Annotated in this window: 42 protein-coding genes (1 of these 42 only partly in view); 18 read left to right on the top strand and 24 right to left on the bottom strand. The window is 68.9% G+C overall.

Going from position 1 to position 51,625, the window contains the following annotated elements:
• Positions 1 to 131 precede the first annotated feature (131 nt).
• The 5 genes from D7Y11_RS01735 to D7Y11_RS01715 form a co-directional block, all read right to left on the bottom strand.
• Positions 132 to 641 carry a phage tail protein gene (locus D7Y11_RS01735; RefSeq protein ID WP_121754454.1) on the bottom strand — a complete coding sequence of 170 codons (510 nt, stop codon included), beginning with the start codon at positions 639 to 641 and terminating at the stop codon, positions 132 to 134.
• A gap of 23 nt (positions 642 to 664) precedes the next feature.
• Complete coding sequence (locus D7Y11_RS01730; RefSeq protein ID WP_126932863.1) at positions 665 to 2,632, bottom strand: phage tail sheath C-terminal domain-containing protein; 1,968 nt, start codon at positions 2,630 to 2,632, stop codon at positions 665 to 667.
• Positions 2,633 to 2,887: 255 nt separating this feature from the next.
• Entirely contained in the window at positions 2,888 to 3,850 is a 963-nt protein-coding gene (locus D7Y11_RS01725; RefSeq protein WP_120575085.1) for a hypothetical protein, read from the bottom strand.
• Positions 3,850 to 8,913 carry a DUF4157 domain-containing protein gene (locus tag D7Y11_RS01720; RefSeq protein ID WP_158641881.1) on the bottom strand — a complete coding sequence of 1,688 codons (5,064 nt, stop codon included), beginning with the start codon at positions 8,911 to 8,913 and terminating at the stop codon, positions 3,850 to 3,852. The genes D7Y11_RS01725 and D7Y11_RS01720 overlap by 1 nt, the downstream gene beginning before the upstream one ends.
• A 323-nt stretch (positions 8,914 to 9,236) precedes the next feature.
• The gene (locus tag D7Y11_RS01715) at positions 9,237 to 9,485 is read right to left on the bottom strand and encodes a PQQ-binding-like beta-propeller repeat protein (protein ID WP_233596695.1); all 249 of its coding nucleotides are present in this window, start codon (positions 9,483 to 9,485) and stop codon (positions 9,237 to 9,239) included.
• 147 nt (positions 9,486 to 9,632) lie between these two features.
• On the opposite strand from D7Y11_RS01715, the gene D7Y11_RS01710 reads away from it, so the two are divergent.
• The 4 genes from D7Y11_RS01710 to D7Y11_RS01695 all read left to right on the top strand — a co-directional run bounded on the left by D7Y11_RS01710 (position 9,633) and on the right by D7Y11_RS01695 (position 16,881).
• Positions 9,633 to 11,018, top strand: coding sequence for a sigma 54-interacting transcriptional regulator (locus D7Y11_RS01710; RefSeq protein WP_211487272.1), 1,386 nt, complete (start codon positions 9,633 to 9,635; stop codon positions 11,016 to 11,018).
• Between the two features lie 18 nt (positions 11,019 to 11,036).
• Positions 11,037 to 12,149 (top strand): ADYC domain-containing protein, encoded by a 1,113-nt coding sequence (locus tag D7Y11_RS01705; RefSeq protein ID WP_233607168.1) that lies wholly within the window; start codon positions 11,037 to 11,039, stop codon positions 12,147 to 12,149.
• A complete protein-coding gene (locus D7Y11_RS01700; RefSeq protein ID WP_126932860.1) occupies positions 12,146 to 15,910 on the top strand; it encodes a bifunctional serine/threonine-protein kinase/formylglycine-generating enzyme family protein in 3,765 nt (1,254 codons plus the stop codon). Before D7Y11_RS01705 ends, D7Y11_RS01700 begins: the two co-directional genes overlap by 4 nt.
• 221 nt (positions 15,911 to 16,131) lie before the next feature.
• A complete protein-coding gene (locus tag D7Y11_RS01695; RefSeq protein WP_199733733.1) occupies positions 16,132 to 16,881 on the top strand; it encodes a hypothetical protein in 750 nt (249 codons plus the stop codon).
• A 677-nt stretch (positions 16,882 to 17,558) separates the two neighbouring features.
• Here D7Y11_RS01695 and D7Y11_RS01690 read toward each other — a convergent pair.
• From D7Y11_RS01690 to D7Y11_RS01680, 3 genes are read right to left on the bottom strand one after another with little or no spacing between them, the layout of a single operon-like run.
• Positions 17,559 to 19,271: a sodium:solute symporter gene (locus D7Y11_RS01690; protein WP_120575080.1), complete on the bottom strand. Its 1,713-nt coding sequence runs from the start codon at positions 19,269 to 19,271 to the stop codon at positions 17,559 to 17,561.
• Positions 19,268 to 19,447, bottom strand: coding sequence for a hypothetical protein (locus D7Y11_RS01685; RefSeq protein ID WP_120575079.1), 180 nt, complete (start codon positions 19,445 to 19,447; stop codon positions 19,268 to 19,270). The genes D7Y11_RS01690 and D7Y11_RS01685 overlap by 4 nt, the downstream gene beginning before the upstream one ends.
• On the bottom strand, positions 19,444 to 21,927 hold the full coding sequence (locus tag D7Y11_RS01680) for a PIG-L family deacetylase (RefSeq protein ID WP_120575078.1): 2,484 nt from the start codon (positions 21,925 to 21,927) through the stop codon (positions 19,444 to 19,446). Before D7Y11_RS01680 ends, D7Y11_RS01685 begins: the two co-directional genes overlap by 4 nt.
• 132 nt (positions 21,928 to 22,059) lie before the next feature.
• Here D7Y11_RS01680 and bshC point away from each other — a divergent pair, with 132 nt between their 5' ends.
• Genes bshC through bshA form a run of 3 tightly spaced genes read left to right on the top strand, consistent with a single transcriptional unit; the run spans position 22,060 to position 25,648 of the window.
• Positions 22,060 to 23,685 carry a bacillithiol biosynthesis cysteine-adding enzyme BshC gene (gene bshC, locus D7Y11_RS01675; protein ID WP_120575077.1) on the top strand — a complete coding sequence of 542 codons (1,626 nt, stop codon included), beginning with the start codon at positions 22,060 to 22,062 and terminating at the stop codon, positions 23,683 to 23,685.
• Positions 23,682 to 24,488 (top strand): bacillithiol biosynthesis deacetylase BshB1, encoded by an 807-nt coding sequence (gene bshB1 / locus D7Y11_RS01670; RefSeq protein ID WP_126932859.1) that lies wholly within the window; start codon positions 23,682 to 23,684, stop codon positions 24,486 to 24,488. Before bshC ends, bshB1 begins: the two co-directional genes overlap by 4 nt.
• Complete coding sequence (gene bshA, locus D7Y11_RS01665; protein WP_126932858.1) at positions 24,485 to 25,648, top strand: N-acetyl-alpha-D-glucosaminyl L-malate synthase BshA; 1,164 nt, start codon at positions 24,485 to 24,487, stop codon at positions 25,646 to 25,648. The genes bshB1 and bshA overlap by 4 nt, the downstream gene beginning before the upstream one ends.
• A 23-nt stretch (positions 25,649 to 25,671) precedes the next feature.
• Here bshA and D7Y11_RS01660 read toward each other — a convergent pair whose 3' ends face one another.
• On the bottom strand, positions 25,672 to 26,529 hold the full coding sequence (locus D7Y11_RS01660; RefSeq protein WP_120575074.1) for a DUF2911 domain-containing protein: 858 nt from the start codon (positions 26,527 to 26,529) through the stop codon (positions 25,672 to 25,674).
• 160 nt (positions 26,530 to 26,689) lie between these two features.
• On the opposite strand from D7Y11_RS01660, the gene D7Y11_RS01655 reads away from it, so the two are divergent.
• Both D7Y11_RS01655 and D7Y11_RS01645 read left to right on the top strand, forming a co-directional pair.
• Entirely contained in the window at positions 26,690 to 28,033 is a 1,344-nt protein-coding gene (locus D7Y11_RS01655; protein ID WP_126932857.1) for a PQQ-dependent sugar dehydrogenase, read from the top strand.
• A gap of 468 nt (positions 28,034 to 28,501) precedes the next feature.
• Positions 28,502 to 29,980: an FAD-dependent monooxygenase gene (locus D7Y11_RS01645; protein WP_126932856.1), complete on the top strand. Its 1,479-nt coding sequence runs from the start codon at positions 28,502 to 28,504 to the stop codon at positions 29,978 to 29,980.
• A gap of 27 nt (positions 29,981 to 30,007) precedes the next feature.
• Here D7Y11_RS01645 and D7Y11_RS01640 read toward each other — a convergent pair whose 3' ends face one another.
• From D7Y11_RS01640 to D7Y11_RS01630, 3 genes are all read right to left on the bottom strand, one after another.
• The gene (locus D7Y11_RS01640; RefSeq protein ID WP_126932855.1) at positions 30,008 to 30,340 is read right to left on the bottom strand and encodes a hypothetical protein; all 333 of its coding nucleotides are present in this window, start codon (positions 30,338 to 30,340) and stop codon (positions 30,008 to 30,010) included.
• A 212-nt stretch (positions 30,341 to 30,552) separates the two neighbouring features.
• Entirely contained in the window at positions 30,553 to 31,581 is a 1,029-nt protein-coding gene (locus D7Y11_RS01635; protein ID WP_126932854.1) for a hypothetical protein, read from the bottom strand.
• A gap of 13 nt (positions 31,582 to 31,594) precedes the next feature.
• Positions 31,595 to 31,837: a hypothetical protein gene (locus D7Y11_RS01630; protein ID WP_121752497.1), complete on the bottom strand. Its 243-nt coding sequence runs from the start codon at positions 31,835 to 31,837 to the stop codon at positions 31,595 to 31,597.
• A gap of 128 nt (positions 31,838 to 31,965) precedes the next feature.
• Between D7Y11_RS01630 and D7Y11_RS01625 the strand changes: the two genes are divergently transcribed.
• The gene (locus tag D7Y11_RS01625) at positions 31,966 to 33,039 is read left to right on the top strand and encodes a DUF3592 domain-containing protein (protein WP_126932853.1); all 1,074 of its coding nucleotides are present in this window, start codon (positions 31,966 to 31,968) and stop codon (positions 33,037 to 33,039) included.
• 3 nt (positions 33,040 to 33,042) lie between these two features.
• On the opposite strand, the gene D7Y11_RS01620 is transcribed toward D7Y11_RS01625, so the two are convergent.
• Entirely contained in the window at positions 33,043 to 33,945 is a 903-nt protein-coding gene (locus tag D7Y11_RS01620; RefSeq protein WP_169819575.1) for a LysR family transcriptional regulator, read from the bottom strand.
• A gap of 105 nt (positions 33,946 to 34,050) precedes the next feature.
• Between D7Y11_RS01620 and D7Y11_RS01615 the strand changes: the two genes are divergently transcribed.
• Together D7Y11_RS01615 and D7Y11_RS01610 are read left to right on the top strand one after the other, a co-directional pair.
• Positions 34,051 to 34,923, top strand: a complete 873-nt coding sequence (locus D7Y11_RS01615) for an aldo/keto reductase family oxidoreductase (protein ID WP_120575065.1) — start codon at positions 34,051 to 34,053, stop codon at positions 34,921 to 34,923.
• A gap of 69 nt (positions 34,924 to 34,992) precedes the next feature.
• The gene (locus tag D7Y11_RS01610) at positions 34,993 to 35,571 is read left to right on the top strand and encodes a TMEM175 family protein (RefSeq protein WP_169819574.1); all 579 of its coding nucleotides are present in this window, start codon (positions 34,993 to 34,995) and stop codon (positions 35,569 to 35,571) included.
• Positions 35,572 to 35,582: 11 nt separating this feature from the next.
• Here D7Y11_RS01610 and D7Y11_RS01605 read toward each other — a convergent pair whose 3' ends face one another.
• From D7Y11_RS01605 to D7Y11_RS01595, 3 genes are all read right to left on the bottom strand, one after another.
• Positions 35,583 to 36,497 (bottom strand): RNA polymerase sigma-70 factor, encoded by a 915-nt coding sequence (locus D7Y11_RS01605; protein WP_120575063.1) that lies wholly within the window; start codon positions 36,495 to 36,497, stop codon positions 35,583 to 35,585.
• A complete protein-coding gene (locus tag D7Y11_RS01600; RefSeq protein ID WP_120575062.1) occupies positions 36,494 to 37,090 on the bottom strand; it encodes a carboxymuconolactone decarboxylase family protein in 597 nt (198 codons plus the stop codon). Before D7Y11_RS01600 ends, D7Y11_RS01605 begins: the two co-directional genes overlap by 4 nt.
• Positions 37,091 to 37,180: 90 nt before the next feature.
• Positions 37,181 to 38,101, bottom strand: coding sequence for a pyridoxal-phosphate dependent enzyme (locus tag D7Y11_RS01595; RefSeq protein ID WP_126932852.1), 921 nt, complete (start codon positions 38,099 to 38,101; stop codon positions 37,181 to 37,183).
• A gap of 145 nt (positions 38,102 to 38,246) precedes the next feature.
• Between D7Y11_RS01595 and D7Y11_RS01590 the strand changes: the two genes are divergently transcribed.
• Complete coding sequence (locus tag D7Y11_RS01590; RefSeq protein ID WP_121752491.1) at positions 38,247 to 39,146, top strand: LysR family transcriptional regulator; 900 nt, start codon at positions 38,247 to 38,249, stop codon at positions 39,144 to 39,146.
• A 137-nt stretch (positions 39,147 to 39,283) separates the two neighbouring features.
• On the opposite strand, the gene D7Y11_RS01585 is transcribed toward D7Y11_RS01590, so the two are convergent.
• The 3 genes from D7Y11_RS01585 to D7Y11_RS01575 form a co-directional block, all read right to left on the bottom strand.
• Positions 39,284 to 39,868 carry a class I SAM-dependent methyltransferase gene (locus tag D7Y11_RS01585; RefSeq protein WP_120575059.1) on the bottom strand — a complete coding sequence of 195 codons (585 nt, stop codon included), beginning with the start codon at positions 39,866 to 39,868 and terminating at the stop codon, positions 39,284 to 39,286.
• A gap of 3 nt (positions 39,869 to 39,871) precedes the next feature.
• Complete coding sequence (locus D7Y11_RS01580) at positions 39,872 to 40,240, bottom strand: hypothetical protein (RefSeq protein WP_233596690.1); 369 nt, start codon at positions 40,238 to 40,240, stop codon at positions 39,872 to 39,874.
• 213 nt (positions 40,241 to 40,453) lie between these two features.
• Positions 40,454 to 40,954: a hypothetical protein gene (locus tag D7Y11_RS01575; RefSeq protein ID WP_126932851.1), complete on the bottom strand. Its 501-nt coding sequence runs from the start codon at positions 40,952 to 40,954 to the stop codon at positions 40,454 to 40,456.
• A gap of 226 nt (positions 40,955 to 41,180) precedes the next feature.
• Here D7Y11_RS01575 and D7Y11_RS01570 point away from each other — a divergent pair, with 226 nt between their 5' ends.
• The gene (locus D7Y11_RS01570) at positions 41,181 to 42,287 is read left to right on the top strand and encodes a helix-turn-helix transcriptional regulator (protein ID WP_126932850.1); all 1,107 of its coding nucleotides are present in this window, start codon (positions 41,181 to 41,183) and stop codon (positions 42,285 to 42,287) included.
• Positions 42,288 to 42,377: 90 nt separating this feature from the next.
• On the opposite strand, the gene D7Y11_RS01565 is transcribed toward D7Y11_RS01570, so the two are convergent.
• Complete coding sequence (locus tag D7Y11_RS01565; protein ID WP_233596689.1) at positions 42,378 to 42,839, bottom strand: hypothetical protein; 462 nt, start codon at positions 42,837 to 42,839, stop codon at positions 42,378 to 42,380.
• A 261-nt stretch (positions 42,840 to 43,100) separates the two neighbouring features.
• Here D7Y11_RS01565 and D7Y11_RS44040 point away from each other — a divergent pair, with 261 nt between their 5' ends.
• Positions 43,101 to 43,787: a hypothetical protein gene (locus D7Y11_RS44040; protein WP_233607167.1), complete on the top strand. Its 687-nt coding sequence runs from the start codon at positions 43,101 to 43,103 to the stop codon at positions 43,785 to 43,787.
• A 46-nt stretch (positions 43,788 to 43,833) separates the two neighbouring features.
• Here D7Y11_RS44040 and D7Y11_RS01555 read toward each other — a convergent pair whose 3' ends face one another.
• Positions 43,834 to 44,826 carry an NAD(P)/FAD-dependent oxidoreductase gene (locus D7Y11_RS01555; protein WP_120575056.1) on the bottom strand — a complete coding sequence of 331 codons (993 nt, stop codon included), beginning with the start codon at positions 44,824 to 44,826 and terminating at the stop codon, positions 43,834 to 43,836.
• On the opposite strand from D7Y11_RS01555, the gene D7Y11_RS01550 reads away from it, so the two are divergent.
• Positions 44,743 to 45,192, top strand: a complete 450-nt coding sequence (locus D7Y11_RS01550; RefSeq protein WP_126932849.1) for a TetR/AcrR family transcriptional regulator C-terminal domain-containing protein — start codon at positions 44,743 to 44,745, stop codon at positions 45,190 to 45,192. The two genes, D7Y11_RS01555 and D7Y11_RS01550, sit on opposite strands and share 84 nt — an antisense overlap.
• Positions 45,193 to 45,220: 28 nt before the next feature.
• On the opposite strand, the gene D7Y11_RS01545 is transcribed toward D7Y11_RS01550, so the two are convergent.
• Positions 45,221 to 45,613 carry a GFA family protein gene (locus tag D7Y11_RS01545; protein ID WP_120575055.1) on the bottom strand — a complete coding sequence of 131 codons (393 nt, stop codon included), beginning with the start codon at positions 45,611 to 45,613 and terminating at the stop codon, positions 45,221 to 45,223.
• 29 nt (positions 45,614 to 45,642) lie between these two features.
• Positions 45,643 to 47,382 (bottom strand): hypothetical protein, encoded by a 1,740-nt coding sequence (locus D7Y11_RS01540; protein ID WP_126932848.1) that lies wholly within the window; start codon positions 47,380 to 47,382, stop codon positions 45,643 to 45,645.
• Positions 47,383 to 47,582: 200 nt separating this feature from the next.
• Between D7Y11_RS01540 and D7Y11_RS01535 the strand changes: the two genes are divergently transcribed.
• Positions 47,583 to 50,513, top strand: coding sequence for a PQQ-dependent sugar dehydrogenase (locus D7Y11_RS01535; protein ID WP_126932847.1), 2,931 nt, complete (start codon positions 47,583 to 47,585; stop codon positions 50,511 to 50,513).
• Positions 50,514 to 50,601: 88 nt separating this feature from the next.
• On the opposite strand, the gene D7Y11_RS01530 is transcribed toward D7Y11_RS01535, so the two are convergent.
• Positions 50,602 to 51,144: a TetR/AcrR family transcriptional regulator gene (locus D7Y11_RS01530; RefSeq protein WP_217275937.1), complete on the bottom strand. Its 543-nt coding sequence runs from the start codon at positions 51,142 to 51,144 to the stop codon at positions 50,602 to 50,604.
• Between the two features lie 115 nt (positions 51,145 to 51,259).
• Here D7Y11_RS01530 and D7Y11_RS01525 point away from each other — a divergent pair, with 115 nt between their 5' ends.
• On the top strand, positions 51,260 to 51,625 hold the start of the coding sequence (locus D7Y11_RS01525; protein WP_126932846.1) for an NmrA family NAD(P)-binding protein. It continues 549 nt past the right edge of the window; the window shows 366 of its 915 coding nt (coding positions 1–366); its start codon is at positions 51,260 to 51,262; its stop codon lies beyond the right edge, outside the window.

Raw genomic sequence — 51,625 nt, 5'->3', positions numbered from 1 at the left:
GCCGCCGAGGACACGGTGAGCGCGGGGGAGAACGACCTGCGCCTGCTGGGCGAGGTCATCCGCTTCTTCCACGAGAAGCCCGTCATGGACGCGCTGGACGCCTCCGGCGAGGTGGTCCGCTTGCAGCAGCATCAGGTCTCCGCGGGCTCGGGCACGCTCGTGTCACGCTGCCAGCCCTCGTGCTGGAGCGTGAGCGTCTGGATGCCCACCGTGTTCATCGCCTGCGAGTCCAGGTCCGGCAGCGCCTGGTACTCCGACACCCAGGCCCGGAGGATCTTGTAGGAGATGGCCACCTGCCCCTGCATGTTGAGGACGTTGATCACCAGGTCCTTGCGGAAGTTCTTCAAGGACATCGCCGCGTCACCCTCGACGTTGTTCACCAGGGCGGCCCAGGCCTCGAACACGGGGTCATGCGTCAGCCCCTGCTCCAGGGTGATGGGGTCGTAGCTGGTGCCTCCCGGCAGGATGCGCTCGTGCGACGGGTCCCCCCCCGTGCGCCACTTGATGGCCTCGGTCTTCTTCTTCAGGGCGCCCATCTTCTTGAGCCCGGCCACCGGACGGCCGTCGATGAGCAGTTGGAACTTGAAGGTCCGGTACGGGTCGTGCCGGTGCGTGTTCACCGTGAACATTGGTGCGGCCATGTCTCATCACCTCGGTCGTGGACCTATTGCTGGAGCTTCTGCTGGATGCGGACGATGACGAACTCGGCGGCCTTGAGCGGCGCGAACCCGACGACGACGATGACCTGCCCCCGGTCGATGTCCCCCTGGGTCATGGTGTCGCCCAGACCGCAGCGGACGAAGTACGCGTCGGAGGCCTTCTCGCCCTGGAAGGCACCGGCCCGGAACAGGCCGTCCATGAACGAGCCGATGTTGGTGCGCAGCGCCGCGTGCAACCGGTGGTCATTGGGCTCGAACACCGCCCACTGGATGCCGTTGTAGACGCTCTGCTCGATGAGGATGGCCGTGCGGCGCACGGACACGTAGCGCCACTCCGGGTCCACCTTGGTGGCCAGCGTGCGCGCCCCCCAGAGGACCGAGCCGAAGTTCGGCAGCGCGCGCAGCGCGTTGACGCCCAGCGGGTTGAGCTGGTCCTGCACGCCGTCATCCACACCGAACTCCAGGCCCGCCACGCCCGTCAGCCCCGTCTCCACGCCCGCGGGCGCCTTCCACACGCCCCGGCGCGCGTCGACGCGCGACCACATGCCCGCCGCGAACGCCGAGGGCGCCACCTTCACCGTGGGGCTCTTCGTGCCCGGCGACTCCGCCTTGTAGAAGGGGTTGGCCACCTTCACCCAGGGGTAGTAGGCGACGGCATAGGTGGACGTCGGCAGCTTGAGCTGGTCCACGCGCGAGGCCGACGTCAGCTCGAAGCCAGGCTCCGGGTCGACGATGAGCACCCGGTTGCGCATCTCCTCGCAGTGCGCGAGCGCCGCGGCGACGGCGCCGTTGCCCGCGCCGGTGCTCGGCAGCGAGTTGCCCGGCAGCACCACCGTGGTGATGTCGCGGATCTTCCTCAGCGCGCCACCGAAGACGGCCTGGAAGTCCTCCGGGCGGGGCGCGTTGGCCGCCCCGCCCGCGAGCTTCGCCGTCGAGCTGGCCTCCACCGACGCGGGCGTCAGCATCACGGCGCCGTGTGCCGCGGTGGGGCTGGAGGCCGGGTCCAGCTTCATCGCCTTGGCGAGCGTGGGGCCCGAGCCCGTGTCGTAGACCTCCACGGAGGCGTACGACGACTTCGGCGACGAGAGCACGAACTGGCGCGTGGCCGTTTCGTAGGTGCAGGTGAAGTCCTTGAAGGGCGCGTCCGTGCTGGAGATGCCTCGCACCGCCTGCTGGATGGCGGCGGCCACCTTCTCCGCGTCCGCGGCCGCGTCCGTTCCCCCGAGCGCCAGGGGCGCCTTCTGGACGGTGAAGTTGCGCGTGCCCAGCGCGTCCAGGTTGATGCTGAACGACAGCTCCTCCGGGAGGCCGAAGGTGGTGAAGTAGTTGGCGGGAACCGCCGTCGCGTGGAGCGCCGCGCCCGTCAGCTTGCCGAAGTCGGCCAGGTCCTTCACGGTGCCGTTGGCGAACTCGAGCCGCACCGGCGAGGAGTCGCCGTTGACCACCGAGAGCGCGTAGCTCGGTGAGCGCTCGTTCATGGACAGGTTCGGGAAGGACAGGTCCGCCTTGAAGCGTTGCAGCCCGTCCACCAGCTCCATGTGGCCCACTTCGAGCGTGAACGTCGGCGCCGCCGTGGAGGCCGAGCGCACCACGCGATGGTGGAGGCCGTTGCCCCAGGCTCCGGGGCTGGTGGCGCTCAACTTGAGCACCGGGTCCGGCGACACATCCGCGTTGTCCAGCGTCGCGGTGGCCGCCACGGCCCCCGTGGGGTCCGCCACGCGGGCGATATACGCGTCCTTGCCGCCGTTCTGGTAGTAGGCCAGCGCCGCGAAACCCATCACATCCTGCTCACTGCTGATGGCCCCGAAGGTGCGCTCGTACTCCTCCAGACTGTGCACCAGCACCGGTGTGCCCAGAGGACCCCGCGTCGCCGCGCCCACGAAGGCAGCCAGCGACGTGGCGACTCCTTCGATAGGCTTTGCACCGCTCGGAATCTCCTCCAGGTAGACACCTGGATGCAGATAGGTCGCCATGCCACCTCTCCTTGAAATGAATATCAGACGCCCGACCCATCAGGTCATGACGCAATTCGAGCGGCGCGACTGGCGCCGGGTCCGTGTGTCGACGAGGCTTATAACCGGGGGGTCTGACATGTGACTCTCACCGCCCCCGCCAAACCATCAACTATACGTACCGGCATTTATGCCTTGGCTATTTCGCGGCGATTTTCCCAAGCCCCGTCGAGGTCTGTCTTTCGACCTGGCGCCAGGGTTTGAATCAAGCTGGATTCATCCGGTGATTTCGTGCCACCCGCCGGAACCACGACCGAACACCAGCCCGGGCCCCTCCCCCAGGAAGAAGACGGCGCGGCCGAGCGCGTTGAAGAAATCCATGCCGGTCGCGCCCACGCCCGACGACTCCAGGTCCCCCTGGTTCGCCTCGACCCACCGGAAGGGCGAACCGCCCGACACCAACTCGATGGCCGAGACGGGACATGCGAGTGCCTTGGAGATGGCGATGACGCGTGCTTCGTCGAAAACGCCCGGGTGACGCAGCTCAACGAAGGAAGTCTTCGTGCTCGGTGTCCGTCCCGCGCGCCACCGTCCACCCGGGGCGAGCCGTCCGGCCACGGCGCTCCAGTCCGACGCCTCGACATTCGACAACACCAGGAGGCTCTCGGGTGGCAGGGTCTCCAGCACATAGTCCGTGGCGGGAGGCGACACCTCCCAGTGTCCCTCTTCGAGGACTTCTCCCACGTGCAAGAGGGAGCCCACGGAGTTGCAGAAGTTACCGAAGCGCTCCTCGTACACGCTCTCCAGGGAGGCGCCACCGAGGAGCAGGTGGAGCGAAGGACCGCCCAGCGCGATGAGCGGACTGCTGGCTTCCTCGAGGGCCACCTCCATTGTGCGCCCGGAGAAGAAGCTGGCGAGCCCCTCTCGAGACAGGGAGTCATACAGGTCCATGCCCACCACCACGCCATCCACCACCGAGGACAGCGCCCGGAAGAAGTCGAGGTCCCAGCGCTCGGAGGGCCCGTCCTGGAGGGTCAACGCAGTGCCGCCTCTCGCGGTGGCGCGGATCACCCGCCAGGAGAACCGCCAGGGGCCGCTCGAGGAGGATGGCCCGGCCCCGTGACGCCACTGCCGCGAGTGGATGGTCCTGCCAGTCTTCGCCAGGGCCTCCGCGAGCCGGGCCGCGGCCTCGGCGGTCCCCACGCCCGGCGCAAAAGCTTTGATGAAGAGTCCCGCCATCACTGCTCCTTGAAGACGTGCGTCGTCCTGAAGACGTACGTTCCGTTCACGAACTCGACCCGAAGTACCCCATCGGTACATTGGATTTCGATGAGCTTGATGATCTGATTCTCGAAGACGTCCCCCACCGGCCGGGGGTCCTTCGTGTGCGACTTCAAGGGGCCGCCCCAGCCGGCCTTGACGTCCTTCATCTCCTTGCCATCCGGCTTGATGTAGACCTCCACATGGTTGAATCCAGCATTTCGCGCCTTCACCAGGGCTTTCATGGCCTGGCCTCGCGAGGCGGAGTCCTCGGCGGTCGACGGGAGATACTTGAGCTGCATGGCGCGTGGCGGTGAGCCGATGGTGCCGTCGATGCCCGGAAAGGATTTCCCCCCGGCGTCGCTGTCGAAGAGGACGACTGTCTCCTTCGAGCGCGCCTGGATTTCGGAGGCTTGCTGGATCTCGAAATCTTTCATCCTGGCCTCCTCAGTCCCCGAAATAATTCGGACGCCCTTTTCAGTACGTTCATGCGGCAGGTTGGGACGGAGAGGATCTCTCACCAGGTTGGCGACATGCCGGTGGGCCTGCTCCGTCAGGGCCATTGAGTCCGCCACGGAATCGACGAAGCCCCTCACGACGGATTCCTTCAATCCCTTCCCACCACTGGTGTCCAAGGACTTCTCGAGATCGCGGCCGCGGCCCACCTCACGATCCGCCCAGAGGTCGAACGCGGCCACTTCGTCTCCCGAGAACCACTGGCGCGCGGCCTTCTCGCGGTCCCCTATCTGCCTGCGGGCCTTCCCGCCGCCCGTCGTCACGGAGGTCGTGAACGGTGCCGTGCTCCCCGAGGCCGGCGGAACCAGGGTCACGAGATCCGCGGGCGACGAAGACGCCTGTTTCACGGACGCGGAGAGTTCGCTCAGGCGAAGCTCCAGCAACCGGGGCGTCGTGCTGTGTATCGCGGCGTCCTGGACCCAGGCCTCGACCCCCGTCATCCGGCCCTGGTGCTGGAGGAGCGCCGCCTGGTCGATGATCCTCGTGACGATCGACAGATTCCCATCCTTCTCAAGCACGGTCCGGAGGGTCGCCAGCTCCGCCTTCACCGTGGAGAGCGTGGTCGCGGTCGCCGCATGGTACTCCGCGGCCACATAGCCACGCCCGGCCTCCAGGGAGTCGACGAGCCGCTCGTAATGTTCGAGCTGGACCTCCAGCTCCGCGATGTCCCGCTGGACGGACTCCTTCTCACGGGCCAGCGCCGAGTCCTCTTTGTCTCCGACCCTCTGGATGCGTTCGTCGATGCCCGCGTGGAGGGACTCCAGCTCGCTGATGATGCGGTTCAGCTTGCGCACCTCCAGCCGGGACTCGAAGCCGAGCGTGCCGTAGCCGGGGATGCGCGTGAGGGCCTGGACGAGCCGGCTCAGCAACTGACGGATGTGGCCGATGGGCCCCTCGTAGCGGCGCAGGAGCCGCGCCGTCTCCACATGCGTGCGGATCTGGTGAGGCCCCGCTTCGGGTCCCACTTCGATCTGGACCCGGCCCTTGCGGTAGCGAACCCGCGTGGAGCGCCCCTTCAACTCCGGGGGCCCCAGCTCCACCACGGCCACCTTGCCCTGGAGGTCACCCAGCTCGAGCTCCAGCGCCGTGACGCGTTCGCTCTTCGCGGGCTGCCGCGCCGTCGGCCCCGCGGCATCCACGGGCAGCGGCCCTTCGTCGCCGGGCGCACGGGCCTCATGTGCCTCACGTGAGACCGGCTCCAGGACCTCGTCCGGCGTGGAGACCCGAGGCTCCCCCTCCGCCGGTCGCGTGGAGAGACCGTCCTCGGAGTCCGCGGCACGAGGCGAGCTGCCCGCGTCGGACGGGTGGAGCATCTGCACCGCCGAGCCCGCCGTCATCAACCCTGAACGGACCGCGCCGAGGATGGCCTCCGCCCGCCGCGCCGCCAGCTGGCCCGGACTGAGCTGCCCCTGCAACTTCTCCAACTCCGCCAGCTCCATCTCGAGTTGGTACGGAATGATGATGACCGTCGCGCCGAGCTGGGTGACGCCGTAGATGTGGAGGAGTCCCTGCAGCCGCTCCACGCGCTTCGCCCAGCGGGGCGCGTTGCGCAGTGCCGACAGCGCGGGAGCCGCCACCCCCGCCACGCCGCCGACGATGGCCGAGACGTCCATGAGGGTCTGGAAGTCCCACTTGAGCGCGCCCGCCGAGTGCCGCCGGGACAGGCTGTCCACCGCGACGATGGCCCCCGCCACGCCGCCGACCAGTCCGACCGCCAGGCCCGCGGGGCCGGTGAGGAACAGGCCCGCGATCTCCGCCACGGTGGCCAGGTCCGTCAGGCGCTGCATCACCCGGCCGCGCGTGCCCGGGGCGCTGCGCATGCGAGGCTCCAGCCCCAAGGGGCCGCCCGCCGCGTCCTCCAGCGCCTTCGGCAACCGGAGGGCCAGCGTGCCGCGCCCGTAGCCGTTGTTCTCCCGGAAGTCGACGAACGCCTTGCGCACCGCCTCCGCATGGCCCTTCGTCCCCGCCTGACCGCTGCGCCCCTCGAAGACGTAGCGGTCCTTCGGAGAGGGCGCCGTGACGTCCGCCAGCAGGTAGTGACGCGCTCCCTCGCGCGAGCCCTCCGCCTCGCCCAGCATCATGACGAGCTCGTGGGCCTGACCGTTCTCCTCGGAGACCAGCGTCACGGCCGGCCGGAAGTTGGCCCCCGGGATGCGCGCGCCCACCTTGCCGATGAGCTGGAGCCGCTGGCCCAACTGCTCCTTCTGCTGGGCGAGCTGCTGCTGGTACTCCTCCAGCGGGATGCCCTGCAGCTCGAGCTGCGCATCCAGCAATCGCGTCGCCGGTGTACGCGAGTCCCTGGCGACGCTCCCCTTGCGATCCGCGGCGAGCTGGTTCGCCACCGCGATGCGCTCGTCGAGCGCCGTGCGCGCATCGCCGCCCAGCTCCGCCACGCTGGCGGTCTCCACCCGTCGCAGGGCCACAATCTGGGCGTCGAGCCCGTCGCGCTCCTCCCCCGTGGCCTGGTCGCGCAGCGCCTCCAGTCGCCGGAGCTTCGCGAGGTTCTGGTCGTTCACCTGCGTCGCGCGCCGGTTCACGTCCATCACCTTGACGACGACCGCGGCCACGCTGGAGGCACGACGGACGGGCGAGTCGTCGTCGAACTGGGGCGAAGCGACGCAGCGGACGAGGAACTCGCCCTCGTGGTCCCACCCCACGCCCTGCTCGCTCCGAGGCGTGGTGACCAGGTCGATGTAGCTGCTGATGCTCGCCTTCCCGAAGCGCACCACGTTGCTCAGCCCCACCACCCCCAACCACGCGGAGCGCGCGGGCCAGGTGGCCACCACGGACAGCGCCGAACCGGACGTGGCGTCATCCACGTCCGCCGCCGAGTCCTCCGCGATGTCGTCCATCTTCCGCCCGAAGTCGCGAGCGATGGCATCCGTGCGCGACAGCTGGTTGTCGGAGCTCAGGGCCGCGTTCCGCATGTCGCCCCGGCTCTCGGGCTGCATGTCCGTGACGTCGAAGATGTCCCAGAAGTACGTGATGGGCTGCATCCGCGCGCCCACCTGGTCCAGGGTCGTCGAGCCCGCGGACGCGTAATCCAGCGTCATCTCGAAGCGGCTGCTCGAGCCGGTGACGGTGATCTCCTGGCCGTAATTCACGATCTTCGAGGGGTACGGCAGCGTGTTGGCGACATTCCGGGCGCCCGCCAGCCGAGGCACGTCCGCGGGCAATGCGCCCCCCACGAACTGGCCGTCCTTGCCCGTGAATCCCGTCTGCTTCGCCCCCTTCGCGACCTGCGTGCTGTTGGCCGCGTCGCGGGACTCGCGCAGCTCCTCGGTGGCCTCTTCCACGCGCGACTGGAGCGCTTCCTCCGTCTCGCCGTCCGACACGGGCAGGGCCTTGCAGACCCCGTCCGCCCAGACGTTGACGAAGGGGCCACGCTCGTCGGACCACACCACCAACCGATCCGGAACGCCCTTCCCTTCTCCGCCAGGAGAGGAAGTCTCCTCGTCCCCCTCCTTCGTGGCGACGCTCCGGGCGATGCGCTCGCGCACCTTCGAGACGAGCCGCTCGGCGGTCGCGACATCCCCCGCACTCGAGTCGTCCGCGGGCTTCGTCTCGGGAATGCCCACCAGCGCCACCAACGACCCCACCGAGGCGACCGCCGCCTGGAAGCGCTTCGCCTCCGCCGGTTGGAGCCAGTGGGTCAGGAAGGCCGTCTCGTCCTTCTCGAAGGACCAGGGCGCCCACCAACGCTCGTTCTTCTGCTCGACCAGGCGCACCAGCGCCGACTCCATGGCCAGGTAGTACCCCGTCGCCCAGATGACCGCGTCCGGTCGCATGGCGAACGTGCCCTTGCGCTTCCCGTTCGCATCGAGCCAGAGGATGTCCTGCCCGGAGACGATGAGGTGCGTCAGGTCCGCCACCAGATGGCGCTGCGTCGGGTCCAGCGCATTGGAGACGGCTTCCCGCCCCTCCGCCACCATCTGCCTGTTGGTGCGCGCAGTGGGACGCACGGGCACGACGTCCGCTTCCGGCCCGGCGTCCAGGTTCATGCTCACGTCGCGCATCACCGCGCCGGCGCTGGGCGTGAGCCGGGGAACCGGCATGCCGCGCACCGCGAGCGAGGCGGCCCGCTCCGCCTCCACCTCGGCCGGGTGCGAGGGCGTGGACACGGACTCCGGAAAGGCCGCCAGCCCGCTCACGCCGGCCGAGCGCTGCTGCACCACATGCGCCAGCTCATGCGCGATGAGGCGCTCTCCCGCAGGAACACCGGGGAGGTAGTTCCCCGCGCCGAAGACGATGTCCGTCCCCACCGCGAAGGCCCGTGCACCGAGCGCCCGCGCCGCGGCCCCCGCCTCGGGTGAGGTGTGCACGCGCACGTCGCCAAAGCCCGTGCCGAAGGCGGACTCCATCGAGTGGCGCGTGGCGGGCGCCAGGGTCTGCCCGGTGGCGAGGATGTCCCGCACCTTCGCCCGCTCGGACTCCAGGTCCTGCCGCGAATCGAAGCGAGGGCCCACGGACGATGTGGACGGGGCATGCACCGCTTCCCGAGTGGTTTGCGCCTTCACGCCTGACATGAAGCAACATCCCCCTGACATTCGCGTGCTTCACTCGAGTCAATGCTTCCGCGGTGCTGCCCCCTGGCGGAAACCCAACCACAGTACCGCACCGGTTCGTCGAGACTCCAGGTTGGCCGCAATCAGACTACCTGCTGCGATTGCATCGGTAGTCATACGCAGGGGCGACGCCATTCTGGCAATAACCGACACGTCAAAACGAATGGCTGACACGTCAGCCCCTCTCAAAACCTGCCTCTGGCGCAGGCACCGGGAGTCAATCCCTCACCCGGGAATCCAGTGGGTCCCATGAGGCGGGCGGCGCGCCGTGGGGAGCGCCCGCCTCATGGGACCCACGCTCCTTGCCGCAGGCGAGGGCGCGCGTCGACGGCAACCACCCCACCGCGCCGCGTTCCCACGTAGACGTCGTCGTCGACAACCCTTGGCGAGGAGGTCGCCTCGGAGCCGCACGAGACGCTCCAGCGGATGGCCGTCCAGCGGGATCGCTTGACCACGAGCGGCCCCGTTCCCTCGAAGTGTCCGGTCCGCGCGGCAGTGGCGCCAAAGAATACGGAGCGAGATGAACCCAACATGGGCAGCTCCCTCTCAGTAGCGTGCATGCACTGACGCGTTCGCTGACGCACGCGTAGTACTGGACCCGATTTTTCCGACGGGAGAATACAGCATGCGCAGGTTTTCCCGGATTCCTTCTCCTTGCAATATGATGGGTGGCGGCCAAGATGACCGACGACACCCTCAGCGCCGAGCACGCGCCCTCTGCTGAAGGCGGAACTGGAGCGGCGGCGCTCGTCCTTGCCTATACGCGGAACGCGTTCATCGGGGATGAGCGGCATGGGCTTGCAAACGGCTCGACGCTCCTGGGGCGTGGCGCACCACTCTTCTCCCGGGTCGCCCTGGACGACGCCCGGCTCTCCCGTGGCCATGCGCGCATCGAACGCGTCGAGGGGAGCTGGTTCGTCGAAGACCTGGGAAGCCACAATGGAACCCGTCTCAATGGACGACAGCTCACGGGACGCGCCCCCCTCGCGTGGGGGGATGTCCTTCGAATGGGGGACACGCTGTTTGTCTTCGCCGAGGCCTCCGAGGCCCCGAATGACGAACAGCGTATCGACGGACTGGTGGGCAGGAGCGCGGCGCTGACGCGCCTCCACCGCGACCTGGAGCGGGCGGCGCGGTATGAGCAGTCGGTGCTCATCCTGGGCGAAACCGGGACGGGCAAGGAGGTCGTGGCGCGCGCGCTCCATGTGCTGAGCGGCCGCGCGGGGCCCTTCATCGCGCTCAACTGCGGTGGCGTCGCGGAGAGCGTGCTGGACAGCGAGCTGTTCGGGCATGTGCGCGGCGCGTTCACTGGCGCGGCGGCTTCCCGGGACGGGCTTCTGCGCGAGGCGCATGGAGGCACGCTGTTCCTGGACGAGTTGGGGGAGATGCCGCCCATGCTCCAGGTCAAGCTGCTCCGCGTGCTGGAGACGCGGCAGGTCCGCGCCCTGGGAGGAACGCAGGAGCTCCCCATCGACGTGCGGGTGCTCGCGGCCACCCACCGGGACCTCGTCTCCCAGGTGAACGAGGCCGCCTTCCGCGCGGACCTCTACGCGAGGCTCGTCCAGTGGCGCCTCGTGATGCCCCCCTTGCGCGAGCGCCGCGAGGACATCGCGCCGCTCGCGCGCCACCTCCTCGGCCGCATGAAGGCCGAAGCCCGGCCCATCGACGTGGGCCTCGCCGAGGCACTGCTCCTGCATGACTGGCCGCTCAACGTGCGGGGCCTGCTCAACGTGCTCTCCATCGCGGTCATCGCTTCGGACGGAGGACCGCTGAAACTGGGGATGCAGGTGGAGCACGAGCTGAAGGCGGAGCGACGGATGCTGACGGCCAGGACTCCCGCGCCGACGTCAGCGGAGGAGGGGTCCTCCCAGCCTCCTGCTCCGCGTCCGGCGCGCGCCATCGAAGCCACCCCCCAGGAGTTGGAGACCCACCTGCGCGCGCACCAGGGAAAGGTCGCGGAGGTCGCCCGGCACCTCGGGTGCTCGCGGCAGCAGGTGTATCGGTGGATCGAGGACTTCGGACTCGAGCTGGACCACTACCGCGCCCCCCCGCCGCGCCTCGGTTGAGACTTCCCAGAGGGTCCCATGCGTTCTCTGCTTCCCCTGTCGATGATGGCCTTGATGGCGGCGCTGAGCGGCCAGGACTGTGCCGTGCCCATCGCCTCCGGGCCGCGGGCCCAGGCCTCCCGCCCGGCCACGCCCCTCCAACCGGATCACGTCAACCCCCAGGCGCCCAGCCCTACCGGCTGGACTGGAGTCGATGGCGGCAGCGTCTTCTTCCGGAGACGGTTCGACGGTGTCGTCGGCATCTGGACGGGAAGCGATGAGCGGCCCTATCGAATCACCGAGATTCCGCCAGTGGACCCGTGCCTGCCCGCGGTCCTTCAAGACGCGGGCGCCAGGCTCAAGCTCTATACCGTGACCGATGTCGCCCTGAACCGCAACGTCTGCGCCGGCAAGGGCTATCGCACGCAGAACCCCAATGAATGCTCACCGGACGCGGGCGACTTCTATCAAGGGAAGGCCGTGATCATCCCCGGCTGCTGGATGCCGGATGGAGGCTTCAACGACGGAGGCGGCGACGCGCCCTGTTTCACGGCGAGCTGCACGACGGGCGCGGTCGGCGTCTGCGCGCACTGGGGCTACCTCCCGGATCAGGAGTGGGAGGGAGGCCCCCCGCTCGCGCGGCTGTTCCAGGCGTGTGTGCGGGCCGCGCGCGCCGACTACAACGGTGACGGCGAGCCCTTCACGTGCCAGGGCACCTACGTCGACTTCGTCGACGGCCATGGCATCCAGACCCAGGACACCTTCGACGGCGGAGGGCTCCCGCCGCTGCTCTTCGAGGCCGCCTGGAACGAGCAAGGCGCCCTGCCCTTCGGGGTGATGCCAGGCGGGGGAAGTTGTCTGCGGCCGCGTTACGCCCCCGCCCCCCTCTCGAGCATCCACGGGGCGCCAGGAGCGCACCTGAAGGCGAGCTACGACTGCCAGCAGCCCGGCAAGGCGGGGACCCCCTTGAGGGAGTACTTCGATGGGGGCGTGCCCTTCCTGTTGCTGACCCAGACCTGGAAGAACGAGTACTGCGTCACGGACGATGGGTCGGGGGGCGGGCTCCGCACCCGTTGTCCCGCGTGCGGCGGGGATCCCCTCGGGCCGAAAACCTGTGAGGGTGGGAACTGCGCGTTTCCTCCAATGCCTTGAGCGCCTCCGGCCCGGAGGGCTGGGAGCCTCCCCCAGCGTTCGACGAGTACCGCCTCATCCGCCTGCTGGGCCAGGGGGGAATGGGCCGCGTCTACCTGGCTGAAGACACGGCACTCCAGCGGAGGGTCGCCATCAAGTTCATTGGCGCGGAGCGGTCCGGCCCGGGCCAGCGCGACCGGCTCTTCGCCGAGGCCCGGGCGCTCGCCCGCCTCCGCCATCCGAACGTGGTGACGGTGTACCGGGTCTCGGAAGTGGGCTCCCACCCCTATCTGGTGCAGGAGTTCCTCCCCGGTGACTCCCTGGGGAGCCTGTCCACGCCGCTCCCCCCGGAGCGGGTCCTGGCCATCGCGCTGGGACTGGGACGGGGACTGGCCGCCGCCCACCGCGCGCAGGTGCTCCACCGCGACGTCAAACCAGACAACGTCATGGTGCTCCCAGATGGCGAGGTGAAGCTCGTCGACTTCGGGCTCGCCCTCTCCTGGACGGCGGCTCCGGGGGACGCCGCGCCCGCGGCCCGGCTCACCGTCCCAATCGCAGGCACGCGCGGGTACATGGCGCCGGAGGTCTTGCGTGGCGAACCGCCCGGCCCGCGGGGAGACGTCTATGGCCTGGGCATGGTGCTTCATGAGCTGCTGGCGGGCCAACGCCCCTTCGACGAGCTCACCGCGAGCGGATCGGTGGACGAACCCAGGGCCCCCGAAGCGCGCGCACCCAACCCGGAGCCGGAGCCCTCCGGAAGCGGGCTCGGCGTCCGCCTGCGCGCCATCATCCTCCGGTGTCTGGAATACGATCCGGCACGGCGCTTCGCCTCCGCCGACACACTGTGCACAGAGCTCGAACGCCTGAAGGAGGACGGCGCCCCGGTGCCGGTCCCCCCTGGCAATCCCTATCGCGGGCTCCAGGCCTTCGAGGCGGAGCACCGGGGGTTCTTCTTTGGACGCGGAGCGGAGATCCGCGCCATCCATGAGCGGCTTCGCGCCCAGGCGCTGGTGCTCGTCGCGGGGGACTCGGGCGTGGGCAAGTCCTCGTTGTGCCGGGCGGGAGTGGCGCCGCTCGTCACGCAAGCGGGGCTCGAGGACGGCTGTGCCTACACCGTGCTGTCGCTCATGCCCGGGCGCCGGCCCCTCACGGCGTTGGTCGCCGCGGTGGCGAGCCGGCTCGGCCTGTCCGAGGAGACGCTGGCCGCCCAGGTGCGGCGTGAGCCCGCGGCGATGGCACGGACCCTGCGCGCCGCCGGGCCCATGCGGGGCACCCTGCTGTTCATTGATCAGCTCGAGGAGCTGTTCACCCAGAGCGAGCCGGACGAGGCGTCCGCCTTCACGCAGGTGCTCGGGCACCTGGCCATCCTGGCCCGGGGGGTGCGCACGCTGGCCACGGTGCGAGGGGACTACTTCACGCGTCTGGCGGCGCTGCCGGGGCTGGAGGATGAAGTGGCGCGCGCCCTCTTCCTCGTCAAGCCGCTGGGCCCGGAAGGGACGCGCGAGGCCGTGGTCGGTCCGGCGCGCGTGACGGGCGTCGCGTTCGAGACGGAGGCCCTGGTGGACACGCTCGTGGCGTCCTCCGCCCACGCCCCGGGAGGACTGCCCATCCTCCAGTTCACGCTCGCCGAACTGTGGGATGCCCGCGACCGGGTGACACAGCACATCCGGGAGGCGTCGCTGGAGGCGCTCGGGGGCGTGGCCGGGGCCCTGGGACGTCACGCGGACGGAGCGCTGGCGGCGCTGGCCCCCGATGCGCGCCTGGCGGCTCGCGGCCTGCTCTTGCGACTCATCAGCCCGGAAGGCGCCCGGGTCCGGCGGACCACCGGGGAGCTCGGTGCGGAGACCTCCGCGAATCGCATCGCGCTGGAGGCCCTGGTCCGGGCGCGGCTCGTCGTGGTCCGGCAGGACGGCGAGTCGCACGTCCACGAGGTGGCGCACGAAGCCCTGCTCGCGGGCTGGTCCACCCTGCGCGGATGGCTTGAAGCGGCCCACCAGGAGCGGCAGGTGCTCGAACGGGTGAGGCTCGCCGCGGCCGGCTGGGAGCGCGCGGACCGCCCCGCCTCGGCGCTGTGGAGCCGGCGTGAGCTCGACGCGGCGGTGACCGCGGCCGGCAACCTCGCGCTGACGCGGCGGGAAGCTGCATTCCTCAAGGCCTCGCGGCGGGCGCTCCGGCGCACCTTCGCGCGGCGCCTGGGTCTGGCGCTGGCCCTGCCCCTCACCGCGATGGTGGCGGGGGGGACGGCCTGGCTGAAGGGCCGCCACGCACTGGAGCGCACGGTGCAGGAGCACCTGGATGAAGCCCGGGCGTCCATCACCGAAGCCCGGGCCCACCACTCCGCGGCGAAGGCCTCGCGCGCGGACGCCTTCCAGACATGGGACGCGCGAGGGGAGCGCGCCCTCACCGGTGCTCCGGCCGTGGCAGAGGGAGGGCCGCCGGAGGAGACCTGGGCCGAGGCACGAAAGAGCGATGGCCGCGCGGACGAGGCCTACCAGCGCGCCACGCAGGCGCTCGACACCGCCCTGCTGCTGGACGGCTCGCGGCGGGAGGCCCGCGGACTGCTCGCGGAGGTCCTGATCCGGCGCATGGAGCTGGCGGAGTGGTTCTTCCGTCCCGGACAGCGACGAGAAGCCCTGCGCAGGCTGGCGAGCCTCGATGACGACGGCACCGGCCAACGCCAGCTCCTCGCACCGCCGGTCCTGGACCTCACCACGGAGCCGCCGGGCGCGGAGGTGCTGCTCCAGCACGACACGGGCGTGCCCGGAGCGCCCAGGCTGTCAGAAGGCATCTCCCTGGGCCCGACGCCCATCGCGTCGCACGCCCTCGCCACGGGCCCGGGGTCCTATGTCCTCACCTTCCATGCGCCGGGCCTGACGCGCGCGGTCCTGCCGGTGGTGCTCTCCTCGGGAGAGAACCTGCGGGCGCGCATCCCCCTGCCGCGGGCGGCAGACGTCCCGGAGGGCTTCGTCTACATCCCGCCGGGCCGTTTCCTCTTCGGAAGCAGCGACGACGAGGCCCTGCGGCGCGAGTTCCTCCAGGCGCCCCCGCTCCGGCAGGTGACGACCGGGGGGTACCTCATCGCCCGCCATGAGGTGACGTTCGCCGAGTGGCTCGCGTTCCTTGAGGCGCTGACACCGGACGAGCGGAGGCGACGGACGCCCGGCGTGCGTTCCACGGCCGGCGCGCTGGCGCTCACCCGGGAGAAGGCGGGCTGGCGGCTCATGCTGCAGCCCACGCAGCACCCCCTCTACGCGAGCAGCGGCGAGCCCATCCGTTACCCGGGCCGCGCCCACAGGGCCGTGCAGGACTGGTTGCGCTTTCCCATCTCGGCCATCTCGCTGGAGGACGCACGGGCGTACCTCGCATGGCTGGACCGCTCCGGGCGCGTTCCGGGAGCCCGGCTGTGTTCCGAATACGAGTGGGAGCGCGCGGCGCGTGGCGCGGACGCCCGCCTGTTCCCCATGGGCGACCTGCTCGCGCCGGACGACGCGAACTTCGATGAGACCTATGGCCGGCAACCGCTGGGCTTCGGTCCAGACGAGGTGGGGGCTCACCCTGCTTCCGCCAGCCCCTTCGGGGTGATGGACCTGGCCGGCAACGTCATCGAATGGGTGCGGTCGGTCCGCGAGCCCGGAGAGGCGGTGGCCCGCGGCGGGTCCTGGTACTACGACCGGATCTCCAACCGCTCCAATTCGCGCATGCCCAACGAGCCCTCGTCGAGGGACATCCGCATCGGCCTCCGCGTCTGCGCGCCCGCCCCGGTTCCGCGACACGCCCCCTGACGAGGCTGAAGCCGCCCGCGTCCGGACATGTCCGGACATGTCCAGGACAGGCGCGCGCACGCGACAGCGCCACCACCGCCACGGCTGTCACTGCCGTCACCGCGTCAGCGTGGGCTGGCACGACGCGTGCTCAAGGGGACGCCCGAGCCCACGCTCAACCCCCTTGAACATCCTGTTCAGACACACCCACCAACAGCAGTCCCCCCACCGGAGAGAAACCCATGATGTTTGCCATGGACGTGTCGCCCGAGATGACGCTCCCGCAAGATGAGAGCGCTTACGTTGCCAAGGTGGATACACAGGCGCGTGGAAGAGACAATCCCTATGGCTTCGAGGCGGGGGCTGTGAATTCGGCCGCCGACGGCACGACCTACTCCCTCACCATGGTGAATCAATCCGCCGAGCCGTGGATTTTCTATGTGTATCAGACGTTTCCGGAGCAGACGAACGACATCTTCTCGCTGGCGTGGCTCGCCAGCCCGTACATGATCGTGCCGAAAGCACAGATCACCTTCAAGTGGACGATCAACTACACCTTCCTCTGGGGACAGACGGGTGTCCTGCAGCCCGGCGTGCCGTTCGTGGCAGGGATGTCAATCGATGCGGATCCCTCAGTCGGGGACACGACCGAGTTTTCGGTGACGCCTGGCCCGAACCTGACTCCGGCGAAGGCCGGCGGCGGCCTCGGGACCTTGACCATCTACGATCAGTCTGACGTCCCCAACTCCCAGTTCTCGGTGGGCATCGGAATGGGGGATGCCGGGACGTTCGCGACCCAGGCCGGCACCAACCTCAAGCATGTCTTTACGCCCACGCCCTCGTATTGGGTTGCGGCCGGGGTTGACCAGAAAGTGGGGACGGTGCTGGACATCCAGACCGTCACCCAGACGGCTCCGGTCGTCTACCCGGACAATGTCTACTCACTCACTGCGACACTGCAAGACGACAACACGTGGAGCGTCAAGCCCTGAACCCGCGCCCATGACTCTCGAACGACCTCGGGAGGTGCGCCTGAGGTCGGTTCGGCGCTCCCCCATTCCTCGTGAATGCATGGGGCAGCCCCATGAGGGCGGCAAGGTCCGCTTCGCCTCCTTCAACAGGGTGGAGCCGGAGGCGCTGGTGGCGCGCTATCCCGTGGGGGCCACCCTCCCCGTGTATCCCCGTCCCGGTCAGCCCTCGGAGGCCGTGTTGGAGACGGGCCTGGGGAACCCGTCGCCAGCTTCCCCAGCGAGGAGAAGGCAGAAGCGCTGGCACACTGGCTGCGAATGCACCTGGAGGTTGGCGAGGCAGCTCCGGCAGGACGGCGTCCCGCGCGCGCTCGCGCCACGTCAGCAACTCCGGGTCCGCCACCGAAGACTGGCTGATGCCCTCCATCGCAGCATCCGTCCAGGGTGACGTTGATGGAGTAACGAAGGGGGCGCATTCCGTAGCACTCAGTCGCAGGCACGGCGGCACTCGCCCACACACTTCGACTTGTTCCTGGCGCCCTTGCAGTTGCTGTTGCACGCGCGCTTGCACTGGGTGACCGCCGCGGAAACACCGCCCCGGTGCCCTCCCCTTCGTCGCCTTCGGAGAACTTCTCGCCTGCGAGGTCCTCCGCCGGGAGTTCGGGTCGGGCATGGCTCGGCGACCAGGCCCAGCGCCAGCCTCAGGTCCCCGGCGCCGGTGCCGGCGTCTCGCCGCGCGGCAGGACGCCCTGCATCACCAGGCTCAGCACCATCACCAGCGCACAGCCGATGACGTTGAACCAGAGGTAGCCCACGTCGGAGAGGAAGAAGAGGGCAATCACCGTCGCCTGGGAGATGACAGCCGCCGCGAACACGGCATGGCCGCGCACGTGCTTCACGAAGAAGGCCACCAGGAAGAGGCCCAGCACCGTGCCGTAGAAGATGGAGCCCAGGATGTTGATGGCCTGGATGAGGTTGTCCAGCAGCGAAGCGAAGGTCGCGAAGGCCACCGCGACCAGCCCCCAGAACACGGTGAACAGCTTGGACGCCACCAGGACATGCCGGTCCGAGGCGTCGGGCCGGAACACCCGCCGGTAGAAGTCCACCGTCGTGGTGGTCCCCAACGCCACCAGCTCGCTGGAGATGGAGCTCATGGCCGCGGACAGGATGACGGCGATGAGCAACCCGAACAGGCCGCTGGGCAACCAGCGCTTCACGAAGGCGATGAAGATGTAGTCCGAGTCCTTTGTCTCCGCGCCCGGAAGCGCGCGCGCCACCATGGCCTTGGCCTCCTTGCGGACCTCGCTCGCCTGCCGCTGTGCGCCCTGGAGCAGCGCCCGTGACGCCTCGCCGGCCGCCACGTCGCCCGACTCGACGGCCGACAGGTAGCGCTCCACCTCCGCGCGCTTGCCGGACTGGACCTGCTCCCACTTCGCTTCCAGGTCGGCGTACTCGGCCGCCTGCGCCGTGCCCTGCACGCGGGTGCGCAGCGCGTCGTTGAAGAGCAGCGGCGGCGTGCTGAACTGGTAGAAGACGAAGACGAGAATCCCGACGAAGAGGATGAAGAACTGCATCGGGATCTTCAGCACGCCGTTGAAGAGCAGCCCCAGCCGGCTCTCGGAGATGGAGCGGCCCGTCAGGTAGCGGCCCACCTGGGACTGGTCCGTGCCGAAGTACGACAGCGACAGGAACAGACCTCCCGTGATGCCGGACCAGAAGTTGTAGCGGTCCTGCATGTCGAAGTCGAAGCTCACCACGTTCATCCGGCCGAACGCGCCGGCGACATCCACCGCCTTGCCGAACGACACGTGCTCCGGCAGGCGCCAGAGGATGACCGCGGCGGCCACCACCATGCCGCCCATCATCACCACCATCTGCTGCTTCTGCGTCTGGCTCACCGCCCTGGAGCCTCCCGTCACCGTGTAGAGGATGACGAGCGCACCCATGACGATGACCGTGGGCTCCAGCGGCCAACCGAGGATGGTGGAGAGGATGATGGACGGCGCGTAGATGGTGATGCCCGCGGCCAGCCCGCGCTGGATGAGGAAGAGGAAGGCGCCCAAGAGCCGCGTCTTCAGGTCGAATCGCGACTCCAGGTACTCGTACGCGGTGATGACGTTCAGCCGGTAGTAGATGGGCACGAAGACCGCGCTGATGATGACCATCGCGATCGGCAGGCCGAAGTAGAACTGCACGAAGCGCATCCCGTCCTCGTAGGCCTGCCCGGGGACGGAGAGGAAGGTGACGGCGCTTGCCTGCGTGGCCATGACGGCCAGGCCAATGGTGGGCCACCGCAGCTCACGGCCTCCACGCATGTACTCGTCGCTGGTGGCCTGCCCCCGGGACTTCCAGAGGCCCCACACCACGATGAACGCAATCGTCCCGCCCAGGACCAGCCAGTCGAGCCCCGTCACGCGTACGCCTCGGTGAGTCCCCAGAACACGGCGACGAACAGCACGAAGGCGCCCAGCACCAGGATGTAGATGTTGCGCCAGGAGCCCAGCAGCGGCGGCGCGTCATCGAGCTCGGGCCGGCGCACGGGGGCGACGGCGGCGGGCTCGGGAGGGGTCAGGTTGGGAGCGGTGCTCATGGAGAGAGGATGTTGGCCAACAGGCGGTAGGCGCCGGGAACCCCGGCGGGGAGCTGACGGAAGAAGGCGAGGCCCGTGTAGATGAAGGTGCCCTTGCCATGACGCGCGACCAGCAGCGCGCCCTGGAGCGGCGCCTCGCCGGCATCGTGCATGGCGAACACGGGCTGATAGCGGGCGTCCCACGACGACGCGAAGTAGAGGCCACGCTCCTGCACCCAGCCCTCGAAGTCCGCGGCCGTCAGCGCATTGGGCGCGCGCAGCAGCGGTTCATTGGCGCGCAGCGGCGTCATCACCGCCGTCTCATCCGTCACCCGGTCGCGGCCAATCTCCAGCGGATAGGGCCCGACGAAGGACGTGAGCGGCCCCACGCGGCTGTTGGTGTTGTACTGCACCACCAGCCGCCCGCCGCCTTCCACGTACTGGAGCAGCCGCTCCCGGTGGACGGCCAGGTGCGTGTTGGCGTTGAAGGCGCGCACGCCCACGAGGATGGCGTCGAAGCGCTCCAGCGGCTCCCGGGCCAGCCGCTCCTCGGGGAGCAGCGTCACGTCGTAGCCCACCGCGCTCAGGCTCTCCGCGACGCGGTCGCCCGGACCGGGGATGTAGCCAATGCGCTTGCCCTTCATGGCCAGGGAGAACGGCACCCCCGTGGCCGTGGAGGGCTGGCGCACCGTCAGCGGCGGGATGTGGGGATGGGATACGGGACGGGCACTCCACGACCAGGCGCGGCCTCCCACGTCGACCTCCACGGAGAGGACTCCCTCCTGCTTCGAGCCCGGGGGCGGTGTGACATGGAAGGTGACGGTGCGCTCGTCTCCGCGCGCCGCGAGCTTGAACTCGACCGACGCGGGCTCCACGCGCCAGCCGGGCGGCGCCACCATCCGCACCGTGCCCGGCACCTGGTCCATCCCCGCGGCCAGTTCCACCGGCACGGCACGGGACTCGCCGTTGGGGAACATGAGCACGTCCTGCGCCAGCGTGGCGGTGACGGGCGGGACGACCTCGAAGTCACGGTAGAGCTCGCCGCGCACCGGGTCCGTCCAGGCGTGGACCACCGGACGCACCGCGCGGAAGCGCCGGCCCGCGACCTGGTACTCGAACGCCACCGACAGCGCGGGAACGCCCTCTGGCTGGCCGGTGAGCGCGCGGTCCTCGCCCTTGAGCGTGTAGAGCCCTCCGGTGACAGGCTCCCGGAGCCAGTAGGGCGTGGAGATGGGCGCCGTCACCGGCAGCGTCACCGTGCGCGACAGCTTCAGGGGCACGTTCGCGGCCAGCGCCTTCCCCACGGCTTCGGGTTTCCCGCCTGGCAGTGTCAGCCCCACCCACTCGACGGCGGCGGGCGAGCGGTTCAGCGCCACCACGTCCAACGCCACGGGCAGCCCCGGGATGCCCGTGGGCGCGGCGGCGCGCACCTCCAGGAACAGCCCCGCGCAGTGGGCGATGAGCGCCTCCACCTCACGCAGCTTGGGCGCCTTCCACGGGTGGGTGTCCGGCAGCGCGGTCAGCGCCTCGTGGACGCGGACGAGCGCGGGCAGGGAAAGGTGAGGGGCGCGCGCATCGAACGCCTTCGTCGCGGCGGCCACCGCGCGGGCCACCGCCTCCGAGCCCGTCCAACGCTTCCAGGAGAAGTCGAGCCCCTCGAACACCTCGCGCTTCGGAAGCGTCCCCGCCAGCGGCGTGAAGTACTCGGCGGCGGGGCCCCGGTCCGCGGCCTGGCCGAAGCCCTGGCTCTTGTGCTGGCTGCGGCTCTCCGCGGCGACCTCGCCCCACGAACGCCCGAGCAACGCGTCGTAGCCGCCCACCTCCAGCTTCACGTAGCGGGACAGGTCCTCATCGGGCTTGAACGACCACGAGGAGGCGTTCTGCAGCAGGCGGTCCGCCTTCCACGGCTTCACCTCGGACAACTGCTCGGGAAAGCGCTTCGGGTCGGCGGCGGCGATGAAGGCCTCCGCCGCCAGCAGCGCGGAGGCCGTGTGGTGGCCGTGGTTCGGAGGCTCCGTGGTGAAGCGGGTGATGATGACGTCCGGCTGGAAGCGCCGGATGGCGAGCACCACATCCGCCAGCACCGCTTCATGTCCCCAGATGCGCAGCGTCTCTTCCGCGCTCTTCGAATAACCGAAGTCCCGCGCCCGCGTGAAGAGCTGCTCCGCGCCGTCCACGCTCCGCGCGGCGAGCAACTCATGCGTGCGGATGAGGCCGAGCAGGGGGCCCTGCTCGGTGCCGATGAGGTTCTGCCCACCATCCCCGCGCGTCACGGACAGGTAACCCGTGCGCAGGCCGCGTTCTCCCACCAGCCATGCGAGCAGGCGCGTGTTCTCGTCGTCCGGGTGGGCCGCGACATAGAGCACACTGCCCGTCACTCCGAGCCGCTTCAGGCCCGCCGCGATTTCACCCGCGTGGGGCTGCCGGGCTGGCCGCGCCACCGCCGTCGACCCGAATCCAAGGCTCATGGCCAGCATCATTCCGAGGAGCAGGTTCCGCATCCGGACGGACCCTATACCAACCCGCGCGGTCCGCATTCATTCCGGGATGACGCCCGCCGTCACGCCCGAACGCGGCGTGCGAGCACGCACTTCGGGTGGCGGGCCCGCCGCGACCTGTTATCACCGCAGGCCGTGACGTCCTCCTTCTCGACCGCGTGGCTTCGCGGAGATGCGTCCGCGCTCTCCTTTCTTTCGGATGACTATCGGCACAGTGAAGCGCGCGCCCGGGCCGTGGCCGCCGCCGCGTCGCGCACGGTGTCGCCCGCGCTGCTGGACGTCCTCGCCGCGCAGAACGCGCGCCTCGCGCCGAGTCCCGCCCGGGAGCGAAACCTCGCGCTGCTCGCGCGGCCCGGCACCGTGGCGGTGGTGACGGGACAGCAGATGGGCCTCTTCCTGGGCCCGCTGTACACGCTCTACAAAGCCGCGTCCGCCATCGTCACGGCGCGCGCGCTCCAGGAAGAAACCGGCCGGCCCTGCGTTCCCGTCTTCTGGCTCCAGACGGAGGACCACGACCTTCCGGAGATCGACCACTGTGTCATCCCACGCCCGGGCAAAGGGCCCTGTCGCCTGGCGCTCGAGCTTCCGGATGCGGCAACGTCTCGAGCGCCCATCGCCCACCGCCACCTGGGCCCGAGCGTCCTCCCTGCCCTGGCCACCCTCCGCGCCGAGCTGGGAGCAGAGCCCCACGCGGAGGAGTTCCTCTCCCTGCTGGAGCAGGCCTACCGTCCCGAAGCCACGCTCGCGGGTGCCTTCACCGACGTGCTGTCGTCCCTCTTCGCCGACGAGGGCCTGGTCTTCCTCGACCCGAGAGACGCACGGCTGGCGCCACTGGCCGCGCCCGTGCATCGCTTCGCCCTCCGGGAAGCGGGAACACTCTCCGCGGTGCTCGCGGCCCGTGCGGAGGCGCTCACCCGCGCGGGCTACGCGGTGCAGGTCCATGTCCGCCCCGGCTCGCCGCTCAGCTTCTTCTCACCGGATGCGCTGGATGGCCCGCGCTACCGGCTGGATCCGGCGGAAGCAGGCGCCTGGAGTCTGGTGGGCCACCCGGAAGGCAGCGCCATCCCCCAGGACGCGCTGCACGCCGCCCTGGAGCGTGAACCGCTGCGCTTCACCACGTCCGCGCTGCTGCGCCCCTTCCTCCAGGACACCTGGCTCCCCACGGCGGCGTATGTCGGCGGCCCGGGCGAGCTGGCCTACTTCGCGCAACTGGCGCCGCTCTACGCCCACGCGGGCCAGCCGATGCCGCTCGCCATTCCCCGGGCCCGCTTCCGCGTGCTCGATGACCGCGCGCGCCGGTGGCTCGGCAAGGTGGGGCTCCAGCCGGATGAGGTGAACGTGCCGCGCGACACGCTGCTCACGCGGCTGGCCACGCGGGATGCCCCGGAGCCGGTGGAGACACCCGAGTCCCTGGAGGCCCGCCTCTTCAACGCATTCTCCTCCGAGCTGGAGCGCGTCGCCGGACAGGTGTCGGCGGTGGACGCAAGCCTCCAGGATGCGCTGCGCCGCACCCAGGGCACGGTGCGGGTCGCGGTGTCCCGGCTGACGGGCCGCTACCGCCGCGCGCTCGCCCGGCGCGATGCCACGGCGGCCGGACAGGTGGACCGCCTGCGCACGTTCCTCTTCCCGGAGGACGCGCCCCAGGAGCGTGTCCTGGGGCTGCCCTACTTCGCCTGCCGCATCGGGACGCGTGCCTTCACGAAGCAGGTGCTCGACGCGTGTGTCCCCTTCTCCGGTGACTCGAAGGACCTGACGCCATGAGCGCGACCAGCACCGCCTACGACATCGACGTCCTCGCGTTTGGCCCACACCCGGATGACGTGGAGCTGTTCTGCGGCGGGCTGATGGCGAGCATGGCCGCCCGCGGCTACCGCACCGGCATCGTCGACCTGACGCGCGGCGAGAAGAGCTCGCGCGGCACGCCGCAATCCCGCGCGGAGGAGACAGAAGCCGCCACCCGCGCGCTGGGGCTGGCCCACCGGGAGAACCTGGAGCTGCCAGACGGCTGGCTCAATCCATGGGCGGGCTTCGACACGCCCGAGCCCGAGCGCGCCCGCACCGCCGCCGTGGTCCGCGTGGTGGAGGCGCTGCGCCGCCTGCGTCCGGAGCTGGTCGTCGTGCCCTGGGAGCAGGAGCGACACCCGGACCACGAGGCGGCCAGCGCGCTGGTGACGCGCGCCCTCTTCTTCGCGGGCGTGCGCAAGTTCGACGCGCAGTCCGCCGAGGAGCCCTTCACGCCGCGGCAGGTCCTCTACTATCCGCTGCGGCACCTGGCCGAGCCTGGCGTCATCATCGACGTCTCCGCCGTCTACGAGCGCAAGCTCGCGGCGGTGCACTGCTACGCCAGCCAGGTGATGCCCCGCCCGGACGCTCCGCCCACGCTGGTGGGCTCACCGCTGTCGCTGTCCTCGCTGGAGGCCCGGGACCGCTTCCATGGCGCGCAGATTGGCGTCACCCACGGCGAGCCCTACATCCTCCGCGAGGCGCTGGGACTGGCCGATCCGCTCGACCACTTCCGAAGGAATAGCTTCGCCCGCCCCCTGTTCTTTCCAGCACGCCCATGAACGCCCCGCTCAACGTGGCCATCACCTGCTTTCCGACGTTCGGTGGCAGCGGCATGGTCGCCACGGAGATTGGCCTCGCGATGGCGGACCGGGGCCACCGCGTCCACTTCATCGCCCGGGACCTGCCAGTCCGCCTCCATGGCGCGAACCGGAAGGTCGTCTTCCACGAGGTGACGGAGAGCGACTACCCGGCGCTCCAGCAGTCCAGCACCTATCCCATCGCGCTGGCCTCCAAGATGATCGAGGTCGCCAGCTACGAGCGCCTGGACATCCTGCACGTCCACTACGCGGTGCCGCACGCCACCGCCGCGTGGATGGCGCGCGAGGTGCTGGGCCCCAGGGCGCCGCGCGTCGTCACCACGCTGCACGGGACGGACACCACGCTGGTGGGAATCGACCCCAGCTACCTGCCGATTACGCGCTTCTCCATCATGCGCAGCGACGCGGTGACGGTGCCGTCAGCCTACCTGCGCCGCGCGACGTGGCGGGGCTTCGACATCCCCGAGAGCGTCCCCATCGACGTCATCGCCAACTTCGCGGACACCGCGCGCTTCGCCCCGGTGCGCGACCGCGCCTGCCTGCGCGCGCTCTTCCCGGCCCTGCAAGACCACGAGCCGGTGCTCATCCACGTCTCCAACTTCCGGCCGGTGAAGCGCATCGTCGACGTGGTCTCCATCTTCAAGGAAGTCCACCGCCGCCGCCCCTGCCGGTTGGTGATGGTGGGAGACGGTCCAGAGCGCTCGCCCGCGGAACGGATGCTGCGGGAGATGGGCCTGGAGGACCGCGTCGCGTTCCTCGGCAAGCAGGACCGCTTCGAGGAGCTGCTCGCCGCCTCCGACGTCTTCCTGCTCCCCAGCGAGCAGGAGAGCTTCGGGCTCGCCGCGCTGGAGGCGCTGAGCTGCGGCATTCCCGTGGTGGCCAGCGACCTGGGCGGAATCCCAGAGCTTGTCACGCACGGAGAGACGGGCTTCCTGGCGCCGCTGGGGGATGTCCCCGCCATGGTCCGGCACGTGCTCACGCTGGTCGAGGACGCGGAGCGCTGGCGGGGCTTCTCACACCGCGCGCGGGCGCGGGTCCTGGAGCACTTCCAGATGGCCCCCGCCATCGACCGCTACGAGGCGCTCTACCGCCGGCTCCTCACGGAGCCCCTCGGTCGCTGAGGGGCCCCGGGAGCGAAAGCGGGCTACTTCTTGTTCTTCCACTCCGCCAGCGACTGGGTGACCTGATCACGGGCGTAGAAGTTCTTGTCCTTCTGCCCCAGGTCCCACGCGGTCTGCGCGGCCTTGCGGGCCTCGGCGTACTTGCCCATCTGCGACAGGACGTTCGCGCGGGTCCAGTGGGCGTACCACGTGGGGTTGGCGGCCACGGCCGCGTCGGCGTGCTTCAGCGCGGCGGGAAGGTCCTGGGGGGTGCCCGCCAGGTAGGAGGCCGCGCTCGCGTGCATGCTGGCCGCGCTCTTCTCCGCCTGCTCGATGTTGGCCTTCGCGAAGGCGGCGGTGTCCACCGTGATGGGCACGGAGACGCGCAGCTTCTCCCACTCCAGGTCCAGCCGCGTGCTGGTGTCCGTGGTGTCGGTGAAGAGGTACGTCAGGCGCTCGCGCGCCGGAATCGCCGCGGTGGTGGCGCTCACCGAGGCCACGTCCTTGGAGGCGTCATAGGGCGCGGCGCCGCGCCACAGGCCCAGGTCCGTGTTCAGCATCACCTTCCAGCCCTTCTGCGAGGGCAGGCTGACGATGGCATAGGAACCGGCCGGGACGGCCTTGTCGCCGAAGGTGACAGGGTGGCTGAAGGTAATCTTCGTCGCCGCGTTGGCGCCGCTGCGCCACGCCTTGTCATTGGGGACCAGCTCGCCCCAGACCTTCCGGCCCTTCACTCCCGGGCTGGAATATTCGACGGAGATTTCGGAGACACCCACCGCCTGCGACACCTTCGCCGCGGGACTGGGGGCCGGCAGTTGGAGCTGAGCCAGCGCGGGCGTCGCCGCCAGGGTCATGAGCGCGGAGGCCATACAGCCGAAAAGCGGGTTCCTCATCGTCTTCACTTCGTCCTTTCCGACCCGCGAAGGGTCGCAGTGCCCGCGGAGTGTAGGGACGCGCAGTCGGATGTCCACCACCACCACCCGTCGTAACGCGCCCTTCCCAGTCGACCCGAAGAACGAGATGTTCGACCCTTCCTCCTTTTCCCCCTCTGGAGTGAGTCGCATGCGCATCCTGACAACGTCCCTCATCGTCGCCACCCTCCTGGTCGGTTGCCAGGAGGATCCAGAACCCACACCCCAGGACTCGGGCGTCACGCAGCAGGACTCGGGCGTTCCCCCACAGGACGCGGGCGTCACTGAAGACGCGGGCGTCACTGAAGACGCGGGCGTCACTGAAGACGCGGGCGTTCCGGAAGATCCGCTCCCCAGCGGTCCCCCGGTTCCGCGGGGCCCGCCCAACGTGCCTGAAAACACGCCGGCCTTCCCCGGGCAGACGCGCGTCCCCGCCATCCAGACGAAGACGCCCTTCCAGGTCACCGAGATTGCCTCGGGCTTCAGGAACCCCTGGGCCATCGCCTTCCTGCCGGACCAGCGCATGCTGGTGACGGAGAAGGCCACCGGCTCGCTCTACATCGTCACGCAGCAGGGCGCGAAGTCCCCCGCCGTCAGCGGCCTGCCCGCCGTGGACGCGCGCGGTCAGGGCGGCTTGCTCGACGTGGAGGTGGGCCCGGACTACGCCGAGAGCGGGCGCATCTACTGGACCTATACCGAGCCCCGCACGGGCGGCAACGGGCTGGCGGTGGCGCGCGCGCGGCTGGTGGACGGAGCGCAGCCTCGCGTGGAGAACGTCCAGGTCATCTTCCGCATGATGCCCACGCTCGAGTCGACGCTGCACTCCGGGGGACGGATGGTGTTCACCCCGGACGGCAAGCTGTTCGTCACGCTCGGGGAGCGCTCCATCCTCGCGGGCCGTGTCCAGGCCCAGGACGTGAAGAGCCACTTCGGCAAGATCGTCCGCATCAATCCCGACGGCAGCGTGCCCCAGGACAACCCGTACCTGAACAACCCGGAGGCGAAGCCGGAGATCTGGTCCATCGGTCACCGTAACGTCCTGTCCGCGGCGCTCGACAGCCAGAACCGGCTGTGGACGGTGGAGATGGGGCCGCAGGGAGGTGACGAAGTGAACCGCCCCGAGGCGGGCAAGGACTACGGCTGGCCCACCATCGGGTATGGCGAGGAGTACTCCGGCGCGCCCATCCACCAGAGCACCCAGGCTCCGGGCATGGAGCAGCCCGTGTACTACTGGGACCCGGTGATTGCGCCCTCCGGGATGGCCATCTACTCCGGGACCCTGTTCCCCGAGTGGCGGAACAACATGTTCATCGGCGGCCTGGCCGCCCAGACGCTGGTGCGGCTCATGGTGCGCAATGACCGCGTGGTGGGCGAGGAGCACCTCCTCAAGAACCTGAACGCGCGCATCCGCGAGGTGGTGCAGGGCCCCGAAGGCGCCCTCTACCTGCTCACCGACGCCACCAACGGCAAGCTGCTCAAGGTCACGCCGGAGTGAAGCATCCGTAGGCCACGCGCTCCCCACTCCCCGAGAGAATCAAACCTCGGGGAGCGGAAGGGGCGCCGTGGCGACTCCGCGGGCATCCAGGCCAGCCCCAGGTTCCTGGCGCTGCCCGAGCTCACGGTCTGGATATCCCCACCGTCCGCCAGATTGGCGGCATGGAGGCTGCTGCCTCGGGGCGACTGTAGAAGACGGTACGGTTGGGCGTACCTCCACGAGGCGTTCTACCCCGGCAAGCGTGCGTGGGCCGTGGCGTGTGAGGAGTTGATGACAAGCCCAACCCCGCAGGGACGGGTTGAAAGCAAACCACGGCCACCCTGATTCGGGCACGGGCTCGGGTTCGCCTCGGCAGCCCTCTCCGCTCTTTCCACAGCCAGCAAATGCCAGACCCCGGGTGTTGCCGCAAGCCCCCCCGGCCATGCTCCACCATCGCCCGTTTCGGTCCACGAGCGGGAGGTCGGAGAGATGCACACGGACAGGGTGACGCAGCACGCGGTGGTGATTGCAGGAGGAGGCCCGACCGGGCTGATGCTGGCGGCGGAGCTGGCGTTGGCGCAGGTGGACGTGGCCATCGTCGAGCGTCGCGCCAGTCAGGAGGTCGCCGGCTCTCGCGCGCGCGGCCTGCACGCGCGCAGCCTGGAGGTGCTCGACCAGCGCGGGGTCGTCGAGCGCTTCACCTCGCAAGGGCAAGCGGTCCAGAACGTCGCGTTCGGGCAGGCGCCCCTGGACCTCAGCGACTTCCCGACGCGCCACAACCATGGGCTCGCGCTCTTGCAGGAGCGCTTCGAGCGCATCCTGGCGGAGTGGGTGGCCCAGCTGGCGGTGCCCATCTACCGTGGGTGCGAGGTGACGGGCTTCGCGCAAGACGACACCGGCGTCGACGTCGCGCTGTCCGACGGCCGTGCGTTGCGGGCGAAGTACCTCGTCGGGTGCGACGGGGGTCGCAGCCTCGTCCGCAAGCAGGCGGGCATCGGGTTCCCGGGGTGGGACGCGTCCATCAGCTACCTCATCGCCGAGGTCGAGATGACCGGAGCGCCGACGTTCGGCATCCGCCGGGACGAGAAGGGCACCTACGCCATGGGCAAGCTGGAGGACGGACGCGTGGGCGTCGTGCTGAGAGAGGAGCAGGTCTGCACCGGCGACGCGCCGACCCTCGAGACTCTGCGCGAGGGACTCGTCGCGCTCCACGGGACGGACTACGGCCTGCGCGGCGCCACGTACCTCTCCAGGTTCACCGACATGACGCGGCAGGCAGCGTCCTACCGGGACCGGCGGGTGCTCCTGGCCGGCGACGCGGCCCACGTGCATTCGCCCATGGGCGGACAGGGGCTCAACCTCGGCGTGCAGGATGCCGTGAACCTGGGGTGGAAGCTGGCCCAGGTCGTGCGCGGCGTCTCACCGGAGGACCTGCTGGACACGTACCAGGCCGAGCGGCACCCCGTCGCGGCCCGTGCGCTGCGCAAGACCATGGCGCAGACCGCGCTGAGCCGCGGTGACGCGCGCATGGACGCCGTGCGCGAGTCGCTGTCCGAGTTGCTGCGGATGGACGGGCCACGCAAGGAATACGCGGCGATGATGTCGGGGCTGGACGTCCGCTACGACCTGGGCGACGGACACCCGCTGCTCGGGCGCCGCATGCCGGACCTCGACCTGGTCACCGCCGACGGCCCCCGGCGCGTGTTCCACCTGTTGCACGACGCGCGGCCGGTGCTGCTCGACCTGGGCGAGCCCGGCACGCTCGACGGCACGCCCTGGGCGGACCGGGTTCGGTGCGTCGCTGCGCGCTACACGGGGGCGTGGGAGCTCCCGGTGCTCGGCTCGGTCACGGCGCCCGTCGCGGTGCTGATCCGACCGGACGGACACGTCGCGTGGGTCGGGGAGGGCACGGGTCAGGGTCTGCGTGAGGCCCTGACCCGATGGTTCGGCCCGGCGCTTGCCGCGTAACGCGTTTCGCTTGCCGCTAGCCCGGCGTCAGAAGTGGCAGGTCCAGTCCGAGCCGCAGTAGCCCGCGACGCCGTTGCAGCTGCACTCCCAGTTCTCGGTGCAGATCTGCTCGGTGCAGAACGGACCACCAGGGCCACCGCCACCGCCCGTGTAGGTGAACTCGCAGGTGTTCTGGACGCAGGTCGCGGTGCGAGCGCTGGGGCAGGAGTTCCGGCAGTCCTGGTCCGTGTCGCAAATGCTCTCATGACAGATGGGGCCGAGCATGGCCTGGCTGGAGGAGGATTCCTCGTGGCTCGCGTTCGGGGCTTCCGCGGAGGCGGCGAGGAGGGTCGCGGCGAACAACTGACGGAAGAAGGACATGGGGCTCCTTGAGGGAAAGGCGCGACATCCGGAGATGTCGCGCCTCGATAAGCATACAGGCCCCACGTTGTGGATGAACGGGTTCAGCCCGCCTCCCTCAACGGGGCCCCATGCGTTCTATCCTCAAGACAACTCTCGAAGTGTGCTCGCTGCGCATCGCATCAACTCGACAGTCCACCCGCTCCGGCTGACGCCAATCGCAGACGGCGGCGCTACAAGAACTCGTCCCCTCCCCCAGTCTCCGGCTCCTGGGCGGAGAGGAGGACATCCCCGGGCCGCTGCTCCACGCGGAGGCCCAGGCCCAGGGCCGTCAGCTCCTCGAGCGCGGCGAGGGCCTCCATGACGGGCGGGACATCGGCGACCCTGGCCGGCACGGCGATGCGCTCGAGACGCGAGCCCACCTGTTCCAGCAGCGCGTGCGGAGGGAGTGCCTCGATGTATCGGCCATACAGATAGGCGGGCGCGGTCAGATGGGCGACATCGGAGGGCGGGACGGTCGCGACATACGCATCGAAGCGCGCCCTCACCTCCTCCACCGGAGTGTCCTGACGCCACAAGCCGAGCAGGGAGCGCAGGAAGTCCATCAACGGTTGCGACCAGGACGAGCCCATCTGGGCCGAGGCGACCTCCAGCGCCCGCTCGGCGCGTGCGGGGTCGGGCTCGACGAAGAACAGCGGCAGCACCTCCTCGATGCCTGGAGTGTAGAGGGGCTCCGCGAGTTGCTCCGGCGCGCCCGCGAACGAGCGCAGCGTCTCGGGTTCGAGCGGCTCACCCGCCAGCCAGCGGCACCACAGCGCCTCCAGCGAGCCCGCGGCGAGCGACGCGCGGCGCAGCAGATGGGCTCGCGCCTGCTCCACGCCTCCGAACAACAAGACGGTCACCAGGTCCCCGGCGGGAGGCCCCTCGGGAAACTCGAGCGCATCCGCCCCCGTCCAGCGCGCGTACCGTTTGCGCTTCAGGTCGCGCTGGACCTCGCTCGCCACCTCGCTCCACGCGGACCAGGGCACACCGAGCGCCGCGTAGTCCTTCCGGAGGCGCTCATCCGCGGGGGCCGAGACCTCGTTGGGGCGCTTCTTGAAGTCGGCCCGCACGCGCTTGAGCTCCTTCGCGAGCGCGGGCAGTTCCTCCGCCGGACAGCCGCCGGTCAGGAGCCGGAGGTGGGAGATGGGAACGCCGTGCAACTTGAGCAGCCAGGCCTTGAACGCCGACCAGGCGGGGGCGGAGAGGTGTCGGATTTCCACGGTCTGTCCTCGATCAGGCTGCGCCTGAGGCATTGGCGAATGGCACGAATGGCCGGCGCGCATGGAACTCCGCCATCAGCGTGCCTCCGGTGAGCTTCTCCTCATGGGGCCCGCCGGTGATGAGCTGGTTCGCCGCGCACGGCGCCAGGGCCTCGACACGTGCCGCGCACGCCCGCGACACCCGCTGCCTGCCCCAGACGAACGCCCCGCCCAGCAACAAGGCCACGCCACCAACGAGCCATTTCAGGATGCGCACCGAGAACCCCTCGTCTTCGACCGCCCATGGGAAGGCGCTGTGCCCGGCCAGAATTTGTTCGCGGCATCAGGAGTGCGTCAAGGAGAGGCCGCTTCGTTCATTCCGGAGCCACCCTGTAGATTGGGGCCATGTCATCTCGCGCGACATCCTCCGCCTTGTGGCTCCTGGTCCTGTTGCCGCTGACAGCCGGCATGTTGGCCGTGGATTTCTTTGTCGTATCCACCGCGGTCCTCCAGGCGCAGTCCTCGAGCTGGCCGACCGTGCAGGGCACCATCACCCGGAGCGAGGTGGAGACGGTGCGCTCGAACAAGAGCACCACCTATCGCCTGAAGCTGGCCTACACCTACTCCGTCGCCGGACAGTCCCATGAGGGCGGCAAGCGCCGCTTGTACTCATGGAGTACGGGGGACCTCGAGCCCGTGGAGGCGCTGGTGACGCGCTACCCCGTGGGGGCCAGCATCCCCGTGTACTACCGCCCCGCTCAGCCATCGGAGGCGGTGTTGCAGCCGGGCCCCGGGAGCGCGGAGCTGTTCATGCTCATGTTCCTGCTGCCCTTCAATCTGCTGGCGATCTGGCCGTGGATCATGGTGTCGCGAAGCTGGAGGCCAGAGCCGCCGCACGTGCCCACCTTCGTCCGGGAGGACGGCAGCGAGTGCGTGACGCTCACGGAGATGGGGACCACCATCTGGGTGTTCCTGGCCTTGGGTGGATCCGCCTTCCTTTGCGGCGTGCTCGGAGGAGTCACCGGGGGACACAACGCACCGGCGATCGTGGGCGTGGGGGCCTGGGGGGTCGTCATCGCCTGCGGTGTGCTCACCGGACGGCTGTCGAGCGCATGGCGGAAGGCCGGGCGCTACGATCTGCGCCTCCACGTCCAGGCGCGCAGTCTTTCCCTGCCGCCCGTCTCCGGACGGAAGCACCGGCTCGACCTACGGTGGCGCGACGTGCGGGCGATCCGCGTCGACCCGCCGGTTCGCGGGAACCAACGGGGAAGCGTCAACCGCTACCCTCTCACGCTCGAACACGTCACCGCCGACGGCGAAGCGCGCCGGGAAACCATCGACTCCTTCCTCCGCGAGGAGCAGGCGGAAGCCATGGCACACTGGCTGCGGACGCACCTCGACGTTGGCGAGGCGGCTCCGGAAGAACGGCGCGCCGCGCAGCCTCGCGCCAGGCCTCCAGGCCGCCAGCGACTGTCTTGAATGTCAGCTCCACGGTGTCGACTTGATGAAGTCGACGAACGTGCGCAGCGGCACCGGCAGGTGCTTCCGGCCTGAATAGTAGAGGAAGGGCCCCGAGAAGCTCGGCCACCACCGTTCGAGCACGGGCTCCAGTTCTCCCCGGTCCATGTACGGGCGCAACCAGTCCTCCAACAGATAGACGATTCCACCGCCCGCGACCGCGGACTCCACGGCGAGGTCGGTGCTCGTGTTGAGGCTGAAGAGCAGCGGCCCCTTGGGTTCGACGTGGATCGTCTCTCCACGACGCTCAAACTCCCACGCATACACCGGTCCGCTCAGCAAACGCCCGCGCAGGCAGTCGTGTTCGAGCAGCTCGCGAGGATGCTTCGGTCGGCCCCGACGCTCGAGGTATGCGGGCGAGGCGGCAGCCGCGTAACGCTGCGTGCGTGGCCCGATGGGCACCGCCACCATGTCCTGCTCGAGTCGCTCCTCGTAGCGGATCCCGGCGTCATAGCCTTCCGCGACCACGTCGATGAGCCTCTCTTCGGCGGTCACCTCCATGGAGATGTCGGGGTACTTCGCGAGGAACGGCTGCACGATGCGAGGGAGGATGAGGCGCGCGGCGGCGATGGGCACATTGAGCCTCAAGCGCCCCGCGGGCCGGTCACGGAAGGTGTTCACCACGTCCAGTGCGGACCGCACTTCCCCCAGCGCTGGCGTGAGCCGTTCGAGCAAACGCGCCCCCGCGTCCGTCGGCGTCACGCTGCGCGTGTTCCTGTTGAGCAGGCGAACGCCCAGACGGGACTCGAGGCGGCGGATCGCATCACCCAAACGGGAGGCGCTCGTGCCCGACGCGCGAGCCGCGCTGCGGAAGCCGCCCTCGCGAGCGACCGCCAGGAACGCCGTGAGATCAGAGAGGTCATCCATCACCGTGCGGATTTTCGCACGACCTGTGCGGATTGCCACCGATAGTCGCGCAGTGATTCCTTGCGTAAACGAGTGGGAAACCTCGAACAACGAAGGAGCCTCGCCGTGGCCCACCATCACATCTCCAACAGCTATCGCATTGGCACACACACCGTTCGCCGCGTGGGTTACGGCGCGATGCAGCTCTCCGGCCCCGGCGTCTTCGGCCCGCCCAGGGACCGCAAGGCGGCAGTCGCGGTGCTGCAAGAGGCCATCGCCCAGGGCGTCGACCATCTGGACACCAGTGACATCTACGGCCCCCACGTGACCAACCAGCTCATCCGTGAGGCGCTGCACCCGTATCGCGATGGTCTGGTGATCGCCACGAAGGTCGGCGCGGTCCGCGGGCCCAACGGTTCGTGGGAGCCCGCGTTCTCCCCCGCTGACCTCGAACGCGCGGTCCACGACAACCTGCGCAATCTCGGGCTCGAGGTGCTCGATGTCGTGAACTTCCGTGCGATGTTCAGCGCCGCGGGCCCGGTGGAAGGCTCCATCGAGGCGCCGCTCACCGCGCTCGCGGAGCTTCAGCAGCGAGGCCTCATCCGCCACATCGGCTTGAGCAACGTCACGCCGACGCAGGTCGCCGAGGGCCGCAAGGTCGCCGAGATCGTCTGCGTGCAGAACCACTACAACCTGGCGCACCGGAGTGACGACGCCCTGCTCGACCAGCTCGCCGCCACGGGTACGGCCTACGTGCCGTTCTACCCGCTGGGCGGTTTCACGCCGCTGCAGTCGAGCGCGCTGAACGACGTGGCCGCGCGGTTGGGCGCGACACCGATGCAGGTGGCGCTGGCCTGGCTCCTGCACCGGTCCCCCAACGTGCTTCTCATCCCGGGTACGTCGTCAATCACACACCTCCGGGAGAACCTCGCCAGTGCGGAGCTCACCTTGAGCGCGGAGGACATGGACACCTTGAACCATCTTGCAGAGCGGACCTGACCGCATGCGAGCGGGCCCCCATTCCGCCTATCCTGGGCCAGCGGACTCGAAGCGTGCATGGGGGGCAGCATGGACAAGCACCGGCTGGAAGCGTTCAGCGACGGCGTCATCGCCATCATCATCACCATCATGGTGCTGGAGCTCAGGGTACCGCACGGCAGCCAACTGGCCGACCTGCGGCCGCTGATCCCTGTCTTCCTCAGCTATGTGCTCAGCTTCATCTACATCGGCATCTACTGGAACAACCACCATCACCTCCTGCACACCATCACCCATGTCACCGGCGGCGTGCTGTGGGCGAACCTGTACTTGTTGTTCTGGCTGTCGCTGATCCCCTTCGCCACCGGCTGGATGGGCGAAAACCATTTCTCGGCCGTGCCGCTGGCGCTCTATGGTTTCGTGCTCCTGATGAGCGCCTTCGCCTGGAGGCTGCTGCAAACCCGCCTGGTGGTGATGCAAGGCCAGCAGTCGGCACTGGCCCTGGCGGTCGGGCGCGATTTCAAGGGCAAGATTTCACCGCTCTTCTATCTGGCCGGCATCGTCAGCGCCTTCTTCAACGGGCATTTCTCCGAGGCAATCTATGTGCTGGCCGCGATGATGTGGCTGGTGCCGGATCGCCGCTTCGAGAAGGCGACGCATGCAAGCTAGGCCTCGGACCGCTACCGGCTCAGCATCACCTGCTCGCCGAGCCGGCCCATCTTTTGAGGGTTGCGCATGGCATAGATCCGGGTAATCCGGCCGCTCTCGACGACGACGCTGATTGCTGTGTCGAGGTTTCCATCGATGTCGACACGGAGCGAGGGCGCTCCGTTGAGCCACATGGTCGCGATCCGGGCGCCAGGCGCGAGCGTGGGGAAGCGGGACAGGAGCCGGGCCACGCGATCGCCGCCGACAATCGGGGTCCGGACCGCAGTCACCACGCCGCCGCCGTCCGCGACCAGCACCACGTTGGGCGCGAGCACGTCGAGCAGGCTCTTCAAATCGCCGGAGTTGACCGCGGCCATGAACCGCTCCAGGACCGCCTGCTGCTCTGCCCGGCCGACCTGCATCCGGGGTCGACGCGCGGCCACGTGCTCCCGCGCCCGGTGGGCAATCTGCCGGACGGCGGCGGGCGTCTTGTCGAGCGCCGGGGCAATCTCGTCGTACGGCACGTCGAAGACCTCCCGGAGCACGAACACCACCCGCTCGGCCGGAGTCAGGGTCTCCAGCACGGTGAGCATCGCGATGGAAACGCTCTCCGCGAGCGCGAGGTCCTCGGCGACGTCGGGGCTGGTGAGCAGCGGCTCGGGCAGCCATTGGCCGACGTACTCCTCCTTGCGGCGGGTGAGCGTGCGCAGCCGGTTGAGCGCCTGGCGGGTGACGATCCGGACCAGGTAGCTGCGCGGGTCGCGCACCTCCGCCCGGCTTGCATCACCGATGTCCGCCCACCGCAGCCAGGTCTCCTGCACGACGTCCTCGGCGTCGGCCGCGGAGCCGAGCATCTCGTACGCGATCGTGAAGAGCAGGCTGCGCTGGGTGACGAAGAGGTCCTCCGAGCCTGGCGGAGCGCCGGCCGCATCGGGAGAGGACGTCATGACGTGGACGCCTCCCCCGGCCTTGCGCTCGGCTGGGCCATCGGCTTCAGCCCACACGAGGCGGCGAAGCCCTCCGACTCGATGCCCAGGGCGGTGTTGGAGCGGGTCGTCAGGTTGGCGAACCCAATGACCGTGGTGAGCTCGATGAGCGCCGCGGCCCCCAGCTGCGCCCGCAGGCTCGCGACCATCTCATCCGTCACCGTGGGGGGCGTCTGGCTCACCGCCTCGGCATACTCCAGCACCTCCCGTTCCAGGGAGGTGAACACGGCCGACTCCCGCCACCGCGGAATCTCCCGCGCCTTGGCGACGTCCAACCCCTGGTTGTGGGCCATGAAGTAGTTGAAGTCCAGACAGAACGAGCAGCCCACCAGCGAAGCCACCACCATGTGCGCATACGACTTCAGGCTCTCATCGCACTGGTCCCACTTCTGGAGCTTCTGCCCGAAGCCCATGCTGGCCTTGAGCACCGGCAGGTGGTGCCACATCACGCCAAGTGACTTGGGGACCCGGCCGAACGTCCGGCTGGCGAACAACTTCGCCATGGCGCCATGGAGTCCGGTGAGCTCCTTCGGGGGAATCCTGGTCGAGGTCATGTCTTCTCCGGTGTCAGCATCGGGTGCCGTCGGCCTGAAGACACCGGTCCTCCGCGGGATGTGACATCCCCCGAAGAGGGCTCCACCGTTTCATCGCTCCCGGCCGCCCAATGCCCGCAGATGCTCAACCGTAGCCGTGACGCCACCGCAGACGATCACCGCGATGCGTGACGCGGCGGCAAGCGCCGGCGACGCCGAGTCGAGCGCGGCCAGTGCGGCCCCGCACGCGGGCTCCACCAGAATCCGGTGTTCGTCGAGAAACCGCAGGGAGGCCGCCACTGCGGCCGCATCGGACACAACGATGGTGTCGACCGCGTGGCGCGTCGCCCACTCAACCGCGGCGTCACAAGGCCTCTTCGCGCCGAGCGACGTGGCGACGCTCGAAATCCCTGGCAATTCGACAGGTCGCCCCTGCGCGACCGAACGCGCATAGCAGTCCGCGCCCTGGGTCTCGGCCGCGACGACCGGCACATCGCCCCAACCGTTGCGCGCCATCCCTTCGAGCACGCCGCACAGCAACCCGCCGCCGCCAACCGCAAGCACGACTGCGTCCGGTTTCGGTCCGGCTGCCGCCATCTCGTCGATCATCGTTGAATGGCCCTGCCACAGCACGGGATCGTCGAAGGGATGCACGAACGCGTCGTGCGAGCCGATCACGGATTGCGCGAACGTGTTCGCCTCTGCCCACGAAGCGCCGTGGACGATCAACTCCGCGCCTTCGAGACGGATCAGCTCGCGTGCGCGCGCGGACGTGCTCTCCGGAACAACGACGAGCACGGGCACGCCGAGCTCGCGACCGGAATAGGCGACCGCAATGCCCGCGTTGCCGCCCGAAGACGACACGAAACGACGGGCGCCTGCCGCGCGCCGCGCGTCGCATACCGCACCGACGCCGCGCAGCTTGAACGACCCGGACGGCTGCATCGCCTCGAGCTTGAGCAGGACGTCTTTGCCGAGCCGGCGGGACGCGGCTTGCGAACGGAGGTAGGGAGTCTGGATATGGAGTGGCATGCGAAGAAGTGCGGCAAACGTCCGCGACGCGCGGACAGGTGTCACGACGCAGGCCAACCTAGACCGGGCCACCCATACCTCCCAATACCATTCAATGCAGCATGCTATACCTCCCAGGCATACCCACGGAACGGACAGACACTGCATGCGACAGGTCGAGTTGCGCCATCTACGCTACTTCGTGGCGGTCGCCGAAGCCGGCAGTGTGATGGCCGGCGCCCGCGCAATCGGGATTGTGCAACCCGCGCTTTCCCGCCAGCTCCGCGAGCTTGAGGAGGCGATCGGCACCCCGCTGTTGATCCGCCGCTCGACGGGCATCGCGCTCACCGCGGCCGGCGTGAGCTTCCTGCAGGACGCTACGCGCATGCTCGCCGAGCTGCAGGGCAGCCGCGAACGTGCGCTGCGCAGCGCGGCTGGCCAACTCGGCGAGCTGCGTCTCGGCGTGCTGCCGAACTATTTCCCATTGCCTGTGGTGTCGAACGTTCTCAAGGCCTTCCGGAACGCCTGCCCGGACGTGATGCTGTCCATCTCGCCAATGCTGTCGGCCGAGCAGGCGACCGCGATCGCACACGGCGACCTTGATGGCGGCATCATGGCGTGGCGGCAGGACGAGGCGCCGCATCTGTCAGGCACGCGGCTGCTACGCGACCGGTTCGTGCTCGCGATGCTATCCACGCCGGGCCAGCGCTTCCGCGCCCCCCGTCAACTGGCCGAACTCGCAGGCGCGCCGTTTGTCTGGTTCGACCCGCTCCGGTCCGCCGCGAATCACCGGTTCTTGCTCGAGCAGTGCCGGCGGGCTGGCTTCACGCCTCGCATCGCGCAGGTCGGCAGCGACATCCCGACGCTCATCGGGCTCGTCGCGGCTGGAATGGGCTACGCGTTCGTGCCGGAGAGCACTTCATCGACGTGCCCGAGCACGGTGCGACTGGTCGCGCTTGACGAACTCGACGGCCGCTTCGACGTCGAATTCGTGTATGACGGCCAGGCGGGCTCGCCGGTCGTGCAGCAATTCCTCGCGGCGCTGCGCGCGACCGCCAACGCATGAGCGGGACCGCGCCGGAGGTCGCAACATCGACAGCGCGTGCGGGGCTGCCTTGCCGCACGCAGCGTGCGCCAGTCCGCGGCTCACTCCCCAGGACGGCGCAATCCAAACGCCTCCGGCCGGTGCGTCGCGGATGGCGTTCAGCCGCCCGATCCCGTCTTGCGCGACAGGTAGTAGGCGTTCCCGCCCGGGTCCGTGTGCGTCGCTTCCAGCGAGAGCCCGTGCGCGCGCAGCAGGTCGCGATACCCGTCGACGCTGTACGAGTGATAGCGGAACGGGACGCCATTCATCGGCTCGCCGTCGATGGAGCCGTGGGCGTCGCCCGAGGTGAAGAGGAACGCGGCGCCAGGTTTCAATGCCCGCGCGATATGGGTGATTGCCTGTTCCTGCTCTTCGTGGCGCAGGTGGAACAAGACGCCCCACGCGATGGCGGCATCGAACGCCTGCTCCTGAAGCTCACAGGACTGGATGGGCGCGCACTTCACCGGCACGTGGGGGAAGTTCGCTTGAAACCGCGCCAGCAACTCGCGGGAGCTATCCACGCCCATCACATGGCAGCCATGCTCCAGCAGCACCCGCGTCAGCGGCAGTCCCGTGCCGCAGCCGACGTCCAGCACCGAGGCACCGGCCGGCAGTGAGACTGCGAGCGCCGTCACTTCCGGGACGCCCATGGGGCCCGCGCGGTGGGATGCATACCAGTCCGCGATCAAATCGTACTCGTGCATGCGTCAGTCTCCGCTATCGGAGCCGAAGTCGCGAGCCACGTGCGCCCTCAGGACTCGCGCGAAGCTCTCACGCTGCCTTGCCCCGGAACGACGCAGGGAGTCCTGTTCGGAAATCCAAGACGATTCAAGCCGCCTCGAATCCTCGCTCACCACCTCGACGAGCGCTCCGAGGAAGTGCCGGACACGTTCCGGCTCCAGTCGTGCGGAGGGTGGCACGGCATTCCACTCCTGCTCCTCCACTTGGGTGAGCACCTCCTCTTCAAAGGTGACCACCCGGAACGTGATGGAGAGAGCGCCGTCCGGACGCTGCTGGGTGTCCACCCAGTGGAGGGCGCTCTCAAGCGGTGAACGCACCACTTGGGTGCTTGCCATGGCACCCTGCTCGACGGGAGGCACTGGGTGCGAGCCCGAGGTGTACACAGCGATCGCTCCTGGAATCGACATGGCACGCTCCCACCCGATGCAGGGCCCGGCGTCATCCACCGGGAGCCGTTCGGGTAGGCCGCACTCTTCCCACATTGTAGACCCGGCATCCATCCAGGACGCCCGGAGCCGAGAAGCTCCGGGCGCTGACTGCGCGGAGGGCTAGCGACTGACCCAGAAGGACCTGCTGCCGCAGGAGACCGCCCGTTTGAAGAACGCAACGTCGAGTGCCGCCCCCTTGTCGTCGACCGCGGCCACCAGTTGCACGGTGTCGCTGAGTCTGTTCGCGGGAATCCTGACGGTTGTCCCAGCCGCCACACCGCCACGGACCTCGAAGACGACCACACGCTTCGTGGGGTCAAAGACGACGATCCCTCCCACCCTTCTCGTGATGTTCACCAAGACGTAGTCCGCCGAGCTATTGATGTCGCCCATCGTTTCGCCCTGGCCCCCCGAGCTGTCGCCCCTGGGCGTGTAGGTCGACTCGTGCCACTTCCCTTCCTCATCGAAGTAGCCAGCCCAGACAGCCTCGTGATTTTGATCGTAGAGGATGACTCTGTTGCCCGTCTCCCCCATGTGCCAACCGCCGGGAAGGGCTTCGGCCTTGCCTCCAACCAGAAAGACACTGACAGCCAGAATGCATGCAAACAGTTGATTGCGCATTGACTCTCTCCTTGGCGTACAGCGGGGTTACCACCGTGAGCACCGGCCCACGGGCAAGCTCGGTTCAGTCACTGGCATTCGCATGAGTTCCACTCGACGACGGAGCTCGCGGAAAGTACGGGAACCCGTTGAAAGCGGGCATCACCCATAGGGGTGACGCTGTCCCGCATGGTAAAACCATCCCAAACGTCGTGCTTACGCTTGAATCCAGACGTGGAGGAAAGTCATGCGCGTGAAGGGCCAGCCGGATTCCATGCAGCGGGAGCAGGTGCTGTTGGATGTCATGACAGCGCTGACCAGCTCACTCGACATGAAAGAGGTCTTCTCCGAGTCCCACAGGATTCTGTCGCGCGTGCTGGCCGCGGACTTTGGCGGGCTCTGCGTGTCCAGACCCGGTGAGCCCGGCCAATACGACTGGCCCATGATCCAGGACATGCCCCAGGTCTTCTTTGACCGCTACCCGGAGATTTCACACGAGTGCTTCGTGAGCGCCGCGGTGGTCCAGCAGCCCAACACCGTGCTGCGGGAGTCCGAGATGCTGTCGCGCCAGGCGATGCGGAACAGCGCCATGTATGCGCACTGCCGGGAGATGCACATGCCGGTGGAGCGCATCCTGTCTGTGTCACTGGACATGGGGCTGGGCTGGCACAGCGGCTTCACCCTGTACCGGGAGAACCGGAAGGCCTTCTCGGAGCAGGAGCAGGCCTTTCTTCAACGCCTGACGCCCATCCTGGCCAGAACGGTTCGCAACTGTCTCATGCTGGGAGACCTGGTCCGTCAGGGAGACCTCCTGGACCAGCTCTTCCGCCATACAGGGCTCGAGAGCATCGTGCTGAGCCCACCGGCCATCGAGCTGATGCGCACGCCCCGCTCCACGGCGCTGCTCCATCGCTGGTTCCCGGATGAGCCCTGTGGCCGCTTCGGCCTGCCCCAGGTCCTCCTGGACGCCTTGGAGCGGCTCAGCCGCTCCGGACAGCGGATGCTCGCCGGGCAGGACGTCCTGACGTTCCGGCGGCTGGGGCGGAGCTTGAAGGTGACGTTCCTCCCGTTGCCAGCCCATCCCGGGAGAACGCCCTGGGCGCTGTTGTTCCAGGAGGTGTCTCACAGCGTTCAGGTACCCACCGAGTGGCGCAAGCGGCTCACCCCTCGCGAGCTGGACGTGGTTCAGCGCGTCTTGAATGGTTGGGACAACCGAACCATCGCGGAGGACATGGGAAGCTCGCTGAACACGTTGAAGACGCACCTGAAGCGGGTCTTCGTCAAGCTGGCCGTGCCCAGCCGCGCCAAGCTGATCCTCCTCGCGCAGGAGCAGAGCGCCGAGGCAGCAGGGTAGGCTCCCCGTGTCGGACGCGCCACCAGCCTCGCCTCTATCGGCGCGAGGAGCTCCCTCCCGCGCTGAGACCTGTCAGTCGTTCCGGGAGTTTCATCGAGGCCCCGAGGGCACGGGGTTGACGGTGGTGAGCGCGGGCGGCGATGCGGTCAGAGAACCCAGGTAGAGCCGGCCATGGAATCCGTCAGGCTGCTGGGACGTGAAGAGCTTCAGTCCCTCGGCCTGCTTGGAGGACTGCCATGCCTCGAGCGCCGGGCTGATGCCGAAGACGTTGCACTCCACGCCCTCGTTCCAGACGTTGTAGCGGCAGGCGAACTGGGTGCCTCGCTGGAAGCCCACGTCCAGGACACGCACCGAGGGCAGGACACGTGCCACGCGAGCGCCCATGGGCTCGAAGTCGCCATCCCAGCTCGCCTCCGTGGTGCGCGCGTGGACGCTGCCCGTGAGGACCAGCGTCCAGGCCTGGGGACGCTCCGATCGGGCGTTCAGCAGGTGCTGGGCCATCTGCGCCTCGCGCTCATTGCCGTGGGCCCTGTCGGCGTCGATGGCGGCCACGGCCACATCCTTTCCGGAGACGCGCAAGCGGCGGGCCTGCTCGCGAGTCACAGGCGCATGGATGCCGCGACCGTCCGCAGCGAGCCCCTCGCCCACCCAGACCCTGGTTTCGCTGTCGCGCTCGAACTCCTTTGACGGGATGCTTCAGGGCCCACCGGAGTCCCTCACTCCTGAACAGAAGAGCGACTTGATCGCGTTCCTGCGCCGGCTCTGATTCATCTCACAGGGAACCCCCGTGCGGGCCCAGACGTCCACAGGCGCATGGTCCCCATCCTGCTGCTCCTCGCCCTGACCCCTGTCGACGCGGAGCCCGAGCCCCCAAGTCCAGAGCGTCCCTATGCCGAGGTGGTCGCCGGGTTGGAGGCCCGACGACAGGACTTCGGCACACGGTGGCACCAGCCCGGCGTCAAGCGCACATCCCTGCGGGACGAGGCCCGTTCAACCGTGCTCGATGCCATCACCCGGCAGCTGATGCCGGCCTGGTACGGCACGCCCTGGGATTTCTACGGCCACAGCCAGACTCCCGGAACAGGGAGCATTGCCTGTGGCTACTTCGTCTCCACCGTACTGCGGGACGCGGGCTTCCGAATCGAGCGCGTACGGATGGCCCAACAGCCCGCCGAGCACATCGTGAAGACGCTGGCACCCGCGCTGAAGACCTGGCGGTTTCGCGACCGTCCTGTGTCCGAAGTCGTCGACCGGTTGAGGAGCGCCGGTGCCGGGCTCTACGTCGTCGGACTCGACTACCACGTCGGGCTCCTCTGGAACGACAGCGCGAAGGTTTGGATGTGTCACTCGTCCTACCTGGGCGAAGCCAAGGTCGTCTGCGAGGACGCGCTCACCTCCCCGGCGATGGTGTCGCGCTACCACGTCGTCGGGAAACTGCTCGAGGACGGGATGATGGACGCCTGGATGAAGGGGCGGGCTCTCCCGACCTTCATCCCGTAGCCCAGGTGGAACCCAAGACTTCCGGAATGACACGGCACCTCAGGCATCAGGACTGCCCGCGGGATGACGTGCTCTCCCGGACCGGTGCGGCGCCGCCGGTCAGCAGGTTGATCAGCCCATGCGGTGCGTTGTCATCGTTGAAGCAGAGCGTGTGGATCCTCGCGGCCTCGGCTGAGGCATCCACGCTCCTCAGGAACATGGCCTCCTCGTACTCGGCGACCGCGGCATCGAAGTCGCCCCGGTGCGCGGCCAGGGCCTTGCCCAGCTCGGCGCCGTCGTACATCGCGAGGTTCGCGCCCTCACCGTCGGGCGGGTTCAGATGCGCGGCGTCGCCGAGCAGTGTCACACCGGGCACGTGAGTCCACCGATGTCCTGGCGGGAGCGCATGGATCTTCCGGAGGACGGGGGCTGTCTCACCGTCGGTGATCAGCGCGGTGAGCTCTGGCGCCCAGCCGTCGAACTCCGCCGCGACTCGAGCCTTCACCTCCTTCGGGTCGGAGAAGTCGATGTCCGTGAACCACTCCTGCGGCCGGCTGAGCGCGACGTAGGTGTGCAGGACGCCGTGGGGCTCGCGGTGGGCGAGGATGGCCTTGCTGGGTGCGAGGACGTAGAGGGCTCCTCCTCCGACGAGCTTCGCGCTGGCCGGGTGGCGTGCGTCGGCGTCGAGCAGGTAGGTCTCGACGAACGAGGTGCCGACATACGCGGGCTTCGCGTCGGACAGCAGCGGCCGGACCTTCGACCAGGCGCCGTCCGCGCCCACCACGAGGCTCGCCGTCACGCTCGCCCCATCCGCGAACGTCAGCGTGTGCTGCCCGCCGCCGAGCGAGCGGATAGACGTGACCTTGCGTCCCCACTGCACGGTGCCGTCAGGCAGCGAGTCGAGGAGGATGCGCCGCAGTTCGCCGCGCGGCACCTCGGGGCGAACGCCGCTGCCGACGTCGTCGTCGCCCGCGCGATGCCCGAAGTCCCCGCCTCCGCCACGCCCCAGGAATCGCTTCGCGGGCTCGCCGTCGCGGTGTTCGAGACGGTCGATGCGCATCCGTGGGTGGGCGCGCAGCTCTCTCGCGCCCCGTGGGAGTCTCCGATGCTGCGGATCTTCGAGCGCATCGGGCACCAGTTCCAGGCGATGGGGCTTTCAGACAGAGCCTGGTTCACGGCGGGGTCGACGCTGATGAGCTACATCGTCGGCGTGAGCATCCAGAATGCCGCGAACGGCCGCATGCTCGATCCGTCCGTGGACCGCGTTGAGTTCCTCAACACGGTGTCGGCCCGGTGGAAGGAGCTCGACGCGAATGAGTATCCGTTCACCCGCAAGCTCGCCGCCCAACTGCCCGGGCACGATGACCTCGCCGAGTTCCTGGCCGGCATCGATCTCATCCTGAAGGGGATCGCGGCCTCCCGCTAAAGGCGGTTCCCATGGCGTCCGCGGGAACCTACTTTGGCGGGATCGTGTCGAACCGCGGCACCCCGTCCGCCACGTCGTAATAGTCGCCCTTGTTGGCCATGTAGACATGGACGGCGATGCGGGTGTGGGTAGGCGTGTCGAAGGCTCCCAACGCGATTCCCATCCAATCGCGTTGAAGCGGATCCCAGAACAGCGACGAGCCGCAGACAGAGCAGAACCCGCGACGCGCCTTCTCGGACGACTGGAACCAGCCGACCTTGTCCGCGCCCTCGATCGTGACGGCGGAGCGCGGCACGTCGGTCGAGACGAAGTAGTGGCCCGAGTGCTTGCGACACCGGGTGCAGTGGCAGGCGTCAGGGGCGGGCAGCTCGCCCTCCACGGTGAAGCGGACCGCGCCGCACAAGCAGGAACCGCGATGCATGGACGACCTCCTCTCGACACCCGCTTCGGTCAGCGCATGTCCTCCGGCCACTTGCGCTCCACGCCGGTGGGGTTCTGATTGTACAGCTCCGCGAGCCGGGCCTTCACCTCCTCCACGGTGCCGACGATGACGTAGCTCCGCGTCTTGATGTCCTCCGGCACGCCGCCCGACATCCCGAAGGTGACGCTGAGCTTGGAGCAGTCGTCCGTGGGGTTGTTGAGGTCGAACTGGTGCAGGCGGTACTGGAGGTCCGGCAGCGCCTCGTCCGGCGACCAGATGGCCATGGCATGCTTGCCGTCCTCCGTGGCGACGATGAGCGGCACGTTGCCCGCCTCATCCTTGAAGCCGCCCGGCGTCGGGTCCTCCGAGTGCACCCGGGGGTACTCGCGCGACTCGCCCGTCGCCGGGTCGAAGCGGTAGTGCTTCTCGAACTCGCGGTTGACGTAGGTGGTGGGGGCCTCGACGTAGGCTGTGTCGTGGGGCGCGGCGAGGTGGATGTGGCTGTCGTACTGGATGACGTTGTCGTGACCGCCCACGCCGACGGTGATGTCCTTGGTGATGAGATCCTCGGAGACCAGGGTCGTGTTCTTGGCGTGGGAAACGCCGTTGTACGGGCCCGCCTCCTCTCCCGGCTCCAGCCAGTAGGCGGGATGCACGGTGCTGGTCATGTGGCCCGGCTGCGCGCCGTAGCCCACCACCTGCGTCGTGGAAATGGGCTCCGTGCCGTTCCGGTGGCTCCCCGCCTCGGTGGGCATCAGGGCCTCGTTGTAACCGTCCAGGGAGAAGGCCACCTGCATCTGCCGGCCATGGTCCTTGTTGTTGATGTACTCCTTGCCGTCGTAGACGAGGCGGGTCACAGCGCCGCCGTGGCTCGCGGAGGTGCCCATTTGCACCGTCGCGTTGCCGAAGGAGGTGTCCCCGTTCAACGGGCCGGTGGTGCCGTAGGGGCCCGTGGGCTGCTGGACGCCCCCTGGGTCCTGCGTCGGCGCCGCGGTCATGTCCCCGCCGGGCCACGTGGTGCCCAGGCGCTGTCCATCCTTGGAGAAGGCCTGCACCTTGCCGCCAAGGTCGGCGAGGTAGCCGTTCTGGAACTCCTGGAAGGGCACCGCGTCGGGCTTGCCGGAGGCGACCCGGGCGTCGCGGAACGCCTTCACCATCGGATCATCGAGGAAGGGCGGACGGGTCTTCACGGCGTCCTCGAGGCCGGAGTTGGGGTAGCCCAGGCGGGAGTTGGTGCCCTGCCGGCCATGGGTGAAGGTGTTGTCCGAGTAGGCCTTGCAGATGTCGCCGTGCACCTCGAAGGACACCCACTGGTTGCGGTCCTCGGGCTTCAGGGCCTGGCCTGGAGGCGGACGGCAGAAGGTGTAGAGCTGCATCTGCCGCTCGCCGGTGGCGGGGAAGTCCTGGAAGAAGGCGGGGACGTTCTCGTTGCCGGGAACGGTGGAGCGGCCCGCGGCATACATGGGCGAGCGGGAACCATGCATCGCCTGGTCTGCGGCGGGGTCCGGCAGGGTGGTGCCGCGCTTGCGGGTGAGCTCGGCCTCCGCATTGCCTTTGAATTGTTCGCACCAGGCCTGCCAATCAGCCACGGACGGGTTGGACACGTCCGGAGGAGGCGTGCTCTCAGCCAGGGCCCTGTAGGACGAGGATGTCGAGGGGCGGGATTGCGGTTCGAAGCTGCTGTGGAAGAACAACTCCCGGAGCGTGCGCTCGGCGGTGGAGTCCTGGGACGTCGTTGCCTGCGACGCCGGCTCCGAAACCGAAGACACGCGGATACCGTTCTGACCCGATTGGAAACGAGAAACACTGTCCATGTGAGCCTCCCCCCTGAGGCATGCCGCGATATCCGCTGCACTCATGACGATGGCCGGGGGAATCCATTGCCGAACTGCTGAATCGGCCCCGGCCGAACGGGACTTCAGTGTAAAAGCGGGAATCACCACCCGCAGTTCGACCGGGATGAGCAGCGATGACAGGAACGAATGTACGAGCCGTCGTGTGCGCGGTCTTCTCCCTCCTCGTGGGCTGCTCGACGCAGCCCCCCCCGGAGCTGGCGGAAGCGCGAGCGGCCGCGGTCATGCAAGACGCCAATTTCGCCGACTCGGTCTTTGTCAGTGGCCTCCAGGGCCCCACCACCATGACCTTCGCGCCTGACGGGCGCCTGTTCATCTCGGAGAAGAATGGTTCGCTGCGTGTCGTCGTGAACGGCCAGCTTCTGGCGACTCCGTTCATGACGCTCGCCGTGGACAACGACAACGAGCGTGGGCTGATGGGCGTCGCGTTCGATCCCAACTTCGCCAGCAACCACTATCTCTACGTCTATTACACGTCGGTCGCCGGCAGCATCCACAACCGGGTCAGCCGCTTCACCGCCAACGGCAACGTGGTGGTTCCCGGAAGCGAGCTGGTGCTCGCCGACTTTCCGACGCTCGACGCCGCCAACCACAACGGCGGCGCGGTTCGCTTCGGACTCGACGGCAAGCTCTATGTCTCCGTCGGCGAGAACGCGGTCTCCTCCAATTCGCAGAGCCTGAACACGCCGCTCGGCAAGCTGCTGCGCTTCAACCCGGACGGCAGCATCCCCACGGACAATCCGTTCTATGCGACCGCCACCGGGCTCGCGAAGGCGACCTGGGCGATGGGACTGCGCAACCCCTTCACCTTCGACGTTCAACCCGGCACGGGCATCCTGTTCATCAACGACGTGGGCGAAGGCGGCTGGGAGGAGATCAACCGCGGCCAGGCCGGTGCCAACTACGGCTGGCCGATGACGGAGGGCTATTTCACGAACCGCCCGGAGCTCACGCAGCCGTTCTATGCGTACCCGCATGGCTCCGGCACGGCCGCCGGCAACTGCATCGCGGGCGGTGCCTTCTACAATCCACCCGTCTCGGCCTTTCCCAGCGCGTATGTCGGTCAGTACTTCTTCGCGGACTACACCAACAATTGGATCGCGCGCATCGACCCGAACACCGGTGCGAATTCGCTCTTCGCGACGGCCGCCGCGGGACCCGTGGACCTCGATGTCGGGCCCGATGGCGCGCTCTACTACCTGGCGCGCGGCTCGGGCCAGGTAGGCCGCATCGCCTACACGGCCTCGCTGCCGCCGAGCATCGCGCAGCAGCCGGCGAGCACGTTGGTATCGGTCGGCTATCCTGCCACCTTCACGGTGTCGGCGAGCGGCGAGCCGCCCCTCACCTACCGGTGGCAGCGCAACGGCGTGGACATCGCTGGCGCGACCTCGCCGAGCTACGAGCTGACCGCCGCGCAGCTCTCCGACAGCGGCGCGCGCTTCCGCGCGGTCGTGACCAACGGGCTTGGCTCGGCCACCAGCGCCGAGGCCGTGCTGACGGTGACGTCCAACAAGCCGCCGGTGGCCACGATCGTGACGCCGGCCACGGGCGCGACCTACATCGCCTCCACCAACCTGACGTTCTCCGGCTCGGCCAGCGACCTGGAGGATGGCGCGCTGCCTCCGAGCGCGATGACCTGGAACATCACCTTCCATCACGACACCCACACGCACCCGGCCATGGCGGATACCACCGGCATCGCGAGTGGGAGCTGGCCCGTCCCGAGCATCGGCGAGAGCTCAGCCAATGTCTGGTATCGCCTGCGGCTCACGGTGCGCGACTCGATTGGCCTCACCCACACGACGTATCGCGACGTCCACCCCGTCACGGTCCCGCTCACGGTGACCAGCGTGCCGAGCGGCCTGCAGGTCCTGATGGACGGGCGGCCGGTCGCGGCGCCGCACGAAACGACGGGCGTGGTCGGTGTCGTCCGCTCCGTGGGCGCCGAGTCGCCGCAGTATGCGGGCGGTAGGTTCTGGGCGTTCTCGTCGTGGTCTGACGGAGGCGCGCAATCACACACCTTCATCACGCCTGGCAGCGCGGCCACCTACACCGCCTGGTTCGTCGAGACCTCGGGCGGGAGCTGCTATCAGATTCAAAGCGAGCGCACCGACAAGTGGCTCACCGTCAACATCGCGGGCAAGGTCATCGCCGGCAGCACGACGCAAGCCGGCGGGCAGGTCTTCCAGCTCGTTCCGAGCGGCACCCAGTACAAGCTCAAGGGCTCGGGAGACGCGTTCCTGACGGTGGTGGCGAACCAGCTCACGATGGGCGCCAACTTCACCAGCGGGGAGTCGTTCACCCAGCTGGCCTGCGGCTACGGCGGGCGCACCCGCGTCGGCTTCCGGGCCTCCGTGGGGAGCGCGCCCCATTGGAAGGAAACCGCGCCGGGCGAGCCCATCCAGAGTGGTGACGGCGGCAATGGCGGCGCCTGCAATCCGGCCGATGGTGGGGCCTGGGAGGCCTTCTACCTCGAACCGGTTTCCTGCCCGGGCAGCGGCGGCGGCCCCGTGTGCGGCAACGGCACGGTCGAGAGCGGCGAGCAGTGCGACGATGGCAACACCCAGTCGGGCGATGGCTGCGATGCGACCTGCCATACCGAGGCCAGCGGCAGCGCGGGCTGCTTCCGCATCCAGAGCGAGCGCACCGACCAGTGGCTCACCGTCGACGGCGCGGGCAAGGTGGCTGCCCTCGGCACGACGCAGACCGGTGGCGAGGTCTTCGAGCTCGTCACCAGTGGCGCGAAATACAAGCTCAAGGGAACCAGCGGCGCGTACCTGGCGGTGGTCGCGGATCAGCTCACCCTGAATGCCTCGCTCGGCACGGCGGAGTCGTTCACCCGCCACGCATGCGGCGTCTTCGGCGGCCGCAATCGCTATGGCTTCGAATCGACGACAGGCACCGCGCGCAACTGGAAGGAGAACACCCCCGGCGCTCCCATCCAGAGCGGCAATGGCGGCAACGGAGGCATCTGCAATCCCACCGACACGGGCTCGTGGGAAGCCTTCTACCTCGAGCCCGCGACCTGCCCCCAATCGGGTCCGTAGTCGAAGGCCTCCAGCACCGCCCGCGGGTCTTCGCGTTGGGGGCGTGCCGTCGCATGCGCCCCCAGGGCCCGCTCGCCCTCGACCGCCCTCAGCGCCGGATGCCGGTCAGCGCGAGGCGCAGCACCCGGCGCGCGGTGACCGGATCATTCTCGTTCGCGACGGCGATCGCGTTCGCCAGCATCATCAGGTCCTGCGCCGTGGCGCCCGCTTGAAGCGCACCCACGGATGACGCACGCGCCACCAGGACCTTCAGCACTTTGAGCAGCATGTCGGTGCAGCAGATGTCTTCGGCGGAGAGGCCATCCGGGCCGGCCAGCAGCGCGGCGGCGAGCCCGCGGTGGGTCGCGGTGTAGACCGTCACCTCCTCGAGCCAGTCCGCCAACTCGGCGGCGGGCGCCTTGCCCGGTTGCGCGGCGGCCCGCGCACAGAGCTGCGCGACGCCGTCGCGGAAGACGACCTCCAGCAGCGCTTGCCGCGACGGAAAATGCCGGTGCAGGGTCGCCGAACCGACCCCCGCCTTCCGAGCGATCTCCTCGAGCGACACCTGCGCGCCCTCCTTGGCGACGAGCGCCGCGGCGACGGCGACAATCCGCTCCCGGTTGCGTTGCCCGTCCGCGCGCAACCGCTTCATCTGCTCCACGGCGAACTCCTCCTCACGAGACCCTTCTCTTTGACAAACGGGGGGCCCCTCCGTATTTAACACGAACAATAAGCGGTGGGGTCCCCCACTTAGCAAGGAGCCGCCGATGAGCCGAAACGATGCCGTTCTCGTCACCGCCGCCACAGGACGTCAGGGGGGCGCCACCGCCCGGGCGTTACTGGCCGAGGGCCGCACGAAAGTGCGCGTCCTGGTGCGCAATCCAGAGGCGGCGAACGCCAGGGCCCTCGCGGCGGCTGGCGCGGAGGTGGTCGTCGGGGACCTGGACGATCCAGCGTCGTTGCGCGCCGCCTGCGCCGGGACGCAGGCGGTCTTCTCCATGCAGTCACCCATCGTCTCCGCGACCGGCGTCGACTTCAGCAAGGAGCGCCAGCAAGGGAAGAACCTCGTCGAGGCCGCGCTTGCCGAGGGCGTCGAGACCTTCGTGCACACCGCGACGACCGGCGTCGGCGCC

The organism is Corallococcus sp. AB018, from assembly GCF_003986945.1.
GTDB classification, from domain to species: domain Bacteria; phylum Myxococcota; class Myxococcia; order Myxococcales; family Myxococcaceae; genus Corallococcus; species Corallococcus exiguus.
The sequence above is the reverse complement of the archived record's forward strand: the minus strand, read 5'-3'. Positions and strand labels throughout refer to the sequence as shown.

What these genes read in the sequence shown, in the direction of transcription:
- D7Y11_RS01735 (WP_121754454.1), bottom strand. Translation starts at nt 641, where the DNA reads ATGGCCGCACCAATGTTCACGGTGAACACGCACCGGCACGACCCGTAC.
- D7Y11_RS01730 (WP_126932863.1), bottom strand. Translation starts at nt 2,632, where the DNA reads ATGGCGACCTATCTGCATCCAGGTGTCTACCTGGAGGAGATTCCGAGC.
- D7Y11_RS01725 (WP_120575085.1), bottom strand. Translation starts at nt 3,850, where the DNA reads ATGGCGGGACTCTTCATCAAAGCTTTTGCGCCGGGCGTGGGGACCGCC.
- D7Y11_RS01720 (WP_158641881.1), bottom strand. Translation starts at nt 8,913, where the DNA reads ATGTCAGGCGTGAAGGCGCAAACCACTCGGGAAGCGGTGCATGCCCCG.
- D7Y11_RS01715 (WP_233596695.1), bottom strand. Translation starts at nt 9,485, where the DNA reads ATGTTGGGTTCATCTCGCTCCGTATTCTTTGGCGCCACTGCCGCGCGG.
- D7Y11_RS01710 (WP_211487272.1), top strand. Translation starts at nt 9,633, where the DNA reads ATGACCGACGACACCCTCAGCGCCGAGCACGCGCCCTCTGCTGAAGGC.
- D7Y11_RS01705 (WP_233607168.1), top strand. Translation starts at nt 11,037, where the DNA reads ATGCGTTCTCTGCTTCCCCTGTCGATGATGGCCTTGATGGCGGCGCTG.
- D7Y11_RS01695 (WP_199733733.1), top strand. Translation starts at nt 16,132, where the DNA reads ATGATGTTTGCCATGGACGTGTCGCCCGAGATGACGCTCCCGCAAGAT.
- D7Y11_RS01685 (WP_120575079.1), bottom strand. Translation starts at nt 19,447, where the DNA reads ATGAGCACCGCTCCCAACCTGACCCCTCCCGAGCCCGCCGCCGTCGCC.
- D7Y11_RS01680 (WP_120575078.1), bottom strand. Translation starts at nt 21,927, where the DNA reads ATGCGGAACCTGCTCCTCGGAATGATGCTGGCCATGAGCCTTGGATTC.
- bshB1 (WP_126932859.1), top strand. Translation starts at nt 23,682, where the DNA reads ATGAGCGCGACCAGCACCGCCTACGACATCGACGTCCTCGCGTTTGGC.
- bshA (WP_126932858.1), top strand. Translation starts at nt 24,485, where the DNA reads ATGAACGCCCCGCTCAACGTGGCCATCACCTGCTTTCCGACGTTCGGT.
- D7Y11_RS01655 (WP_126932857.1), top strand. Translation starts at nt 26,690, where the DNA reads ATGCGCATCCTGACAACGTCCCTCATCGTCGCCACCCTCCTGGTCGGT.
- D7Y11_RS01645 (WP_126932856.1), top strand. Translation starts at nt 28,502, where the DNA reads ATGCACACGGACAGGGTGACGCAGCACGCGGTGGTGATTGCAGGAGGA.
- D7Y11_RS01640 (WP_126932855.1), bottom strand. Translation starts at nt 30,340, where the DNA reads ATGTCCTTCTTCCGTCAGTTGTTCGCCGCGACCCTCCTCGCCGCCTCC.
- D7Y11_RS01625 (WP_126932853.1), top strand. Translation starts at nt 31,966, where the DNA reads ATGTCATCTCGCGCGACATCCTCCGCCTTGTGGCTCCTGGTCCTGTTG.
- D7Y11_RS01620 (WP_169819575.1), bottom strand. Translation starts at nt 33,945, where the DNA reads ATGGATGACCTCTCTGATCTCACGGCGTTCCTGGCGGTCGCTCGCGAG.
- D7Y11_RS01610 (WP_169819574.1), top strand. Translation starts at nt 34,993, where the DNA reads ATGGACAAGCACCGGCTGGAAGCGTTCAGCGACGGCGTCATCGCCATC.
- D7Y11_RS01605 (WP_120575063.1), bottom strand. Translation starts at nt 36,497, where the DNA reads ATGACGTCCTCTCCCGATGCGGCCGGCGCTCCGCCAGGCTCGGAGGAC.
- D7Y11_RS01600 (WP_120575062.1), bottom strand. Translation starts at nt 37,090, where the DNA reads ATGACCTCGACCAGGATTCCCCCGAAGGAGCTCACCGGACTCCATGGC.
- D7Y11_RS01595 (WP_126932852.1), bottom strand. Translation starts at nt 38,101, where the DNA reads ATGCCACTCCATATCCAGACTCCCTACCTCCGTTCGCAAGCCGCGTCC.
- D7Y11_RS01590 (WP_121752491.1), top strand. Translation starts at nt 38,247, where the DNA reads ATGCGACAGGTCGAGTTGCGCCATCTACGCTACTTCGTGGCGGTCGCC.
- D7Y11_RS01585 (WP_120575059.1), bottom strand. Translation starts at nt 39,868, where the DNA reads ATGCACGAGTACGATTTGATCGCGGACTGGTATGCATCCCACCGCGCG.
- D7Y11_RS01580 (WP_233596690.1), bottom strand. Translation starts at nt 40,240, where the DNA reads ATGGCAAGCACCCAAGTGGTGCGTTCACCGCTTGAGAGCGCCCTCCAC.
- D7Y11_RS01575 (WP_126932851.1), bottom strand. Translation starts at nt 40,954, where the DNA reads ATGCGCAATCAACTGTTTGCATGCATTCTGGCTGTCAGTGTCTTTCTG.
- D7Y11_RS01570 (WP_126932850.1), top strand. Translation starts at nt 41,181, where the DNA reads ATGCGCGTGAAGGGCCAGCCGGATTCCATGCAGCGGGAGCAGGTGCTG.
- D7Y11_RS44040 (WP_233607167.1), top strand. Translation starts at nt 43,101, where the DNA reads ATGGTCCCCATCCTGCTGCTCCTCGCCCTGACCCCTGTCGACGCGGAG.
- D7Y11_RS01550 (WP_126932849.1), top strand. Translation starts at nt 44,743, where the DNA reads ATGCCCGAAGTCCCCGCCTCCGCCACGCCCCAGGAATCGCTTCGCGGG.
- D7Y11_RS01555 (WP_120575056.1), bottom strand. Translation starts at nt 44,826, where the DNA reads ATGCGCATCGACCGTCTCGAACACCGCGACGGCGAGCCCGCGAAGCGA.
- D7Y11_RS01545 (WP_120575055.1), bottom strand. Translation starts at nt 45,613, where the DNA reads ATGCATCGCGGTTCCTGCTTGTGCGGCGCGGTCCGCTTCACCGTGGAG.
- D7Y11_RS01535 (WP_126932847.1), top strand. Translation starts at nt 47,583, where the DNA reads ATGACAGGAACGAATGTACGAGCCGTCGTGTGCGCGGTCTTCTCCCTC.
- D7Y11_RS01530 (WP_217275937.1), bottom strand. Translation starts at nt 51,144, where the DNA reads ATGAAGCGGTTGCGCGCGGACGGGCAACGCAACCGGGAGCGGATTGTC.